Here is a 55,829-nt window from a genome sequence, read left to right as displayed (position 1 = left end):
GCTGTCGCCCTGGAAGACGAAACCGAACCGCCGCGTGCGCTGATAGTCCGCGCTGGACTGGCCCTGCACCTGCACGCTGCCCGAGGTCGGCCGGATCAGGCCTGTGATCGCGCGCAGGAGAGTGGACTTGCCGCAGCCGCTGCGCCCGATGATCGAGGTGAAACTGCCCGCCGCGATGCCAAGATTGATGTCACTCAGCGCATCGACGGGACCTTGCGCGCTGTCGAACCGGACAGAGACCCCGTCGATCTCGATCACCGGCGGCGCGGCTGCCTTGCCGAGCGCGGGATCGAGCGGTCTGGCACTTCCGGCGTTCATCCTGTCTTCCGTGGCAAGCAGGGCCAAGCGCTGCCCAAGAGCGCGCACAGGTAATTGGGTGCGCGTCCGTTCTGGTGTCTAAGTCGAGGAAAGCACTTGGCTTGCGCCCTCGCCAGCAGTTTAATGCGTGCTCTGCGCTCTCATTTCGGCATCACTCGGCCGTCGGCCGTCCCGGAGGTTCGCCATGATCCGCACCTCGCTCGTCTACTTCGACCAGGCGATCCGCGACGGGTCGATCCGCCGGGCGGCGGAGTCTCTCAACGTCGCGTCCTCTGCCGTGAACCGCCAGCTTCTGAAGCTGGAGGAGGAACTGGGGGTGGCCCTGTTCGAGAGGCTCCCGCGCGGCATCCGCCCGACCGCCGCGGGAGAACTGCTGCTGGGCTACGTCCGCCGCTGGCGTCGCGAGAGCGGGGCGCTGGGACAGGAGCTCGCCGCCCTGCGCGGCGGCATCCGTGGCACGATCCGTGTGGCGGCGGCCGAGAGCATCACGGAAGACGTCCTGCCGAACGCGGTGCGGGAGCTGAATGCCCGATATCCTCTTGTGGAATTCAGCGTCATCTCCGGGGACAACCTGCGGATCACCTCCGAGCTCTTCAGCAAGGACGCCGATGTCGTCGTGGCCTTCGACAAGCACGACGACGTGAGGGGTGAGGTGCTGCACACGATCAGCTCGCCTCTCGGCGTGATCATGCCGCCCGACCATCCCCTTGCCCGCCTCCCCGAAGTCACCCTCGCCCATTGCACGGGCTGCCCGATGGTCGTTCCGGGGGCTGAATGGTTGCAGCATTCCGGCCTCAACACGCTCTTTTCCAGCGGACGCTTCCCGGCAAGGATCGTCGCGAGGGCAGAGCGACCCGGGATGCTGAAGGCGATGGTTCGCTCGGGCATCGGGGTGGCGCTGCTGACCCAGCTCGGCGTCGAGCGGGACGTTGCGCGAGGCGACCTCGCGTGGCGCCCGCTCGCGACGGGCCAGATGCCGCCGGCGAGAATCTATCTGATGGTCCCGCGACACCGGGTGCCGCCCGTATCCACGCTGGTCTTCATCGATATCCTCAAGACCCGCCTCGACGCCTGCGGATCCCGGTCATCACCCTCATCCGCTCCGGGGTGAGAGCGACGCCGTCGTCTTGACGGCCTGCGGGGCCGCGGCCGGGGTCCGGCCGGTGGTCGGGTTGCAGTGTCCTGCCCGATCTGAGAAACCCTTTCGGGTCTTCTTTCCCTGTTGCTGCGTCCTGCGCACAGGGCGCTCCGTCCCGTGGCCGTCGCCTCGGGCTGCCGGAACCAACGACCGGGACGATCCGATGCCGCTCATCATCCGGCCCATCCGGGCCCTGCTTCTCTCGCTTCTCGTTCTCATGGCAACCCATGCCGCCGCTCAGGAAGACCCGGCGGCGTCTGCTCCTGCGGCGGAGAGCCCGGCCACCCGGCTGCTGGAAATCCTGCAGGACGATGAGGCGCGCGCGGCACTGATCGCGGAGCTCGAGCAGGCGGCGCGTGCCGCGGACGCTTCCGAAGGAGAGGAGTCCTCGGCGGATGTGGTGACACCCGCGACTCCGGAGCCGTCGCTGGGGCGCCGGATCGCGCTCGTGACCCAGGGCGCGGCGGAAGGGGTCGTGGCCTGGCTGGACAGCACCTGGCAGAGCGTCATGCAGACCCGGCAGATATTCCGGAGCCTCGGGCAGGACGAGGTCGATGTCATCCTCGACGCCCTGCGGGAGCTCTTCCTGATCATCGGCATCACCGTGGCCGCCTTCGTCACGCTGCGCAGCATCATGATCCCGGTCTTCCGGCGCATGGGAGGACGCGCGCGCAGCCTGCCCCTCATCCCGACGGTCCTGCTGTTCTCGGGTTCCGTGCTCCTCGATGCCCTGATCGTGCTCGCCACCTGGGCGATCGGCTATGCTGTCACCCTGCTGGCCATCGGCGAATTCGGCCAGATCGGCATACGCCAGACCATGTATCTGAACGCGTTCCTCGTCGTGGAACTGACGAAGGTGGTCGTCCGCGCCGTACTGGCCCCCGCGGCCTCCGGCCTGCGGCCGGTGCCGATCTCGGACGCAGGCGCTCTCAGCCTCTACCGCAACACGAACTTCGTCGTGAGCGTGCTCGGATACGGCCAGCTCCTCGTCGTGCCCGTGATCAACGTCAACGCCTCCTTTCTGGCGGGCCGCGCGATCTCGGCGCTGATCCTGCTCGTCGTCCTCGTCCATCTCGTGGTCCTCGTGCTGCGCAGGAAGAGAGCCGTTTCGGACTGGATGATCGGGCGGATGACGCCGCCGGAGCTGATCCCGGACGGGGACAGCGCCGCACCGGAGCCGCCGCGGCGGGACGGCCGCCGGGCGCAGGGCCTGCACGCTCTCGCGCGGAACTGGCACTGGTTCGCCTTCGCCTATCTTGCGGCGATGCTGCTGATCGTCCTGACGCGGCCTGCACAGGCGGTCTATGCCGCCGCCTTCGCCTCGGTTCAGGTTCTCTTCGCGCTCATCGTGGCCTCGGTCCTCTCGACCCTCATCACGAGGGCGGTCGCCCGGGGCGTCGCGCTGCCCGACCATGTGAACAGCCGGCTTCCGCTTCTCGAGCGTCGGCTCAACGGCTTCGTGCCCTACGCGCTGCTCGCGATCCGTCTGGTCATCGTGGTGGCGTTCTTCTTCCTCGCGCTCGATGTCCTCGGCGTCCTGCCGGTATCCGACTGGCTCGCCAGCGAGCTCGGGCTGCGCTTCACCGGGGCCACGGCCAGCGTGGTGCTCATCCTGCTTCTGGCCATGCTGACCTGGCTCGTCATGACCTCCTGGATCGACTACCGGCTGAACCCCGATTTCGGGTCCGTGCCCACAGCGCGCGAAGAGACGCTTCTGTCGCTCCTGCGCAATGCAGCGACCATCGCCATCCTGATCATCACGCTGATGTTCTGCCTTGCCGAGATCGGCCTCAACATCGGCCCGCTTCTCGCCTCCGCCGGTGTCCTTGGCCTCGCCATCGGTTTCGGCGCACAGAAGATGGTTCAGGACATCATCACCGGGGTCTTCATCCAGTTCGAGAACGCGATCAACGTGGGCGACGTGATCACCGTCGGCGGCATCACCGGCGTCGTGGAGAAGCTGACGGTCCGGTCGGTCTCGCTCCGGGACGTGAGCGGCGTCTTCCACATCATTCCGTTCTCTTCCGTCGATCTCGTGTCCAACTTCACCCGGGATTTCTCGTATTTCGTGGCCGACATGGGCGTCGCCTATCGCGAGGACACGCAGGAGGCGCGGCAGGCGATGGCCGACGCCTTCGACGAGCTGGTCCGCGACCCCGACCAGGGCCCGCTCATCATCGGCGAGTTCGAGTGGTTCGGCCTCAACAGCTTCGGGGCGAGCGAGGTCGTCCTGCGCGGCCGGATCAAGACCCTGCCCGGCAAGCAGTGGGGCGTGGGCCGGGCCTACAACGAGATCGTCAAGCGCATCTTCGACGAGCGCGGCATCGAGATCCCGTTCCCGCACCAGACGATCTACTTCGGAGAGAGGAAGGACGGCACGACCCAGAAGCTCCGCGTCGGCTGAGGAACCGATCTGCCGGGCCAGCCCTCCGTCGGCGACGTTGTCGCCCGGACGTCAGGCGCGCTCGAACAGCGCGGCGATCCCCTGGCCGCCGCCGATGCACATGGTCTCGAGACCGAAGCGCGCGTCACGGCGATCCATCTCGCGCAGGAGCGTGGCGAGGATACGCCCGCCCGTGGCCCCCAGCGGATGCCCCAGCGAGATGCCCGAGCCGTTCACGTTGATGCGCTCGAAATCCTCCTCGCCGAGGGCCCATGCCCGCGCGCAGGCCAGAACCTGCACGGCGAAGGCCTCGTTGAGCTCGATCAGGTCGATGTCGCGCAGCCCAAGGCCGACATGGCCCAGCGCCCTCGCCACCGCCGGAACCGGCCCGATGCCCATGGTGCGCGGCGGCACGCCCGCCACGGCCCAGGACCTCAGCCGGGCAAAGGCCCGGAGGCCGAGGCTCTCGGCCAGGGCGCGGGTGGTGACGATACAGGCCGCCGCCCCGTCGTTCTGGCCCGAGGCATTGCCCGCCGTCACTGTGGCCTCCGGGTCTTCGGCGATCCGGATCGGGGTCAGTCTGGCAAGCTTCTCCTCCGTGGCATCGGCCCGGGGATGCTCGTCCGCGGTCACGACTATGGCGGATGTCCGGCCGGGAACGGTTACCGGCACGATCTCCTCGTCGAAAAGGCCGCCTTTCTGCGCGGCGATGGCCCGCATGTGCGACCGGGCCGCCAGCGCATCCTGCGCCTCCCTCGGGATGGCATGCTCCGCCCGCAGGGTCTCCGCCGTCTCCAGCATCCCGCCCGCGACGGGATGATGCCTGCCCCCCGCCAGCACCCTGCCCCGGTGAAGCGCGTCGTCGAAGGTCAGGCCCGTCCCCGTCGCGCCCCAGCGGTGCGCCGTGGAATAGAACGGCGCGTTCGACATCGATTCCGCGCCGCCCGCGATCACCAGCGACGAACCCCCCGTGGCCACCTGCATCACCGCGCTGATCACAGCCTGCAGCCCCGAGCCGCAGCGCCGGTCGAGCTGCATCCCGCAGGTCCCGACCGGCAGCCCGGCATCGAGCGCCACCACCCGCCCCAGCGCCGGGGCATCCATCGTCGGATAGCACTGGGCGAAGATCACGTCCTCAACCCGGTCCGGCGGCAGGCCGCTGCGCTCAATCAGCCCGCGCACCACCGCGGCGCCCAGCTCCTCGGCCGAAACCCCCCGGAACTGGCCGCCGAACCGCCCCACGGCGGTCCGCACCGGCTCGCAGATCACCACATCCCCGAGCATGTCCATGGACCGCCCTCCCCCGGCCTTGCAGGCGCCCGTCAGCTCCCGCCCTTCGGCATCAGCCGTTCCGCCGCGCCCGACAGGACCGTCTCCCGGTCGGCCTCGGAAAGACCCAGCCTGTCGATCACCCCGAGGATGTCGTATTCGCCCATGTCGAAGGGATAGTCCGTCCCCAGCATCACCCGCTCCGGCCCCGCGCGCCCGATCAGATAGTCGAGCGCCGGGGCCCCATGGAGGATGGTATCGAAACGGAGCCGGTCCAGCGACGGCCCCGGCTCTCCCTTCAGCCGGACCTTCGCCTCGGGCCTCTCGGCCCAGCCGTGGATCCAGCGGTCCTGCTGATAGGGCACGAAACCGCCGCCATGGCTCAGCACGAACTTGAGGCCCGGAAACCGCTCCAGCACGCCGCCGAAGACAAGGCAGGCCGCCGCGATGGTCGTGTCCAGCGGATTGCCCACGAAATTGCGCAGGTAGAAATCCTTCAGCCGGTCCGCCCCCGCGACCTTCGGCGGCGGATGCAGCAGAAGGATCGCCCCCAGCCTCTCCGCCTCCGCCCAGAAGACGTCGAGCTCGGGCCAGTCGAGATTGCGCCCCCCGATGTTGGTGCAGAGCATCGCGCCCAGCAGCCCGCCCTCGGTCATCGCGCGCCGCAGCTCCTCGGCGGACTGGTCGGGCGCCTGCAGCGGCACCGTCGCCAGCGCGCCGAACCGGTCCGGCATGGCGCGGCACCGGCGGGCGAGGGCGTCGTTCTGGATGCGGCTGGCGGTCAGCGCCGTCTCGGGCGCCTCCTCGTACATCACCGTCTGCGGACAGACCGCCAGAAGCTGCCGGTCGAAGCCGTAGCGATCCATGTCCGCGAGGCGCTGCCCGATGTCCCAGCCGCCGCGCGGGAACGGATCGTAGACCGCGTCGCCCACGGTCAGCGCGCCGGAGGTCTCGGTCTTCGGCTCCAGCGTGACGCGGATGTCGAGGGCCTCGTCCAGCGCCTCAGCCGTCTCCGGCTCGAGGATGTGGGAATGAACGTCGAGTGTGGTGGGGCGGCTCAAGGTCGTCTCCTCGGATCGTTGCCTGAATGCGGGAAGGGAGGGCTCAGTCCACCTCGGGCGTCGCCGCGATGCGCCGCTTCATCTGGACCCGCTTGATGAAGCCCCAGGTGAAGACGGCGAGTGCGAGGCCGAGGACCGCCATGGTGACAGGGCGGCTGAAGAACACGGCAAAGCTGTTCTCGTTCATGTTCAGCCCGATCCGCAGGCTCCGCTCGAACTGGGCGCCGATGAAGATGCCCAGCGCGGCGGTCGCGGTCGAATAGCCGTGGCGCAGCATGAAATAGCCCACGAACCCGGCCGCGATGGCGACATAGACGTCGAAGATCTTGTCGTTGATCGCGTAGATCCCCAAGAGCGTCATCGCGATGGCCAGCACCACCACCACCTGCCGGTCGAGCCGCACCGCCCGCAGCATCATCCGCGCCATGGGCCAGCCCGTGGCGAAAAGGAACAGGGTGGAGGCCAGCAATCCGGCGATCGCGGCAAAGAGCAGCTCCGGCGCGTTCCGCGTCATCAGCGGCCCGGGCACGAAGCCCTGCACCGTCAGCGCCGCCAGCAGCAGCACCATCGACCCCGTGACGGGAATGCCGAGGCCCAGCGTCGGGATCAGTTCTCCGGAACTCGAGGCATTCTGCGCCGCCTCGTTCGACCCGATCCCCTCGATCGAGCCCTTGCCGAACTTCTCGGGCTCCTTCGACATCATCTGCGCGGTCTGGTAGCTGATCATCGCGGCGGGCGTGGCGCCTGCGCCCGGAATCGCCCCGACGAAGGTCCCGACGACGGTGCCGTTCAGCATGGCCGGGATCGCCGGCCTGATCTCGGAAAAGGGCGGGAACCTGGTGGCGCTGGCGCCGTTCGCGGCCTTGTCGCCCCACTGAAAGATCTGCCGGGCCGACCGGAACAACTCGCTCAGCGCGAGGATGCCCACGACCAGCGCCACCTCCTCGAACCCGGAGCGGATCTCCCGGAACCCGAAATCCATCCGCGGCACGCGGTTGATCGGGTCGAGCCCGACCAGACCGATGGAAATGCCCAGCGCCGCCGACATCAGCCCCTTGACCAGGTTGTCCGCCGCAAGGCTGATCAGCGCAATGAACCCGAAGGTGTAGAGCGCGAAGATCTCGGGGAAGGAAAACAGGTAGGCCGCGCTCATCAGCGGCACGACCAGCAGGATGAAGAGCGCGATGGAGAACAGCTGTCCCCCCAGCGCCGCGACGAAGGACACGCCAAGGGCAAGGCTGCTCTTGCCCTGCTTGTGCAGCGTGTGCCCGTCGATGACCGTCAGGATCGCGGCGGGGTTGCCCGGAATGCCCATGAGGATCGCCGGGATCGAATTGCCGTAGCCGACGCCGACCGTGATCGACAGAAGGAAGGCCACGCTGACGATGGGCGACATCGCAAAGGTGAAGGGCAGCACCAGGCCATAGGCCAGCGTCGTTCCGATCCCGGGCATCGCACCCGACAGCACCCCGAAGATGGTGCCCGCGAAGACGGCGAGCCAGACCCAGGGGTCCACCAGAAGGGACAGACCGCCGATGAAGGGGGTGAGCAGATCCATGCGGAGGTCTCCCGGGTGTTCAGAGAATGATCCAGCCGAGGCTGCGGAAGAGGTCGGTGAAGGGTCCGACAGGCAGACGGACGCTCAGGATTTCGGCAAAGACGACGTAGGCGGCGGCCGTATAGATGACGGCGATCGCCAGGATCGGCACCGGCCTCCGCTTGCCCAGCAGCGCAAGCGCGGCTGCGAGGAAGACCGGCGTCGCGATCAGGAACCCGGCAGGCCGCAGGGCGAGGGCATAGAGCACGCACAGCCCGATGAGCGCCATGCTGCGCAGGGTGCTTGCCGGGTGGTCCGGCTCGTCGGCGACCCCTTCCCCCTCCATCTGGTGGCTCTCGGTGGCGGACCAGCGCAGGAGGTGACCGGCGATGACCCAGAGCCCCCCGCCCAGCATGACGCCGCCGCAGATGTAGAAGGCCATCGAGGGTCCGATCGGATCGCGCATGATGCCCTGGGGGATCGCGCTGGCCTGGAAGAGGATGATCAGACCGACCAGGGCAAAGACGGCGGCGACAAGGATGTCGAAACGGCGATCCGGCATGAGATGCGTCCGGTGTCCTGAAGGGTGATGGCCGGGAGCGTCTGCGGGGGTCCGATGGCCCCCGCAGTCTGCGTGTTACTGGTCGGCCCAGTAGATCCCCAGGTCCTTGAAGATCTGGATCGAGGTCTCCAGCCCGAACTCCGCCAGCGCCATCGACTCCGCCGGATCGAGGTCGATCACCTCGAGCGCCGTGACCTGCTCGCGCCGGGCGACATAGTCCGGATCCTGCGCCGCCGTGGAGAAGAGCTGGTAGAGCCAGTCCCGATGGGCGTCCGGCACATCGGGCGAGGTGGCGATGGTCCGGGTCTGGCTGAACGGATCGGACCCGTCGAACAGCGTCTCGGACGGCGGCACGTCCTGCCACGGCTCGGGGAACGTGGTTCCGCCCGCGCCCAGCAGCAGGTTCACCCGGCCCGCGTCGTAATGCGGCCCCAGGACATCGGGCGGCGATGCGGTGATGTCGCCCTCGCCCGAGGCCACGGCCAGCGCGCGCTCCTGCGGGTTGCCCCCGATCACGTCGGTCATCGGGATGTTCAGCGCCGAGGCCCAGAACCGCATCGCCGCATCCTGGCCGCCGCCGGGGCCGCCCGTGACATGCCGCACCGCGCCGGGATTCTCCTGCGCATAGGCGATCAGGTCCTCGATCGTGTCGCCCCACGGCGCGTCCGCCCGCTGGATCAGGAAATAGGGCACCCGCTCGGCGGAGATGACCGGGTTGAGGTCGGCCATGGTCTGCCCGGTCATCGATTCGATGTCGAGCGCGGCCATGTCGACCTGTGCGTCCGGCACCGTGAGCACATAGGTGATGTAGCCCTCGCTCGCGAGCTCGCCCTGGTCCTTGATCCAGGCGATGCCCTCCCAGGTCCCGAAGTTGGTGAAATCCTCCCGGTGCTCCACCACGACGGGCTGCGGCGAGAACCGGCTCGCCGCCTCGGCGATCTGGCCGGCGAAGAGCGAATCCGCCGAACCGGGCGAGTCGATGACCAGCAGGATGATGGGCCGGTTCGGGAACCCGTCATCGAGGGGGGCCAGGGCCTCCTGGGCGATGGCCGACGTGGCCGCGAGCGTCGACGACAAGAGCGCCGACATCGCGAGAGCGTTCAAGTGTTTCATGGTGTTCCTCCCGTTCGTCGGGCCGTCGCGACTCGGCTTTCCATCCGATGCCGCGGGTGGATCGGCCGGCTGTTTCCGCCGCCGCTTGGTCTGGCCCCACGGATTCGAGACTAGAAATATGTCCGGACATTTGTCAAGCGGGATGGCTCTCCGCTCCCCACCCCGAGAACCCCGATTCATGGGATTGGATCAGGCCGGAAACCGGGCGTCCCGAAACGAAAAGAGCGCCCCCACGGGGACGCTCTGACCGGATCGCCGGGCCGTGGCCCGGCAACCGGATCTGCCGCTCGGGATCAGCGGGCGACGGCCGCGTAACGGTCGCCGTTCGCCTCGATCCAGGCCGCCACGTCGGCCTCCAGTTCTTCCATCGTGTAGTCGTTCGCCGCCGCGATGAAGCTGTCATCGAGGAAGGTGGAGACATCGTGGAGCTGGCTGATCTCCCCCACCGACAGCAGCGAGGGCTGGACGCGCTCCCAGAGGTGGGGATGCAGGGCGCCGCGCTGCTCGGACATCGGCTCGTGCAGGGTGTAGGCCGACAGGTTGGCCAGTTCGTAGCCCACGTCGAGGTCCTGCCACTGCTCCGGAACCGCGTCGGACATGATCGCCGCGGTCATCTGGATATCCAGGCGGCCCGCTTCCATGCCCTTGCTCCAGGCGCGCAGGAACCGCTCCACCGGGTCCCGCAGTTCTTCCTTGCGGTCGTTCCAGATCGCAAACGAGTTGGCCGGGTTCTCCGACACCTCGGGCGGCGTGATGTTGCGAATCTCGATCCCGGCGGACTGGATGGTGTTCAGCTCGGTGGCCCCGCCCGCAACGGCGTCCACGGTGTTTCGGCGGAACGCGTTGGCGAGCGTCGGCCCGCCCTCGCCGACGACAGCGGTCGACACGTCATCGAGCGTCAGGCCCGCGCTCTCGAGCGCCACGCGCGCGATCGCGAGATCCCGGTCGCTCACGAGGCCGATTGTCCGGCCCTTCAGATCGGCAATCTCCTGCACATCGCTCTCGGCGGCGACATAGAGCGCCTCCGGGGCGAACTGCATGTCCTCGTAGATGATCGTGAAGGGCTGGCCCGAATCCACCGCCTGCATGGTCTGGGCCGAGTCGAACATGACGAGGTCGGCCTGACCGTTGGACAGGAACGCGACATAGGGAATCGTGGTCGCCGAGGCGAGCCAGTTGATCTCGAGGCCTTCATCCTCGAAATATCCGAGCTCGGTCGCGACATGCATTCCGTAGAAGGTGGTGGACCGCTCGTTGGCGATCAGGACGTTGAGCGTGTCCATCTCCTGGGCCCAGGCGGCACCCGTGCCGACCGCGAAACAGGTGACGGCAGCCGCCCCGATCCGGTTCGTGAAGTTCATGATAGCTCCTCCCTTTGTCACGCCGCGAAACGGCGCGTTCTGGACCGTCCTCGGCACCTTGATGACGCCGTCGAACGCCTTTCGGATGGGCTGGTTCATGCCATGGGACAAGGAACGCGAACCCTATTTGTCCGGACATTATGCTGCAACCAAGCTTTCGCTCAGTCAAGCGATTTGATCTACTACTTCAGAGCCATCAGCCTGCGGCGCCGCTTGCGCGAAACCTGCTCCAGGCGTTCCGGGCGCAGCCAGAACACCGTCCTGCGGTCCGCCACCTCCATCAGCGTGAACAGGAGCAGCCCCATCAGCGCCATGCTGATCAGCACCCCGATCGAGGCCGCGATATCCAGCCGGTGGGCATAGCGCTGCATCATGATCCCGATGCCCTCGGTCGCCGAGGCGAACTCGGCCACGATGGCGCCCACGAGCGCGGTGGTGATCGCGACCTTGAACCCGGCAAAGATCATCGGCGCCGCGTTGGGCAGCATCAGCTTGAAGAAGGTCTGCATCTTGCTCGCCCCCAGCGACCGCATCAGCTCCTCGGTGTCCCGGTCCACCCGCAGGAGGCCCGAGAGCGAGTTGACGAAGATCGGGAAGAACACGATCAGAGCCGCCAGCGCGATCTTCGAATTCCAGCCGAACCCGAACCAGGCTATGAAGATGGGCGTGACCGCGATGCCCGGCGTGACGTTCAGCGCCACCGCATAGGGCGCCACGTACCGCCGGAACGTCAGGCTCAGCGCCGCCCCGATGGCGAGGCCGAGGCCGATTACCCCGCCGATGACGAAGCCCGAGACCGCCTCGAACATCGTCACGAAGAAATGCCAATAGATCTCCCCGGTGACGACGTACATCCGCCAGATCGCGGCGGCGATGGCGCTCGGCGCCGGCATGATCAGGTCATTGAGCCGCCCGGTCTGCCCGGCCCACTCCCAGACCGCAATGAAGGAGGTGAAGATCAGGACATGCGTCGCCAGCCGGCGCAGGAATACCGGGTCGAGAAGGACCATCCAGCGGGCCGGCTTCCGGCCGGGCGCGCCCCGGGCGATCACAGCTTGCTCCAGTAGGTCTGGCGCTTGCGCGCCACGCGCCGCATCGAGTCGTCGTGGTGCCAGAAGATGATCCAGCTCTCGAGGGACTCCATGATCCGGTAGAGGAAGAACCCGAGCACGGTCAGCGTCAGCAGCGCCGCGAAGGCCGCCGACATCTGCAGCACCGCGGCGAGGTTGTTCAGCAGCACCCCCATCCCTTCGTTCGAGGAGATGAATTCCGCAACCAGCGCCCCGCCCAGGGCCGAGGCCATCGCCAGACGGATCCCCGCCATGATCAGCGGCATGGCGTCCGGCACCATCGCCTTGGTCAGGATCTGCCACTTGCTGGCGCCCAGCGACCGCATCAGCTCGATCTGGTCCTCGTCGGCGGACAGGAACCCCGTCAGCGTGTTGATGAAGGGCGCGAAGAAGCAGACCAGCGTGACGATGGCCAGCTTCGCCTCGAAGCCGAAGCCGAGCCAGGCCAGCATCAGCGGACCGATGGCGATCCGCGGCGTCGCCTCCAGCACGATGATGTAGGGCTTCATGTAGCGCCGGGCCGTCTCGCTCAGCCCCGCCACCACGGCAAGGCTGATGCCGAGGATCGTGCCCACGACAAAGCCCGACAGGACCGTCGCCATGGTGATCCACAGATGCCGCCAGACGATCCCCTGGTCGATGAAGAGCGAATAGAATGAGTAGATGATCAGCGTGGGCCGCGGATACAGCAGCTCGTCCGCGATCCCGGTCACGGTCAGCATCTCCCAGACCGTGAGAAAGGCCACAAGGATGGCGAGATGGTTGAAGACGCGGCGCCAGGTCAGTCCGTCTTCCGCTGAAAGGCCGGGGATGGACTCGTCGCTCATGGCCCCCCCTACTTGTTGTCGCGGTCGAAGATGCCGCGGACTTCGGCCACCATCTCGTTGAACGGGACGGTCTGCATCAGCGAGATGTCCCGCGGCCGCTCGAACGGGACTTCGACGATCCCCGCGATACGCCCCGGACGGGGCGTCATCACGAAGACCTCGTCGGCGAGAAAGATCGCCTCCTGGATGTTGTGCGTCACGAACAGCGTGGTCCGGCCGAACTGCGCCACGATCCGCAGAAGCTCGAGGTTCAGCCGCTCGCGCGTGAACTCGTCGAGCGCCCCGAACGGCTCGTCGAGGAGCAGCACATCCGCGCCGGTCTGCAGGAGCCGCGCCAGCGATGCGCGCTGCTGCATCCCCCCCGACAGCTGGCTCGGGAAGGCATAGGCGAAGTCCTTAAGCCCGACGAGCTCGATCAGCTCCAGCGCATGGTCCCGGTCGGCGGCCGTCACCTTGCGCACCAGCTCGGTGGGCAAGAGCACGTTCTCCAGGACCGTGCGCCAGGCCATGAGGGTGGGCCGCTGGAACATCATGCCCACGTCCCGCCGCGGCTTGCCGACCGGATCGCCATGGACGTGAAGGCTGCCGCTCGACGGCTCGATCAGCCCCGCGATCATCCTCAGGAGCGTGGACTTGCCGCAGCCCGAGGGACCGACGAGCGAAATGAACTGGCGCGGCTTCACGGTGAAGGTCGCCCCTTCAAGCGCAACCACGGTGCCGCCGAACAGCTTGCTGACGCCGTGGCCGAGGATGACCGCGCCGCCCGGGTCGGCGCCGTCGGCCGCCCGCGTCTCATGATACATGGTGTCAGCCACCTGCGCCGCTCCTGCTTGTGGTAAGATCGCCGGGTCCGGACCTGACCGGGACACGATGACGGCCGGGCGCCGCGCCCCCGATACGGATGCGGCGGCCCCGGCTCATTTCAGAGGGCCCCGCTCGAACATCTTCGCGGTGCGCTCGTAGTGCCGCTCCGTCAACTCGCAGACCCGCTCCGCATCGCGCGCGAGTGCCGCGTCCGCTATGGCCGCATGTTCCTCGCCCAGGTGCCGCGTGCCGAGCTCGAAGGAGACCGACGCCCGACGATACCGCTCGCACAGGTCGTGCAGATGCCCCCGCGTCCACAGAAGCCAGCGTGATCCGCAGGCCGAAACGATCGCCGCGTGAAAGTCCGCGTTCGCCTTCTCCCAGCTGTCGGGCACAGCGCCCTCTGACTCCGCGAGCGCGGCATCTTCCTTGCGCATGACGTAGCTGGCCGCGACGACCGCGCCCTCCCACTCCAGCCCGCCGTTGCGAAGCGACATCCGGAGAGCCTCCTTCTCCACGGCGATGCGGGCGGTGTTGAGGTCGTTGAACTCCTCCCGGTCGAACGGGGCCACGGTGAACCCCCGGTTCCCCTCGGCGATCACGAGCTGGTCCGCGCTGAGCCGCTGCAGCGCCTCGCGGATCGGCGTCGGCCCGATGCCGTAGATCTCCCGCAACCGTTCGATCCGAAGTCGCTCGCCGGGGCTGCGGGTGCCGCGAATGATGTCCGCCTTGATCGAGCGATAGGCCTCGTCGGCCCGGGTCACCACGGAGGCGCCCGCCTCCACCCCGCCGACCTCTGCACCGGACTCCGAACGCATGAAACTCACCAGCGACCCTTTCCCGTGCCCGCGCAGAATCTGCTTTCCCGCGCGGTTATTTTGTATTTTAAACACGAAATCATCACCAAAATCGGGATGCAACGATAAAATGAAACTTTTCACGGGAAAACACGCCGGCCGCGACGTGGCCGGCCGCATCGACGGGGAAGAGGCCGTCGTCTGCGCGTCCGGCGCGGGGGCGGATCGCGCGGTCCTGTCGATGATCGAGGGCGGCCCCGAGGCGCAGGCGGCATGGGCGGCGATGGAGGAGGAGCGCGTGCCACTCGCCGAGGTGACCCTGTCAGCCCCCCTGCCGAAGCCCCTCCGGGACGTGTTCTGCGTGGGCAAGAACTACTACGCCCATGCCGCCGAGTTTCACTCGAGCGGCTTCGACTCGAGCGCGAAGGAGGAAGTGCCCTCGGCCCCGGTGATCTTCACCAAGCCGACGACCAGCGTCTGCGGCCCCGGCGACACCGTCCTCGGATCGCTCGATCCGACCGGCACCGTCGACTACGAGGGCGAGCTTGCCGTGGTGATCGGCACCCGTGCCTTCCAGGTCTCCCGGGAGGCCGCCATGGATCACGTCTTCGGCTACGTGATCGTCAACGACGTCACCTCCCGCGAACTGCAGAAGCGGCACAACCAGTGGGTCATCGGCAAGGGAATTGACACCTTCTGCCCCATGGGCCCCTGGATCGCGACCGCCGACGAGGTGCCCGATCCCGGCGCCCTGCGCGTGGTGACCGAGATCAACGGCGAGATCCGGCAGGACGCGCCCGTGGCCGACCTGATCTTCGACATCCCCACCCTGATCGAAACGCTCAGCCGCACCATGACCCTGCTGCCCGGCGACATCATCGCCACCGGCACGCCGGTCGGGGTGGGCATCGGCTTCTCGCCGCCGAAATACCTGGTGTCCGGCGACGTCATGCGCGTCACGATCACCGGGCTCGGTACGCTCGAAAACCCGGTGGGATGACCCCCGCGGCCTCCGGCCGTCAGGTCTGGAGCCCGCCTGCCCCGTCCCGGTGCAGCTCCAGCGCATATTCGAACCGCTTCTCGGGGTGGATCGTGACCGTGCTCTCGAAATTGCGCCCGCTCTCGTCAAGGTAGCGGCGCACGAAGGTCAGCGCGGGCGAGCCGTCCGCGACCCGCAGCAGCCGCGCAAGCTCTCCCTCGATCGAGCTGGCGAAGATCCGGATCTGCGCGTTCGCGATCACCACGCCCCTCTCGCGCTCGATGCGCTGGAACACCGGCTCGTTGGAGGTCGTCTCGCCGGCGACAAGCGGCGCGAATTCCGGCAGGATGTAGATATCGGACCAGCAGATCGGCAGGTCGGACCTGTCGCTCCTCCGCAGACCGCCGATCCGGTACCACTCGTGCCCGACCGGGCTGCCGATGTAGTCGGACAGCCGCGGGTCCACCTGAACCATCGTCGAGACGAGGTTTTCGCGATAGGTGTCCTCGGGGTATTTCAGCATCTCCGACAGCGACGACAGCCGGTAGATGAACGAGGGCGCGGGTTCCGCATTCTTCACCGTCGTCCCAGCGCCCCGGCGCCGGTCGATCAGGTTGTGATCGGTCAGCCAGCGCAGCGCCTCGCGCACCGTGAAGCGGCTCGCTCCGTAATGCTCGCACAGTCGGACTTCGGGCGGCAGCATCGACCCGACCGGATAGTCGCCGTTGCGGATGCTCCGGAGCAGGTCCTGCGCGATCCGGTAGTAGAGCGGCTCGGCGCTCGCCAGGTCCTCAGGATCGGCCAGCGTCGCATTCGTGTGCAGCTTGTTCATCGCCATCCTGCTCCGCCGCCCGTGACGCCCCGCCTCGACGGTCGGAGCGGGCGCCGCAAGACGCCGGTCGGCTCGTTCTGCGTTCGTCGGTCGTGAGATCGGTTTCCGCCCGGGACACTAGCACCATGACCACCAGCGTCAAACGGCGTGCCGCCCGGGCTCGCCGGCCCGAAACATCCGGTCAAATCTACCGTCGCACCGCTCCCGGCCCCGGAATTCGCGACAGGAAGCCCGAATCGAAGCCAAGTTGTCTGGACAAAATCAACTGGACAAGCCTGCCGCATCTGCGCGACCCTCCGCGCGACGGAGCCTGCCGGACCATTTGCCACGATGCCACAGCCCCCCACCCTTCCCCCGGCGCCCCGCCGGAGCGCACGCGCCGGCGCCCCCGGTCGCACCCGCTTGCCCCGCCGCAGGGTCAGGGGCCCCCGGTGACCATGGCAGAGGTCCCGCCAGCAGACGCGCTCCGGACCATGGTCCGCGACCATGTCCGCCCCGGCCAGACCCTGTTCCTGGGCGGCTTCGGCCATGCGGTGCCCTTCGCCCTCGGCCAGGAGATCGTCCGCCAGGGCATCGGCGGGCTGACCCTCTGCCGGTCCGGCGCCGATATCCTCTTCGACCAGATGATCGCCGCGGGCGTCGTCCGGCGCGTGATCTTCGGCTATGTCGGCAATCCCGGCGTCGGCCTCGGCCATGCCTTCCGCCGCGCGGTCGCGGCAGGCACGCTCGAGCTCGAGGAATGGACCAACTTCGCCATGATCCTGCGGCTCCATGCCGGGCGGCTCGGCGTGCCGTTCCTGCCCGCCCGCATCCTCGGGATCGGCGACCAGACGCCCGCGACCGCCGCCGCCGCCCGCATCGCCTGCCCCTATACCGGAACCGAGCTCACCGCGATCCCGGCCCTCGTTCCCGACGTGGCCCTGATCCATGCCCAGCAGGCCGATGACGAGGGCAATGTCCAGCTCTGGGGCGTCGACGGCGACACCGTCGAGGGCGCCCTGGCGAGCGAGCGCATTCTCGTGACCGTCGAGCGGATCGTCCCCGCCGCCACCCTGCGCGCCGCCCCCGAGCGCACGCGCCTGCCCGCCCATCGCGTCACCGCCGTGGCCGAGGTGCCGTGGGGCGCGCATCCCTCCTGGGTCGATGGCGCCTATGGCCGGGACGACGCCCATTACCGCGACTACGACGCCGTTTCCCGCGATCCCGCCACGCTGGACCGCTGGCTCGACGACTGGGTCCGCTCGGGCGGCGGCGCCCGCTGCACCGACCTGCTGACCGACGACGACCTCGCCGCCCTCCGCACCGCCCTCGGAGGCGCGTCATGACCGCCCTCGGAGAGACCGCCCGCATCGCCCTCGCCGCGGCGCGGGAGCTGGCGGACGGCGAAAGCTGCTTCGTCGGCATCGGCATTCCCTCCGATGCCGCGCTCCTCGCGCGCCGCAGCCATGCGCCCCGGCTCGGCCTGATCTACGAATCCGGCGTCTTCGGTGCCGATCCGCCCGGCCCGCCCCTCTCCACCGGCAGCCCCGAGGTCGCCGCCGGGGCCGCGATGATCGCCGACGGGCTGACCGCCTTCGGAGAGCTCCAGGCCGGCCGGATCTCCTGCGCGCTCCTCTCCGCGGCCCAGGTGGACCGCTTCGGCAATCTCAACAGCACCGTCCTCGGGCCCTACGAGGCGCCAAAACTGCGGATGGTCGGCAGCGGCGGCGCCCATGACATCGCCTGCCTCGCGCGGCGCCTGATCGTGGTCATGCCGCACGACCCCCGCCGCTTCGTCGAGCGGGTGGACTTCGCCACCAGCCCCGGAGCCGCGCCCCGGGATACCGCCCGACGCCGCGCGCTCGGCCTTGGCCCCGGTCCCTCGGTCCTGATCACCGGGCGGGGGCGCTTCGAGATGACCGCGGACGGCTGGCGGCTTGCCGCCACCCTGCCCGGCTTTTCCGCCGCCGACGCGCTCGAGGGCCTGCCCTGGGGTACCCCGCCCGGCCCGGTGCCCGGGGTCGCCTTCGACGCCGCCGCCCTCTCGGCCCTGGCCGCCCTGCCCCATCTCCACGAACCGTCCCCAGCACCGTGAGGCCCGCCATGTTCCGCATCGCGCAGATCGACATTCTCCCCATCGCCGTGCCGCTGAAGAAGCCCGTCATCATGGCGGCGGCCAGCGTCCACGAGGCGGAGAACCTCGTCGTGCGCATCGCCGACCGGGACGGCACCGTCGGATGGGGCGAGGCCGCCTCCGCCCCGATGATGAACGGCGAGACCCTCGCCGGCATGGTCGCCGCCGCCGCGCACATGGCCGGGCGCCTGACCGATGCCGAGATACCTGACCTCGCCGCGATAGCCGCCCTGGTCGATGCCGCCATCGTCGGCAATCCCGGCGCGAAATCCGCCGTCGAGATGGCCCTCCTCGACATCCTCGGCCAGAGAACCGACCAGCCGCTCCACGTCCTGCTGAACCGGGCCGAGCGCCCGCGCGCCCCGGTCCTGTCCTTCATCTCGGGCGGCACCGAGGCCGAGGAGCTCGCCCATGCCCGCGCCATGGTCGATACGGGCCATGTCGCGCTCAAGGTCAAGATCGGGCTGCTGGGGGTGGAGAGGGACCTCGCCCGCTGCGCCGCCGTGCGTGCTGAGGTGGGACCGGACATCCGCCTCTCCGCCGATGCCAACGGCGGCTATTCCCGCGCCGACGCGCTCGCCTTCGTGGCCCGCGCCGCCGAGACGGGTCTCGATTTCGTCGAACAGCCCGTGGCGCCCGGCGACATGGACGGCATGCGCGCCTGCGCCGAGGCGTCGGGCGTGCCCATCGCCGCCGACGAGGGCCTGAAGTCCATCGACTCGATCCGACGCCACCACGAGCTCGGCGCCGCTGCCGGGGGCAGCATCAAGACGATCAAGCTCGGCGGCTGCCTGCCCGTGATGGAGGCGGGCCGTCTGATGCAGAACCTCGGAATGCAGGTGAACCTCGCCGGCAAGACGGCGGAAACGAGCATAGCCAGCGCCGCCATCGCCCATCTGGCCATCGCGCTGCCGCAGGTGAACTGGGACGTCAGCGTGACCTCGACCTATCTCGCGACCGACGTGGTCCATGATCCCATCGCGCCCCGGGACGGCCATGTGACCGCCCCGGAGCGCCCGGGCCTCGGCATCGAGGTGGACGAGGCCCTCCTGTCGAAACTCCGGGTCTGACCCTTCAGCGGTTGGCCTTCAGCGGGCCGTCCTTCGCGCGCCCGAACTCCGCCGGCTTCAGTCCCAGCAGCTCCACCGCGTTCAGCCCGCAGATCTTCGCCTGGTCCTCGGCCGACAGGCCCGGCGTCTGCAGCACATGCTCGATGGGGTCGAACTCGGCCATGTCGAACGGATAATCCGTGCCGATCAGCACCCTGTCCGCGCCGAATTTGCCCACGAGGAACGCAAGCTGGTCGGTCTCGAACACGATGCTGTCGAAATACATCTGTTTCAGGTAGCTCGTCGGCGGCCGCGAGATGCGTCCCCGGCAATCGGGCCGCGCGCCCCAGGCGTGATCCATCCGCGCCGCATAGGCCGCCGCAAAGGCGCCGCCGTGGCTGAGCACGATCCTCAGCCCCGGGAACCGCTCCAGCACCCCGCCATAGATCATGTGATGGACCGCGACCGTGGTCTCCAGAGGATTGCCGATGGTGTTCGTCAGGTAGTGATCCGACAGACGGTCGCTGGCGAAGGACGTGGGATGCAGCAGGATCGGCGCGTTCAGCTCCTCCACCCGCGCCCAGAACGGATCGAGCCGGTCGGCCGACAATTCGTCATGCCCCGCACTGGCGCCGATCTCGATGCCCAGCATCCCCAGCTCGCCCATGCAGCGCTCGAGCTCGGAGATCGCCCGGTCCGTGTCCTGCATCGGCACCGTGCCGATGGCCCGCAGCCGGTCCGGATGCTCCGTCACCGCCTGCGCCAGCCGGTCGTTGATGATCTGGCTGCCCTCGAGGCACAGCCCCGCATCCGCCAGATAGTTGAACTGCGGCGGCACCGGCGAGATGATCATGACGTCGATCCCCATGCGGTCCATCTCCGCAAGGCGCTCGGCGGTCCCCGCCAGCTCGTTGGCGCGGTCGATGTTCTGCTGCACGTTGACCTTTCGCGAGGCCTCGCCCGCATATTTCACCGCGTCGAGCGACGCCGCAGGCAGGTGCGGCCGGATCAGCGCATCGGCCTCGGGCACCAGCATGTGACCGTGGATGTCCACGGTCAGGCTGTCGGGCCGCGTGTAGCCCTCCGCCAGGTGTTCGCGCGCCGCGGTGGAGCGGTAGGGCAGCATTTCGGTGTTGGACGAACTCATCGGTCTCTCCGTCAATGGATCAGGCGGGCCCCGCGCCGGGGACAGGCGGCGCCCATCCGGACGCCGCCGCGCCGCGGGGGTCAGTGTTTCGGCGGCGCCTTGTTGCCGTCGCTCGCGATGATCGACAGGTACTCGACCACCTTTTCCTTGCGCGCGTTGCGGAACTTCATGAAGTCGGGTTTGCGCTTCTCCAGGAAGGCGTTCATCCCCTCGAGGCTCTCTTCCGAGCCCCAGATCTCCGCCAGAAGCTCCATCCCGTGCTGCCACGAGGCATAGAGCTGGTCGCTCTCGAAATTCAGCGACTTCTTCGTGGCCCGCAGGGTCTGGCCGGAATAGCCCTTGATCTGCTCGCACCACTTCTCGGTCTCGGCCCGAAGCGTCTCGTGGGGCACGCACTTGTTGATCAGCCCGACCTCGACGGCCTCCTTGGCGGGGAAGGTGCGGCACAGGAAGATCATCTCCCGCGCCAGCCGCTCGCCGATCAGGCGCGGGATGTACTGCGTCGCTCCGACCGTGGGACAGGCGCCGACCTTCGCGCCGGTCTGGCCGAAATGGGCGCGGTCCGAGGCGATGATCAGGTCGCACCACAGCGCCAGCTCGTGCCCGCCGCCCATGCACCAGCCGTTGACCATGCCGATCACCGGGATCGGCAGGCCGCGGATGGTCATGGCAAGGCCCAGCATCCGGTCGTTCCAATGCGCCGCATTGGCCCGGTTCAGCTTCATCATGGCGTGAAAATCGCCGCCCGCGGAGAACGCCTCGTCCCCCGCCCCGGTCACCACCGCCACGGCGATCGACGGATCGTCCCGCGTCGATCTGAAGGCGTCGATCAGCTCGTCCAGCGTCTGCTCGCGGAAGGCGTTGCGCACCTCGGGCCGGTTGATCGTGATCCAGGCGACATTGTCGCGGACCTCGAACAGGATTTCCTTGTAGTCGGCTGGCATGGGGATAGGTCCTTTCCTCGGGATGTCGTGACGGGGTCGGGCGTCAGGGCCGTGCGGCGCGGCGGGGGCCGGACGACACGGGCGGCGGTGCTGAACCTGGCATGATCGTCCTCCCCCTCGGGTCGCCATGAACCCTGACATCGGCGACATGTCCAGACATTTCCCGATGACCCCATGAAAGTCCAGTCTCCCGAGACCGGAAAGCCGCCTTCCGGCCCTGCGCTCACACCCGGGGCAGCGCCGAACGCACCACCCCGGGCGCTTCCCTCGCCACCTGTCCGGACCTATCCTCCGCTCAGAAGCGGTAAAAGGCCGCCGGCGTATCGACCATGATCTTCCGACGCATCTCCTCGTCGGTCACCCATTCCCCAAAGGCGTTCACCAGATCGCCGTCGTCGGGATTGACCTCGTACTTGTTCGGATGCGGCCAGTCGGTGCCCCACATGATCCGCTCCGGGTTCGCCTCGATCAGCGCGCGGGCCATGGGCAGGACATCGTCATAGGGCGGCAGATCGGTTTCCGAGACCCGGTTGGCGCCGGAAATCTTCACCCAGGTATTGCCGTCCCGCACGAGCCCCAGCAGCGCCTGGAACCCCTCCGCGCCAACTCCGGCCTTCGCGGGCTGATAGGCGAAATGGCCGATGGACTGCGGGACCTCGATCTTCTTCAGCACGGGCATCAGCTCGACGATGTCCTTGCCCGGAAACAGCCACTCGATATGCCAGCCGAAGGGCTTCAGCTTGGCCTCGAGATCGGGGATCTCGTCGAACCCGATGGGCATGCCGCCCTTGTTGTCGGTGTTCAGTCGCACCCCCCGGCCCCCGATCCGGTCCCATTCCGCGATCTGCTCCTCGGTCACGTCCGCGTCCACCGCCACGACCATCCGCGCCCGGTCCGGCGTCTCGGCATTGAGCGCGGTCATCCCGTCGATGATGGCCGAATTGTCGGTCCCGTAGGGCGAGGGCTGGGTGAACACGACCCGGTCCACGCCAAGCTGGCTGTGCAGGTGCTTCAGGTCCTCCAGCGTCGATTCCGGCGGGTTGTAGCCGCGCGCCGGGCTCAGCCAGTACTTGTCATAGAAGACATGCACATGGGTATCGATCGACCCCTTCGGCAGGGTGATGTCCGGCACCGAAGGATGACGATGGGGCGCGATGCAGTCTCGGATGGTCATGGTCTCTCCTTCAGGTCAGCCACGGCCGATGTACGGCATCTTGGTGGCCATGATGGTCATGAACTGGACGTTGGTATCGAGCGGCAGACCGGCCATGTAGGCCACCGCCGACCCGCAATGGGCGACGTCGAAAACCGGCTCCACGGCCACCTGCCCGTTGGCCTGCGGCACGCCGTGCTTGAACCGCTCCCCCAGCGGCGTGTCGGCATTGCCGATGTCGAGCTGGCTGCACGCGATGTCGTGCTGCCGCCCGTCGAGCGAGATCGACTTCGTCAGCCCCGTGATCGCGTGCTTGGTGCTGGTATATGCCGGCGTGTTCGGGCGCGGCGAATGGGCCGAGACCGAGCCGTTGTTGATGATCCGCCCGCCCTTCGGCGTCTGTGCCTTCATGATCCGGATCGCATGCTGCGCGCAGACGAAGGCGCCCGTCAGGTTCACGTCCACGCATCGCTTCCAGTCGGCGACGTCGAGATCCTCCATCGGGACCCGGGGCGCGCCCCCGCCCGCGTTGTTGAACAGCACGTCAAGCCGCCCGAACTCCGCCCGGACCACGCCGAAGAGCGCGTCGATCTCCTCGATGACGGCGATGTCCGTCGGCACGGCGACCATGCGGGCCTCCGCGTTCGGGGCCATCGCGGCGGTCTCCTCCAGAAGCTCCCTGCGCCGCCCGGCCAGCACCACGTGAAACCCGTCCCCGTTCAGCGCCAGCGCCGCGGCCCGCCCGATGCCGGTGCCCGCGCCCGTCACCACCGCGACCTTTTCCGTTGTCATGTCCGTTTTCCCTCCGGCGTTTCGCCGACCGCCTCGCGTTCGAGCTCCATCGAATATTCGAACCGGTTCTCGGGATGCACGGTCAGCGTGGTTTCGAAATTGCGCCCCTCCTGGTCCAGGTAGCGCCGCACGATCGACAGGGCGGGCGTGCCCACCGGCACCCGAAGGAGGCTCGCGAGCTTGCTCTCGATGGAACTGGCGAACATGCGCACCTGCGCGTCGATCACCGTCACCCCGGTCGCCTCCTCGATCTGCTGGTAGATCGGCGTGCGCCCGTCCTCGCCACCGGCGATATGCTCCGCGAGTTCGGGCTCCACGTAGATGTCCGACCAGGAGATCGGCAGGTCGCTCGCGTCGCTGCGCCGGATGCCGCTGATCCGGAACCACTGCTTGCCGATCGGACAGTCGATCTTGCTCGCAAGATCGGGATCGGCATGCACGAGCCCGGTGAAGAGGTTCTCGCGCCGGGTCACCTCGGGATACTTCAGGATCTCGTCGGTCGAAGACAGCCGGTAGACGAAGGCCCCCGCCGGATTGGCCGAGATCACCAGCGTCCCCGCCCCGCGCCGCCGGGACACGAGGCCACTTTCCGACAGGCTCCGCAGGGCCTCGCGCACGGTGAACCGGCTCGCCCCGAACATTTCCGACAGGTCCGCCTCGCCCGGCAGCATGGTGCCGACCCCATACCGGCCCTCGCGGATATCGCGCGCAAGCTCCCGGGCGATCTGGCGGTACTTCGGCGCCTCGCCCCGGCGCCCCGGAGGATCGACTGGCTTTGGCGGCATGTCCGGCCTCAATGTTCCCCCCCCGCGGCTCGGGCCGAGCCGGCACGCCGCTCCTACCTGCCGAGCCGGCAGTTGTGCGGACATTTCGGAGTGAACACCGAATTCAGCGCCAACTCAAGCCGGATCGACCCTCAAATCGACCGGAACCGCAAGGCATTGACAATCCGCAGCGCTACATGTCTGGACTTATTGCCATGCCTGGCCGGACAGATCGGGGGATTCGACGTGGCGCTCCAGACCCTCAGCGCGACCGCGACCGCCCCGACGGGCCGCCCTCTCCCGGGCTCCGCCCCCGGCGGCCGGGGATGAGCGCCCGTCCGACGTCCGGCCTGCTCGCGCTCGTGGTGCTGGCCTTCGGCTCGGGGTACTTCCTCTCCTATTTCTTCCGGAATGTGAACGCCGTCCTGTCGCCGCTCATCGTTGCGCAATTCGAGCTGAACGCCACCCAGATCGGCCTTCTGACCAGCGCCTTCTTTCTCTCCGGGGCCATCATCGTGATCCCCGTCGCGATCCTGCTCGACCGCGTCGGGCCGCGCCGGGTCCTGATCGGGCAGTTCCTGATCACCTCGGCGGGGGCCGCGATCTTCGCCACCGGCACCACAGCAACCGCGCTCCTGCTGGGGCGGGCGCTCCTCGGGCTCGGGGTGGCGGGCTGCCTCGCCACGGCCTTCAAGGGCGTCACCGTCTGGTTCCCGCGCGACCGCTGGGCCACCGGGAACGCCTTGGTGCTGGCCGTGGGCAGTCTCGGCGCCATCGCGGGAACCCAGCCCCTGCAATGGCTTCTGACCCTTGTGACCTGGCGCGAGGTGTTCGTGATCTGCGCCTGCGTCAGCCTCGCCATGGCCGCCGTGGCCCACTTCCTTTTGCCCGACCGCAACGCCGAACCCGAGACCGCCGCCCCGCGCGGCGTCTACCGCCACGTCCTTGCCCTTCCCGTGTTCTGGCGGCTGATGCCCATGGTTTCTCTCTCGCTCGCCGCCTTCTTCGCCATCCAGGGCCTCTGGGCCAACGCCTGGATGTCGGATGTCGCGGGCCTCTCGCAATCGCAGATCGGCGGGCGGCTCCTCTTGATGGCGGGCGCCATGTCCTGCGGCATGCTGATCAACGGCACACTCGCGGATCGGCTCACCGGCCTTGGCGTGCCTCCCGCGGCGATGATGACCACGGGGTTCGCGGGCCTTCTCCTCGCCCAGGCCGCCCTTGCGTTCGAGCTGGCGCCGCAGGCCTGGTGGCCCTGGGCGCTGATGGGCTATGCCGGCAATATCGGCGCCCTGGGCTATCCGCTGATCTCCCGCCGCTTCCCCCTCCGCGAAAGCGCGCGCGCCATGTCGGCCGTCGCGGTCATGGGCTTCGCCTTCTCCTTCGCGCTGCAGTTCGGCTTCGGCGGCATCCTCGATCTCTGGGGCCGCGACCCCTCCGGCGCCTATCCGGCGGAAGCCTACCGCGCGGCCCTCGGCACGCTCCTCGCGCTTCAGAGCGCGGCCCTCCTGTGGTTCGTCACCTCCCGCGACGTCTGGGGCGAGGCGCGCTACGACAGGGTCCTGCCATGACGACGCAAGAGCCCTGGCCCCCGGCGATGACCTGCGAAAGGAAACCACCAGCATGACACCCCGCAAACACGGACTCGCGCGCGGCCTGACCAACTACGGCGACCCCGACTTCGCGATCTACCTGCGCAAGTCCTTCGCCAAGTCGATGGGCTATTCCAGCGAGATGCTGGACCGGCCGATCGTCGGGATCGCCTACACGCCCTCGGGCTTCAACAACTGCCACCGCAACTTCCCCGAGATGCTCGAGGCGGTGAAGCGCGGCGTCCTCGCCGCGGGCGCCCTGCCGCTGGAGTTTCCGACCATCTCCCTCGGCGAGGTCTTCCTCTCCCCCACCAGCCTCAAGTTCCGCAACCTCATGGCCATGGACACCGAGGAGATGATCCGCGCCCAGCCGATGGACGCCGTCGTCCTGATGGGCGGCTGCGACAAGACGGTTCCGGCGCAGCTCATGGGCGCGGTCTCGGCGGACCTGCCAGCGATCCAGCTCGTCGCCGGCCCGATGATGACGGGGCGCCACGGTCCCGAACGGCTCGGCGCCTGCACCGATTGCCGCCGATTCTGGGCGCAGTTCCGGGCGGGCACCGTATCGGCGGAGGAGATCGAACGGATCGAGGGCAAGCTCGCCACGACCACCGGAACCTGCGCCGTCATGGGCACCGCCACCACCATGGCCTGCATCGCCGAAACGCTCGGCATGATGCTGCCCGGCACCGCCGCGATCCCGGCCGTCCATGCCGACCGCCTGCGCGCCGCCGAGGCCACGGGCATCGCCGCCGCCCGCCTGATCGAGGCGCCGATCCGGCCATCGCAGATCGTCACCCGGGCCTCGGTGGGCAACGCGCTGCGGGTCCTTCTGGCCATCGGCGGCTCGACCAACGCCATCATCCACCTCACGGCCATCGCGGGCCGCGCCGGGATCGAGGTCCCCCTCGACTGGCTCAACGAACTGTCGGACACCACCCCCGTCCTCGTGGACCTGAAACCGACAGGCTCTTACTATGCCGAGGATTTCTTCGCCGCCGGGGCCATGGGCGCCGTGCTGCGCGAGCTGTCCCCCCTTCTCGACCACGACTGCCTGACCGTCACCGGCGAGACGCTCGGCGACAGGCTCGCCCGCGATCCAGGCTGGCACGACCCCGCCATCATCCGCCCCGCCGCCAGCCCCGTGTCGGACAAGGGCGGCCTCGTCGCGCTCTTCGGCTCCCTCGCCCCGCGCGGCGCGATCCTCAAACGCTCTGCCGCCGATGCCTCTCTCTTCGAGACCACGGCCCGGGCGGTCGTCTTCTCGTCACTGGAAGATCTGGCAGCACGCATCGACGATCCGGACCTGGACGTCTCCCCCGGCGACATCCTCGTCCTGCAGAACGCCGGACCAAAAAGTGCCTCCGGCATGCCCGAGGCCGGCTACCTGCCGATCCCGAAGAAGCTCGCCGCGCAGGGCGTCAAGGACATGATCCGCATCTCCGACGCCCGCATGTCGGGCACGGCCTTCGGCACCATCGTCCTCCATGTCGCCCCAGAGGCGGCCGAAGGCGGCCCCCTCGCCCTCGTCCGGACCGGAGACCTCATCGAGATGTCCGTCGCCCGGAACCGCCTCGAACTCCTGGTGAGCGAGGAGGACCTCGCCGCCCGGCGCCGGGAATGGGAGGCCGCCCGGCCCGCCGCCGCCGCCCGCCGCGGCTACGACAGGCTCTATGCCGAAGAGGTGCTGCAAGCGGACCAGGGCTGCGATTTCGCGACCTTCCGCGCCACCGGGATGACCGACCGATGACCCGCCACGTCGCCGGCGACACCCTGCGTGAGTTCGTCGCCCGCGCCCTCGGCGCCGCCGGCATGACGCCCGCCAACGCCGCCCGCATGGCGGACCTCATGACCGAGGCCGACCTCGGCGGACAGGACGGTCACGGCGTCTTCCGCCTGCCGCAATACATCCGCCGCATCCGCGCGGGCGGCATGGTGGCGAACCCCGAGATCGCCGTGCTTCAGGACCGCCCCGCCACCGCCCTGATCGACGGCGGCAACGGGCCGGGGCACCTCGTGATGTCCCGCGCCGCCGAGATCGCCATCGCCAAGGCCCGGACCACCGGCGTCGCCTGGGTGGGCGCCCGCCAGTCGAACCACGCCGGTCCCGCCTTTCTCTACGCGCGCATGCCCCTCGCCGAAGGCATGATCGGGCTTTACGTCGCCGTGGGCAGCGCCAATCACATGCCCCCCTGGGGCGGCACGGACCTCCTGCTCAGCACCAATCCCATCGCCGTGGCGATCCCCTCGAACCAGCGCCCGCCGATCGTGCTCGACATGGCCACCACCGTCGCCGCCTACGGCAAGGTCAAGACCGCCGCCGACCGGGGCGAGACGATGCCCGTCGGCTGGATGATCGACAGGACCGGCGCGCCCCTCACCGATCCCGCCCGCGCCTCCGAGGGGCTGCTCCTGCCCATCGGCGGGCCAAAGGGCTACGGGCTCTCGCTGATCTTCGGCCTGCTCGCGGGCACCCTCAACGGCGCGGCCTTCGGCGCCGATGTCGTGGATTTCAACGCCGACTCGGCCAGCGTGACCAACACCGGCCATTTCCTGATCGCGCTCGATGTCGCCGCCTTCATGGACCCGGCCCAGTTCCGCGCCGCGGTGGATGACATCTGGGCGCAGATGAAGGCCTCGAACCGGCTTCCGGGCGTGACGGACATCCGCCTGCCCGGAGAACGGCTGGCCGAGTGCCGGGCCGAGCGCCTCGCCACCGGCATCCCCCTGCCCGCGCCGCTTCTGGACCGGCTGGACACGCTCGCCGCCGACCTCGGGATCGCGCCGCTCTAGCCCTGGCCCTTCGCCATCCGCTCGATGGCGAGCAGGATCGCCGCATTGTCGAGATCGCCCTCGCCCCGCTCCGCAAGATCCGCCATCGCCTCGAGATACCGCTCCGCGAAGGGCAGTCCGCGCCCCTGCCGCGCCGCCGTCTCCCGGATCAGCTGAAAGTCCTTGCGCGACTGCGCCACCCGCCCCTCCGGCGCGAAATCGCGGGCGGCCATCTTCGGCCCCTTCGTCGCCATGACCGCCGACTCCGCCGCCGACATCCGCGCCACCTCGAGAAACACCCCGGGCGCGATCCCCATGGCCTCGGCAAAGACCAGCCCTTCGGCGCAGGCGGCCCGGTTCAGCCCCAGCACAAGGTTGATCGCCAGCTTCATCCGGTTGCCCGCGCCCAGCTCGCCCACCCGGCGCCGCTTGTTGGAAATCGCGCCCGCCACCGCCTCGAAAGCTTTGAGCCCGTCCCCATCCCCCGCCAGCAGCAAGAGCGCGCTGCCCTCCTCCAATTCCCGGCTGGTGCCCGATATCGGCGCCTCCACCAGCGTGATCCCCTTCGCCGCGGCGATCCCGCCGAGGCCCGCGATCGCATCGGGATCGCAGGTACTCATGGACACGAGCACCCTCTCCCCCTCCGGCGCGGCGTCGACGATCCCCGCAAGCTGCCCCGTGTCGAAGACCGCGGATATCACCAGCGGCCTCTCCCACACCTCCCCTGGCCCTGCCGGAACGCCGCCCATCGCCCGCAATTCCGCCATGCGCCCCGCGTCCGGATCATGCCCCGTCACGCCATGCCCCGCCGCGATCAGCCGCCTTGCGACCGCCGCGCCGACAAGGCCCAGCCCGAAGAGGCCGACGCCGCTCATCCCTCCCCCACGATCCTCGGAAACTCCGGGAACAGGTGCGAAAAATCGCTCTCCGCCAGCCCCATCTCCCCCGCCGCCCGCGCCAGCAGCGCGGCGGTCATGGCGCCATAGGGATTGGCCGCGCCCAGGTCCCGCGCCAGAACGTCCGCCATGGCCAGGTCCTTGGCGAGGTTGCGCACCTCCGACCGGCAGGTCATCGCCCCGCTGAGGATATCCCGCGGAAACCGCACCTCCGAGACATAGGACCGCGCGTTCCCCGCGTTCAGCACCTCGACTGCCGCGGCGGGATCGAGGCCCGCGGCCCGCGCCAGCCACAGCCCCTCGCAGGTGGCCAGAAACGTGGTGTGCAGGATCATGTTGTGCACGAGCTTCATGGTCTGCCCCGACCCGACCGGGCCGAGGTGAAAGACCTTGCCCGCGATCACGTCGAACACCGGCGCAAGCCGCGCCATGTCCTCCGCCGCCCCGCCCGCCATCAGCGTCAGCGTCCCCGCCTCGGCGCCCGCGCCGCCCCCCGACATGGCCGCGTCCACATAGGCCGCACCGCGCTCGGCCAGCCGGGCCGCCAGCGCGCGGCCCGCCCCGGGTTCCGAAGTCGTCAGGTCCACCACCAGGTGCCCGGGGGCCATGTCCACCCCCTCCAGCGCCGCCGCGATATCGGCGGTCGTGGGAACAACGAACAGCGTGATCTCCCCCGCCGCCACCACCTCGGCCACGCTGGCCGCCCAATGGCCGGGAAAGCCCTCCGCGCAGCCCGGCCGCGCATCGGTCACGGTCCCGGCAAGCCCCGCCGCGACGAGGTTCCGCGCGATCCCCTGCCCCATCTGGCCAAGACCGACGACCCCGACGCGCGGTGCCATGTCAGGCCTTCGCCTTCAGGTCGGCCAGTTGCGACATCGCGAAGTTCGACATCGGCAGGCCCACGGGTTCCCCGATCTCGGCCGACACATCCGCCGCCGAATAGGTCTCCATCACCATCCGCGCATGCCTCGGATCGACCATCACCGGACGGTCGAGCAGCACCGCCTCGAGGAAATGCATCGTCTCGGGTCCCATCTGCCCGGCAAAGACATGGTCCACATGCTCGCCCGGCATGGTCGACATCGGGAACTGCTGCCCGCCGGACACCGTGTTCAGCCAGTGATCCCGCGCCGTGTCGTCGAGGATCAGCGCGCCCTCGGTTCCGGTGATCTCGATCCAGGTGCTGCAATAGTTGGGAAAGCTGGGCGGCAGGTTCCAGCCGCCGCCGATGACCACCAGCGTCCCGTCGTCCATCGTGACGGTGGACCACATGCAGTCATAGGACCCGTTCAGCTCCTTCATGTAGCCATAGGCGCCCTGGGAATAGATCTTCACCGGCTTCGCGGGCTCCAGCAGCCAGAACACGAAATCGAGGTCATGGGTCGATTCCATCGCCGCCGGCGACAGCCTGACCCGGTTCGCCACCTTCTTTCCCAGCGAGCGGGAGATATGGCGGCTCACCATCACGTTGACGACCTTGCCGAGGGTGCCGTCCTTGATCGACTTCTTCGCATAGGCGATCTTCGGATTGAACCTTTGCGAATAGCCGATGGTGAATTTCACCCTGTTCTGCTCGGACAGGGAAATCAATTCATCCGCTTCGGAAAGCTCCATCGCGATAGGCTTTTCCAGAAGAACGTGCTTCCCGGCCTTCAGGCAATCCCGCGCGATGGGATAGTGCGTCGGCTCCGGCGTGGTGGAAATGTAGACGATCTCGATATCCGGATTATTGACGATATCCTTGTAATCCAGCGTCGCCGTCGCCGGATTGGTCAATTGCCGCACTTCCTCCAGCCGTTCCGGCCGGATCTCGCAAATGTGCAGGGCGTCCACCAGCGCCGATTTGGCCAGCATTTCCGCCCTGATACCCCCGCACCAACCGGTCCCGATAACCGCCGCTTCCACTCGCCGCATCCCGTCCTCCAGGAAATCTGTTGCATTCCTCGCGCGGCCGCGCGATTCTGAGCATCGGCCAAGGGCAGTCGCTCCGAATGCGAAAACGATATTTGAGCCCGCAGGCTTTGCCAACAAGGATCGCACCCCATATCAAAAACCGATAGCGCCGTTCGGATTTTAGGATTTGACCCTCCGACCGCAGCGCCCGCAAATTCGGACCAGTGCCCGAAAGGCGGCCGTTGACCGGACCCGCCCCCCGAGCCTGATCACCACGACCGGACAGGATGCAGCGGCGGAGGATACGCGGCGTCGACCGGACGGATATCACGCGCGCGCGACCCCGCGGCCCTTGGCGGCCCGCCGGATCGCAAGGGAGGACGCGAATGCAGGACCAGACACGCAACCAGATCGGATTGGCCATCGTCGGCTGCGGCACCATCGGCCGGATCCGCGCCAAGCTCGCCCGGGATTATCCCGGCGTGGGCTGGATCGGTCTCTGCGACGTCAAGTCCGACATCGGCAAGGCCCTCGCCGAGGACGTCCAGGCCGACTTCTTCACCAATGACTTCCGGGAGCTTCTGGCCCGGCCCGAGATCACCGCCACGATCATCGCCACCGACGAGAACTTCCACTTCGACCCCACGATGCTCGCGGTCGAAAAGGGGCACGACCTTTTCATCGAGAAGCCGCTCGCCACCGACGCCCGCCAGTCCGCCCAGATCCTCGCCGCGATCGAGGCCGCCGGGGTGGATGCCGTGATCGGCTACACCCAGCGCTTCCGCCGCCGGTTCCTGACCGTCAAGGAACGGCTGGTCACAGGCCAGATCGGCGAGGTTCACACCGTCGTCACCCGCGCCCTGATGAACCGCATGGTCCCCATCGCCACCGTCCAGCGCACGCAGGACCGCGCGACGCTCACGCCCATGGTCGTGTCGGGCACGCACAGCCTCGACATGTCGCTCTGGCTGATGGAGGGCAAGACACCGAAGACGGTCTACGCCAAGTCGAACGACCGCGTGCTCAGCAAGTGGGGCACCAAGGATTCCACCCTCGGCCTCTTCGAGATGGACGACGGCACGCTCTTTTCGATGAACATCTCCTGGGCCCTGCCCGAGGTCTGGCCCGGCGCGGTCTACGGTCTCGAGATCGGCATCGTCGGCACCGAGGGCGTCATCGACATCGAGGACACGCACCGCGATCTCGTCATGGCGACGAACTTCGCCCAGGGCGCCGGATACGCCCCCGAGGGCTACAAGGCCCCCGCCCGCCACGTCGAATTCCTGACAAGCTATCCGCCGGGCGATCTCTATGACGGCGAACTCTGGGGCCCGATGCGCGAAGAGACCAACGCCTGGTACCAGCGCCTCTACACCGGCAAGCGCACGCCCCACGCCACGGCGCAGGACGGACATCGCAACCTTCTGCTGACCATGGCGATGGATCTCTCGGCCAAGCGCGGCGTGCCGGTCGACCTGCCGCCCGATCCCGACGAGCTGATGGCCGAACTCACCTGATCCCGGGCGGGCCGTGACGGTGGAGATCCATATCGGGGGCTATCAGGGTCCCCGGTCCGTCCACACGCGGGCCACGCAGGTCCTGGCAGGGGCCGTCGCCCGCCTCAGCGACGGCGCTGCCACCGTGCGCCTGACCGGCAACGTGTCGGACGCCGGGCACAAGGCCGTGGACCTGCTGCGGATGACGGAGGAGGGCGCCTTCGACGGCTGCTATTTCTGGTCGAGCTACCTGACAGGCCGCGTCCCCGACTTCGGCCTCTTCGACCAGCACTTCCGCGTCCCCGAACGCGCGCGCGTCCATGCCCTGCTCGACGGCCCCCTGGGCGCGCGCCTGCGCGAGAAGGTGGCCGAGGCCACGGGCTACCGGCTCTTCGGCTACTGGGACAACGGCTACCGCCAGATCTCCAGCACCCGGCCGATCCGGACCCTCGACGACTGCCGGGGCCTCAGGATCCGCACCTTCGAGAACGAGGACTACAGGCAGGTCTTCCGCGCCCTCGGGTTCGAGCCCGTGGATGTCGATGTCCGCGACATGAACGCCGGGGCGCGGGACGGCCGCTACGATGCTCAGGAAAACCCCCTGACCAACACGCTCAACCTCGGCATCAACGCCTACCAGCCCCACATCCTGATGACCCGCCATCTTCTCGGCGTGTCCTCGGTGCTCTTCAACGCCCGGAGCGTGGATGGCTGGGGGGCGGAGCTGACCGCCATCGTCGAGGCCGCCGTCGCGGAGGCGACCGCGGCGCAGCGCCGGTTCGCCATCGACGAGGATGCCGACTGCCGGGCGCGGCTTCTTGCGGCAGGGGCCGAGATCACGGAACCCGACCCGGCCCTCCGCGCGGAGATGGCCGCCCGCGCCCGCCCGGTGGTCGACCGCATCCGGGACAGGCTCGATCCCGACCTGCTGGCCCTAATCGACGCCGAACTCCGGGACTGACCCCGCCAGGGGCCTCAGATCCCCCGCGAGGCGCGGTCCGCGATCTCGGGAATGTCGTGGCGGCTGATGCCGATATCGGCAAGGTCCCGGTCCGTGCTCGAGGAAAGCTCGCGGTGAACCTGCAGATAGGTCCGGCGCCGGGCGCGGGCCGCGCTGAATGACGCGCGCAGATCGTCGAAACCGAGGCGGTCGATCTGAGGAAGGAAACGTGCGGCGAGAGTGGTCATCGTCTGTCCTGTCATGGCTTGTGTCATCGTCTGTCCACCCCGAGCTAGGCCGTTAGCGCCAACGGGAGTAGGTCCGACCCGGAAGGCCCGGGATGCATCCGCTGCATGGCGCGCCCGCCATGCCCCCGAATCTCCCGTTTCCGCCGGCAGCCACCCGTCCCGTACACGCCCAATTTGCAGGCAGCGCCGCCACAAAGCGCCGCCTCGGCAGCCAAACCGCGACCCGCGCGCCGCCTGACAGACACCCGGGCCCGCGCCTGTGGCCGCCGCGCCGTGCCTGTTCCACCTTGGGCCATGCAGGACGCCTAGGGTTCCGCCGCGTCGCGCGGGTCAGGACCGAGAGGGGTCGCCGGTCACCGAGGCCGGTACACGGAGGGATAAAATCCCGGGAGAGCACTGCGATCGCCGGCCGTCACCCGCCCCGCGCGGCCGGCCACGAAAAGCGTTCAAGGAGCCAGACCGATGCCCAAACACCTTCCCGTCCTCACCGCGGCGATTCTCGCCGCCGCCACCCCGCTCGCTGCGCAGGAGCGCGACAGCTTCCGCGTGGCCTGGTCGATCTATGTCGGCTGGATGCCCTGGGGCTATCTCGAGGACTCCGGCATCATGGACAAATGGGCCGAGAAGTACGACATCGACGTCGAGATCGTGCAGTTCAACGACTATATCGAGTCGATCAACCAGTATACCGCCGGCGCGTTCGACGGCGTCTCGGCCACCAACATGGACACGCTCTCCATTCCCTCGGGCAGCGGCGTCGACACCACCGCCCTCATCGTGGGCGATTTCTCCAACGGCAACGACGCGGTGATCCTCAAGGGCGAGGGCGACCTGACCACGCTCGCGGGAAAGCCCGTGAACCTCGTGGAGCTGTCCGTCTCCCACTACCTCCTCGCCCGCGCGCTCGACAGCGTGGGCCTCAGCGAGGCGGACCTGGCCGGCGTCATCAACACTTCCGACGCCGACATGATCGCCGCCTTCGCCACCGACGACGTGGAGACCGTGGTCACCTGGAACCCGCTCGTGGCCACGATCCTCGAGGACCCCGCCGCCAACAAGCTCTTCGACAGCTCCGACATCCCCGGCGAGATCATCGACCTCATGGTGGTGAACACCGAGGTGCTGGAGGCCAATCCCGCCTTCGGCATGGCCCTCACCGGCGCCTGGTACGAGGTGATGTCCCTCATGGCCGCCGGCGACGAGGAGGTGCTCACAGCCATGGCAGAGGCCTCGGGCACCGATCTCGCGGGCTACCAGGCGCAGCTTGTCTCCACCGAGATGTTCTACGACCCCGCCGCCGCCGTCGCCTTCGTCACCGATCCCGCCCTCGCCGAAACCATGACCAACGTGGCCGAATTCCTCTTCGACAAGGGCATCCTCGGCGAGGGCGCGCCCTCCGCCGACTTCATCGGCGTGGAATATCCCGACGGCACCATCACCGGCGATCCGAACAACGTCCGCTTCCGCTACACCTCCGAGTTCATGCAGATGGCCGCCGACGGCGCGCTCTAGGCGCCCCCGCCCCGGTCCACCGCCATGAGGCTGATCAACAGACGGCCCGGGCCGCCCGCCGTGGCGGCCCTCGCGGCGCTGCCCTTCGTGGCGGTGGCGCTGATCTATGCCTCGGCCTCCGCCGCGCGCCGGGCCGAGAACCCGCAGGACCGTCTCCTCCCCGCGCCCGCTCAGATCCTCGACACCGCCGGGCGGCTCCTCTTCGAGCCGGACCGCCGCACCGGCGACATCCTCTTCTGGATCGACACCGCCGTGAGCCTCCAGCGCCTCGGCCTCGGTGTCGGCATCGCCGCGCTGACCGGCCTCGTGATCGGCCTCGCCATCGGTCTCCTGCCCCTGGCGCGGGCCGGCCTCGCCAGCTTCGTCGAGGTGCTCTCCCTGATCCCGCCCCTCGCCGTCCTGCCGATCCTCTTCCTGCTTCTGGGCCTCGGCGAGACCGCCAAGGTCGCCCTCATCGCCATCGGCATCACGCCCTTCCTGATCCGCGACATGGCGGGCCGCACCGCCGAGATCCCCCCCGAACAGATCGTCAAGGCCCAGACCCTCGGCGCCTCGTCCCTCGCCATCGCGCTCCGCGTCGCGCTGCCGCAGGTCATGCCGCGCCTGATCCAGTCGGTGCGCCTCGCCCTTGGCCCCGCCTGGCTCTTTCTCATCGCGGCCGAGGCCATCGCCAGCGAGGCGGGCCTCGGCTACCGCATCTTCCTCGTGCGGCGCTTCCTCGCCATGGACGTGATCCTCGTCTACGTCGCCTGGATCACGCTGCTGGCCTTCCTCATCGACCGCCTGCTGCGCTACGCCTCCCGCCGGTTCTTCCCCTGGGCGGAGACGGCATGAGCTTCGTGACCGTCACCGACCTCTTTCTCGACTACGACCGCCGCCCGATCCTCGAGCGCGTGAACCTGACCGCGCGCGAGGGCGAATTCGTCGCCATCGTCGGCGCCTCGGGCTGCGGCAAGTCGAGCTTCCTGCGCCTCCTCCTCGACCAGGAACGCCCCAGTCGCGGGACGATCCTCGTCGACGGCCAGCCCCTGACCGGAGAGCCGAACCGCCAGCGCGGCATCGTCTTCCAGCGCTATTCCGTCTTTCCCCACATGACCGTCCGCGACAACATCGTCGCCGCCGAGGCCCTGGGCGCCAATCCCCTCGGCATCCTCGGTCGCTCCGCCCGCCGCGACGCCCGCGCTCGCGCCGAGGCCACGCTCGAGCGGATCGGCCTCGCCCATGTGGCGGGCAGCTACCCCTCCGCCCTGTCGGGGGGCATGCAGCAACGCCTCGCCATCGCCCAGGCCCTCGCCGCGAAACCCCGCATCCTGCTGCTCGACGAGCCCTTCGGCGCCCTCGATCCGGGCACGCGGCTCCGGATGCACGACTTCCTCTCGGACATCCGCACCGAGACCGGCATGACCATCTTCATGGTCACCCACGACCTGCCCGAGGCTTTCAAACTCGGCGACCGTGTGATCGTGTTCGACAAGACCCGCTGGGACCCTCAGGCGCCCGAGGCCTACGGCGCGACCATCACCTACGACTTCGACGCCCGCCACGGCGGGATCCCCTACCAGACCCCGAAGGAAGACCCCCATGTTCCCGTTCCCGCGTGACCGCTCCCGCCCGCACCGGCGCCCCGCCCATGACGCGCGCCGTTTCCACCATCCGGACCTGTCGAAGCTCCAGGGCTGGAAATCGATGCGCGCCGAGGCCGACATCCCCGGCGACGAATGGGAAAAGGAACGCCGCTGGGCGCTCCGCATGGGCCTCACCGCCGCCGACAGCATCGAGGACCGCGCCATCCCCACCTTCGCGCGCGGCGAGCTGCCCCATTACGCCGGCATCAACACCTTCCTGAAGGCCCCCTATGCCGAGGACGTGGCCGAGGTCGGCAATTACGACGCCACCGTGCTGGGCGCGCCCTTCGACGGCGGCACCACCTACCGCCCCGGCACCCGCTTCGGGCCCCAGGCCCTGCGCCGCATCTCCGCGCTCTACACGCCCTACAATTACGAAATGGCCATCGACCTGCGCGAACAGATGAGCCTCTGCGACGCGGGCGACATCTTCACCATCCCGGGCAACATCGAGAAGACCTTCGACCAGATCAGCCGCGCCGTCTCCCACGTCTTCAGCTCCGGCAGCCTGCCCATCATCATCGGCGGCGATCATTCCATCGGCTTTCCCTGCGTGCGCGGCATCGCCGAATGCACCTCGAAGAAGATCGGCATCGTCCATTTCGACCGCCACGCCGACATCCAGGAAAAGGACCTCGACGAGCGGATGCACACCACCCCGTGGTTCCACTCGACGAACCTGCCGAACGTGCCCGCAAAGAACCTCGTGCAGGTCGGCATCGGCGGCTGGCAGGTCCCCCGCGACGCGGTGAAGGTGGCCCGCGAGCGCGAGACCAACATCATCACCATGTCCGACATGGAGCGCATGGGCATCGACAAGACCGCCGAAATGGCGCTGGAGATGGCCTGGGACGGGGTGGACATGGTCTACATGTCCTTCGACATCGACAGCATCGACTGCGGCTTCGTGCCCGGCACCGGCTGGCCCGAACCCGGCGGGTTCCTCCCGCGCGAGGCCCTGGCCCTCGCCTCCAAGGTCGCGGCCGAAGGCATCTGCGGCATGGAGCTGGTGGAGGTCTCTCCCCCCTACGACACGTCCGACATCACCGCCCTTCTCGGGACCCGCGTGATCGTCGACGTTCTGGGCTCCATGGTCTCGGCGGGCGTTCTGGGCAAGCATCGCGGTCATATCGACAAGCCCGTCGACCTGCCGCGCGGCGACTACGACCCCGCCACCGACGGCCCCCGCTGGCAAACCCGCGCCAGGGCAAAGGACTGATCCCATGCCCCACGATCACGCCCATGACCACGATCACGACCATGACCACGGTCCCGGCCATCACCACCACCCCCACGCCGGGACGGGCCACAACCGCCCCGGCGCGGAGCATCTCCACAGCCACATGGACCCCGCCGACGAGGCCGCCGACCTCCAGGCGCTGACGGACGAGTTCATCGCCGGGTTCGTCGCCGCGAAGGACAAGACCAGCTTCCTGCGCATCGCCGGCGTGCCCTTCGAGAAGGGCGGTCTGAAGCTGGTGGACGTGCGCCTGACCACCGGCTGGCAGGTCGGCACCGCCTCCCCGGGCTTCGGCACCCGCGAGCTCAGCTACCTCCCCTTTCCCGGCGCCATGGTCTCCGAGCGCACCGACATGGCCCTGATCTACGTCTCCATGGACACCCGCGAGGAGGAGGACATCCGCGCGTTTCTCGCCGCCCGGCGATAGCCCCGCGGCACTTTTCCCAAGGACAGGAGGTGAACCCCTGACGCCCCGGTGCTAGAGGTCGGGCATTTCGACCCCTCCCGGAGCATCCATGGCCCGCAGCATCCTCTCCCTCGGAGCCCTCCTGCTCGGCTCGGCCTTCCTCGTCTTCGCGGGCGGGCTGAACGGGCTGCTCTTGCCCATCCGGGGCGAGATCGAGGGCTTCACCGCCGCCTCCCTCGGCCTTCTCGGCACCGGCTGGGCGGTGGGCTATGTGGCGGGCTGCATCGCCACCTCGTCCCTCGTGGCCCGCGTCGGCCATGTGCGGGTCTTCGGCGCCATGTGCGCCGTCGCCGCGATCACCGTGCTCCTGTCGCTGCTCTTCGTCACCCCCTGGGTCTGGGTGCCCCTGCGCGGCATCGCGGGCTTCTGCTTTGCCGGGGCCGCCATGGTTGTCGAAAGCTGGCTCAACGAAAAGGCCGAGAGCAGCAACCGCGGCCGCATCTTCGGCGTCTACACCATGGTCAACCTCGGCGCGACGACCGCCGGACAGCTCGCCCTGACCACCGGCGATCCGGCGGGCTACGTCTTCTTCGTCGTCGCGGCCATCGTCTACTGCATGGCGCTGCTGCCCACGGCCGTCTCCGCCACCACGACGCCCACGGCGCTGGTGAAGGTCTCGCTCGATCTCGGCGGACTCTGGCGCAACTCGCCCATCGCGGTGGTGGCTGTGTTCATGGTCGGCATCTCCAACGCCGCCTTCGGAACACTCGTCGCGGTCTACGGCGCGCGCACGGGCCTTTCCGTCAGCGAGGTGGCGCTCTTTGCCAGCGTGCCCGTCCTTGCCGGAGCCATCGCCCAGGTGCCCATCGGCATCCTGTCGGACCGCTACGACCGCCGGAAGGTGCTCATCGGCATCGCCCTTCTGGCGCTCGTCGCCGATGCCACCTTCCTCTTCGCCGGCTTCACCGGCACCGCCGCCCTGATCGCCACCTCCGCCGTCTTCGGCGCGGCGGTCTTCTCGATGTACCCGGTTATCGTGGCCCATGCGAACGACCACGCCGCGCCCGGAACCTTCATCCAGGTCTCGGGCGGGCTCCTGCTGGTCTTCGGCGTGGGCTCGATCATCGGCCCCACCATCGCGGGCTTCGCCATGACCCGCTACGGGACCTCCAGCCTGTTCTGGACCACCGCCGCGGCCCATGTGCTGATGCTGCTCTTCGCGCTCCTGCGCCTGCGCGCCCGCGCCGCCGTGCCCGCCGAGGACAAGACCGCCTTCCGCGCCGCCCCCCTCGCCCGGGGAACCACGCCCGAAACGGCCGTCCTCGCCGAACCGACGGACCCCGAGACGCCCGCCTCCCCCGCCTGAGCCGCGGACGGCCCCCGGGACAGGCGGCGGCCGGCGCCGGCGCGGCCCATGGGCCGGCCACCGACCTTTTGTCGCACCCCCGTTTGATCCAGCGCAAATCCTCTTCCCTGGCCCGAGGGGATGCTGAGGGACGACACAGGGTCGGACCCGCGGGTCCGGAGGGGAAGGAGTACCGAATGCGCCTTATCGTCACCGCCGTCTGCGCTCTCGTCTGTCCTGCGGCGGCCCTTGCCCACGGCGCCCACCCCCCGGTCCCCGACAGCGGCCATGCCGTCGCCCATATCGCGCCCATCGCGGTCATCGCCGTCGCGGCCCTGGCGACCTGGTATCTCGAGCGGCGGGAGTGACGCAGGGCCTCAGGCCTCCACGGCTCTCGCATCCCGCCCGGTGATGATATATGTGTATTGCCACATATGAATCCGACCACAGGGAACCGCGCACCATGCCCGACAGCTGGATCGACCGCTTCGAGGGCCTCTCCCGGCTCCCTCCCGACATCCGTTCGGTCCTCGAGACAGGCAGCGCCATCGTGACCGTGCCCGCCGGCACCCCGATCTTCGAGCCGGGCAGCCGTCCCGGAAATTTCCTCCTGCTCCTCGACGGCACCGTCCGCGTGCAGCAGAAATCCGACACCGGGCGCGAGGTGATCCTCTACCGCGTCAACGCCGGCGAAAGCTGCGTGATGACCACCGCCTGCATGCTCGCCCACGAGGACTATTCCGCCGACGGCATCGCCGAGACCGACGTGACCGCCGTCGCCATCCCCCGCGCCGCCTTCGACGATCTGACGGGGCGCTCGCCGGCGTTCCGCGAATTCATCTTCCGCGCCTATTCGCGCCGCATCACCGATCTCTTCACCCTGATCGACGACATCGTGTTCCAGCGCATGGACGTGCGCCTCGCCGCCCGACTCCTGCAACTGGCGCAGGACGGCGACACGGTGAACGCCACCCACGCCTCCCTCGCCACAGAGCTTGGGACCGCGCGCGAGGTGGTGTCCCGCACGCTGGCGGAATTCCAGCGCCGCGGCTGGATCCAGCAGGGCCGCGGCACTGTCCTTCTCACCGGGCGCGAGGGTCTGAACCGCCTCGCCCGCACCTCGAACGATCGCTGAACGGCCGTCGGTGACCAAGTCACCGTCGGTCCCCGCCCCGCCGTGCCATCAAGGCAGCACAACGAGTCTCACGGAGGACACCGACATGACCACGAACATGGGCAAGATCGACCGGGGCCTGCGCCTCGCCCTCGCCGCGCTGCTGCTGATCTGGGCCTTCGCCACGCCCTGGGCAGCCTCGCCGCTGCTGCACTGGATCGCGGTGATCGTGGCGGGCGTCTTCGCCGTCACCTCGCTGGCGGGCAACTGCCCCGCCTATTCCATCGTCGGGCTGAACACCTGCCCGCGCAAATGACCGACCCAATGGAGGACCTCATGAAGGACACCGCAGACACCACCCTCAGGCCCGAGGTCACCGGCTTCTTCGACGACGCCACCAATACCGTGACCTACGTCGTCAAGGACCCGGGCTCCAACGCCTGCGCCATCGTCGATTCCGTCATGGACATCGACTATGCCGCCGGGCGGATCACCTACGACCACGCCGACCGGATCATCGACTTCATCCGCCGGAACGACCTCAGGGTCGAGTGGCTGATCGAGACCCATGTCCATGCCGACCACCTCTCCGGCGCGCCCTATCTCCAGCGCGAGCTGGGCGGCAAGCTCGGGATCGGGCGCAACATCACCATCGTGCAGGAAACCTTCGGCAAGATCTTCAACGAAGGCACCGAGTTCCAGCGCGACGGCAGCCAGTTCGACGCGCTGTTCGAGGACGGCGACACCTACGAGGTCGGCGGCATGACCTGCACCGCCCTGCACACGCCGGGCCATACGCCCGCCTGCATGACCCATGTCATGGGCGACGCGGCCTTCGTCGGGGACACGCTCTTCATGCCCGACTTCGGGACGGCCCGCTGCGATTTCCCCGGCGGCTCCTCCGAGGCGCTCTACGAGTCGATCCAGAAGATCCTCGCCCTGCCGGACGAGACCCGCATCTTCGTCGGCCACGACTACCTGCCCCCGGACCGCGACAGCTACTTCTGGGAGACGACCGTGGCCGAGCAGAAGGCCCGCAACATCCATGTGGGCGAAGGCAGGACCAAGGACGAGTTCGTAGAAATGCGCGACGCCCGAGACGCGACGCTGGCCATGCCGCGGCTGATCGTGCCCTCGCTCCAGGTGAACATGCGCGCCGGCAACCTGCCGCCCGAGGACGACAAGGGGAACGTCTTCCTCAAGGTGCCCGTCAACAAGCTGTGATCGCCGGAGACCTCTCCCGGTGCATGGCCTGTGCACACCCGGTGCACGGGCCTGACCGGCGGCCCTCCCCGAGGCGCCGCCGGTTTCCGCCCCCCGACCGGTCACACGGTCGCGACCGCGGGCGCCCCGAGCAACACCCACAGGCCCGCCGATTCGGCGGCCCGGTGACACGATAATCCTCGCGAGCGGCGCGGGCGGGGGGCATCCTCGCCCCCGGCGCCTCCCGCGTCCCAGATCGGACCCCCGGCACGATGTCCCGCCTCTCCCGCTACCTGCCCATCCTCGACTGGGGCCGCCGCTACGACCGCGGCGCGCTCTCCAACGACCTGATCGCCGCCGTGATCGTGACGATCATGCTGATCCCCCAGTCGCTGGCCTACGCGCTCCTCGCGGGCCTGCCGCCCGAGGCCGGCATCTATGCCTCGATCGTGCCGATCCTGCTCTATTCCGTCTTCGGAACCTCCCGCGCGCTCGCGGTGGGTCCGGTCGCCGTCGTCTCCCTGATGACCGCCGCCGCCATCGGGCAGGTGGCCGAACAGGGCACCATGGGCTATGCCGCCGCGGCCCTGACCCTCGCGCTCCTGTCGGGCGCGATGCTGCTCCTGATGGGCGTCTTCCGCCTCGGCTTCCTCGCCAGCTTCCTCAGCCATCCCGTCATCGCGGGCTTCATCACCGCCGCCGGCATCCTGATCGCGGCAAGCCAGCTCCGCCACATCCTCGGCATCGAATCGGACGGCCATACCCTCATCGAGATCGTGGCCTCCCTCGTCTCCAACCTGCCCGAGACGAACCTGCCCACCCTGATCATCGGCGTCACCGCCACCGCCTTCCTCTTCTGGGTCCGCAAGGGGCTGAAACCGCTCCTGCGCTCCCTCGGCCTGCCGGCCCGCGCCGCCGACATCGCCACCAAGGCGGGTCCCGTCCTCGCCGTCGTCGTCACGACGCTGGCGGTCTGGGGTCTCTCCCTCGGGGACCGGGGCGTGGCCATCGTCGGCGCGGTGCCGCAAAGCCTGCCGCCCCTGACCCTCCCCGCCTTCTCCCCCGATCTTCTGGGTGCCCTGTTCCTTCCCGCCCTGATGATCTCGATCATCGGGTTCGTGGAATCGATCTCCGTCGCCCAGACGCTCGCCGCCAAGAAGCGCCAGCGCATAGACCCGGACCAGGAGCTGATCGGCCTCGGCGCCGCCAACGTGGGCGCGGCCTTCACCGGGGGCTATCCCGTCACCGGCGGTTTTGCCCGGTCGGTCGTGAACTTCGACGCGGGCGCCGAGACCCCCGCCGCGGGCGCCTTCACCGCCGCTGGCCTCGCCATCGCCGCCGTGGCCCTGACGCCGCTGGTGTTCTTCCTGCCCAAGGCCACGCTCGCCGCCACGATCATCGTGGCGGTCCTGTCGCTCGTCGATTTCAGCATCCTGCGCAAAACCTGGCGCTATTCCCGCGCCGATTTCGCCGCCGTCGCCGCCACGATCCTCCTGACCCTCGCCCTCGGGGTAGAGGCCGGCGTGTCCGCAGGCGTCGTCCTCAGCCTCGTGCTGCACCTGATGAAGACCTCGAAACCCCATGTCGCCGAGGTCGGCCTCGTCCCCGGAACCCACCACTTCCGGAACATCCACCGCCACGAGGTCACCACCGACCCCGCCATCGTGACCCTCCGCCCCGACGAGCGGCTCTACTTCGTCAACGCCCGCTTCCTCGAGAACCTCATCCTCGACCGCGTGGCCCGCAACAAGGAAATCCGCCACGTCGTGCTCATGTGCGCCGCGATCAACGAGATCGACTTCTCCGCCCTCGAAAGCCTCGAGGCCCTGAACGAGCGGCTGAAGGACGCGGACATCGGCCTGCACCTGAGCGAGGTGAAGGGCCCCGTGATGGACCGGCTCAAGGCGACCCACTTCCTCGAGGACCTGAACGGCAAGGTGTTCCTCTCGCAATACGACGCCTGGTGTGCGCTGACGGAGCCCCGCGACACCCCCCGCGCGGCCGAGTAGCCCGGCCCGATTCGCGAGAAACACGCGGTCTCCGGCCCGGTTAACAACGCCGTCCGACAGCGGACGGCGGTCCGTCTGGGGCGCCGAAACCTATCCCGTTTCCGCCCTCTCCGGCGCCGCCTTCAATCGGCGCCGGTTGCGAAATTTCATTTACTCTTCATTTACTTAACCTGTGCCTAATCATCTTCGAGGCGCCAGCCCGACCGGCTCGGTGCCCCCGCGCTGGAGGCGCACCGAAGATGACGATGCAGTCGGCGATGCCGGACCTCTTCCCCCGGGCACACCGGCCGGGTCTCTACCGCGCCCGGGGAAAACGCGCCCTTGATCTTCTCGTGGTCGCGCTCCTCCTGCCCCTGGCGCTGCCGCTCGCGGGACTGCTCATCGCCCTGACGTGGCTCGATGGCGGCCGGCCGATCTATTCCCAGCCCCGGATCGGTCGCCATGGACAGGCGTTCCGCTGCCACAAGATCCGCACGATGCGACCCGATGCCGAGGCGCGGCTCGCGGGTGTTCTCGCCGCCGACGCCCGCCTTGCCGCCCAATGGGCCGCCACGCAGAAGCTGACCGAGGATCCCCGCGTGACCCGTCTCGGCGCGCTCCTGCGCCGCTCCAGCCTCGACGAGCTGCCGCAGCTCTGGAACGTCCTGCGCGGTGACATGAGCCTCGTGGGCCCGCGTCCCGTCGTGCCGGGCGAACTGCCCCGCTACGGCACGGCCGCGGCGGACTACACCTCCGTCCGCCCCGGCATCTCCGGGCTCTGGCAGGTGACGGGCCGCAACGCCACCTCCTACGCCGACCGCGTCGCCCTCGACACCGCCTACATCCGCGCCCAGTCCCTCGCCCTCGACCTGCGCATCCTGTTGCGCACGGTCGGCGCGGTCGTCCGGCGCACCGGCCACTGACACGGCTAGGCCCGGCCCCCTCCCCGCGCTAAGCCGGTTCCATGATCGGCAAGCTCGAGATGTTCATCGCCCTCGCCCACGAGCGCCACTTCGGCCGCGCCGCCGAAAGCCTCGGCATCACCCAGCCCACCCTCTCCACCGGCATCCGTCAGCTCGAGGAACAGCTCGGAGTGAAGCTGGTGCAGCGCGGCTCCCGCTTCGGCGGGCTGACGCCCGAGGGCCAGCGCGCGCTGGTCTGGGCGCGCCAGATCGTCGGCGACGCGCGGCGGCTCAGGGACGAGATGCGCGCGCGCCGCGAGGGCCTGTCGGGCAACCTTCGCCTCGCCGTGATCCCCACCGCGCTCACCTGGGCCGCCCGCCTCGCCCACCGCTTCCAGCGCCGCCACCCCAATGTCGATTTCACCATCCTCTCCCGCCCCTCGAACGAGATCCTGACCCTGCTCGAGGATCTCGAGATCGACGCCGGCATCTCCTACCTCGACAACGAGCCGCTGGGCCGCGTCTCCACCCAGGAACTCTACCGCGAGCGCTACGCCCTTCTCTGCCAGCCGGACCACCCGCTCGCCGGACGCGCCGCCCTCGACTGGGCCGAGATCGGCACCACCCAGCTCTGCCTTCTGACGCCCGACATGCAGAACCGCCGGATCGTGAACCGCCACCTCATGGAGGCGGGTCTCTCGCCCCGGATCGGCACAACGTCGAATTCCACCGTCGTCCTCGCCAGCCTCGTCGCCGCCGGCGGATGGGCGACGATTCTGCCGACGGGCCTCGCCGCCTATCTCGCCGAGGGCCACGGGCTGAGCCATATCCCCATCGGCCCCGCCGATCCGGGCCATGCCGTGGGCCTCGTCGCAGCCCATCAAAAGCCCCATACCCCGGTGCTCCAGTCGCTTCTCGCGGAGGCACGGTCGCTTTCGGAACGGGACGACGCTTGATAGAGAGACCCTATCGAGCGACGGCACTCCGATATTGAAACGAAATGCATCTGCGGGCACAACGGCCCATGACCCGGTCCGGACTCCAGATGACACACGCCCCTGATACCGCGGACCTCCGCGCCCTGATCGCCCCGCATCTCGGCCGCGAGGGACCGATGCTGCCGATCCTTCACGCGGTGCAGGAGGCCCATGGCCATGTCCCGCAGGCCGCGGTGCCGGTCATCGCCGAGGCGCTGAACCTGACCCGGGCCGAGGTGCACGGCGTGGTCAGCTTCTACCACGACTTCCGCGACTCCCCCGCCGGAAGGCACATGCTGAAGATCTGCCGCGCCGAAGCCTGCCAGGCGATGGGCGGCGCAGCCTTGTCCGAGGCGGTGCTGGAGAAACTCGGCCTCGCCTGGGGCGGCACCACGCCCGACGGCGCGCTGACGGTGGAGCCGGTCTACTGCCTCGGCCTCTGCGCCTGCGCGCCCGCCGTGATGCTCGACGGCCGCGTCCATGGCCGGGTCGACGCCGCCCGCCTCGACGCCCTGCTGGCGGAGGCGCGGGCATGAGGATCTACGTCTCCCGCGACAGCGCCGCGAGGGCCGTGGGCGCCGATGCCGTGGCCGCGGCGCTCGAGGCGGAGATCGCCGCGCGCGGGCTCGACGCCCGGGTGATCCGCACCGGCAGCCGCGGCATGGTCTGGCTGGAGCCGCTGGTGGAAGTGGACCGCGGCGCGGGCCGCATGGCTTACGGGACCGCGACGCCCGATCAGGCCGCGGCGATCCTGGACGGCGCCGCCGACAGCCTCGGACCCACCGAAGACCTCGACTGGATGCGCCGCCAGACGCGGCTGACCTTCGCCCGTTGCGGCGTGATCGACCCCCTCGACCTCGCCGATTACGAAGCCCACGGCGGCCTTGCCGGCCTGCGCCGCGCCGTGGCCATGAACGGGCAGGAGATCGTGAACGAGGTAAAGACCTCGGGCCTGCGCGGCCGCGGCGGCGCGGGCTTTCCCACGGGCATCAAGTGGCAGACCGTCCACGACGCTCCCGGAGACCGCAAGTACATCGTCTGCAACGCCGACGAGGGCGACAGCGGAACCTTCGCCGACCGCATGATCATGGAGGGCGATCCGTTCTGCCTCATCGAGGGCATGGCCATCGCCGCCCTCGCGGTGGGCGCCACCCAAGGCTACATCTACCTCCGCTCCGAATATCCCGACGCCATCGCGGTGATGGAGGAGGCGATACGCCTCGCCCGCTCGGCGGGCCTCCTCGGCCCGTCCATCCTCGGGAGCGCCCGCGCCTTCGACATGGAGGTCCGCGTCGGCGCGGGCGCCTATGTCTGCGGCGAGGAAACCTCCCTGCTGAACTCCCTGGAAGGCAAGCGCGCCGTCGTGCGCGCCAAGCCCCCCCTGCCCGCTCTCGAGGGCCTCTTCGGCCGGCCCACCGTGGTCAACAACGTCATCTCCCTCGCCACCGTCCCTGTGATCCTGGAAAAGGGCGCCGCGCAATACGCCGCCTTCGGCCTCGGCCGCTCCCGCGGCACGATCCCGATCCAGATCGCCGGCAACGTCGCCCGCGGCGGCCTCTTCGAGACCGCCTTCGGCACGACCCTCGGCGCGCTGATCCACGACATCGCCGGCGGCACGGCGACAGGCCGGCCCGTGAAGGCGGTGCAGGTCGGCGGCCCCCTCGGGGCCTACATGAGCGCGGGCGAGTTCGGCACGCCCTTCGGCTACGAGGAGTTCGACGGCGCCGGCGGGCTGATCGGCCATGCCGGGATCGTGGTCTTCGACGACACGGCGGACATGGGCGCCATGGCCCGCTTCGCCATGGAATTCTGCGCCGTGGAAAGCTGCGGCAAGTGCACCCCCTGCCGCATCGGCGCCGTGCGCGGCGTCGAGACCGTGGACCGCATCCGCCGGGGAGACGCCTCGGCGATCCCGCTGCTGACGGATCTCTGCGAGACGATGAAGGACGGCTCGCTCTGCGCGCTCGGGGGGTTCACGCCCTACCCGGTGATGTCGGCGCTACGCAAGTTTCCCGAGGATTTCGGTCCGGTGCGGGAGGCGGCGGAATGAGCGCGGTCATGCGGGTTTCGCCGCCTGCGGCGGCGACACGCCGGGGGAGGCTCCGCCTCCCCCGGACCCCCTCCGGGAGTATTTCCGGCCAGATGAAGACCACGGAGTCGTGAGATGAAGGATTTCGTCATTCCCTGGGACGACCGGGACATGGGCACGCCCGCGAAGACCGGCGCGCCGGTGACGCTGACCGTGGACGGCTTTGCAGTGACCGTGCCCGAGGGCACGAGCGTGATGCGGGCGGCGGCGGAGGCGGGGCTGCAGATCCCCAAGCTCTGCGCCACCGACAGCGTGGAGGCCTTCGGCTCCTGCCGGCTCTGCGTGGTGGAGATCGAGGGGCGGCGCGGCACGCCCGCCTCCTGCACCACGCCCGTGGCCGAGGGCATGGTCGTGCGCACCCAGTCCGACCGGCTCATGAAGCTCCGCAAGGGGGTGATGGAGCTCTACATCTCCGACCACCCGCTCGACTGCCTGACCTGCGCGGCCAACGGCGATTGCGAGCTGCAGGACATGGCCGGCGCCGTGGGCCTGCGCGACGTGCGCTACGAGGCGGGGGACAACCATTTCGAGACCCGTCAGGGCGGCCACGAGAACCCGCTCTACATCGCCGAGGACGACAGCAACCCCTATTTCACCTACGATCCCGCGAAATGCATCGTCTGCTCGCGCTGCGTCCGGGCCTGCGAGGAGGTGCAGGGGACCTTCGCCCTGACGATAGAGGGCCGGGGCTTCGACAGCCGCGTCTCGGCGGGCATGGCCGGCGACGACTTCATGTCCTCGGACTGCGTCTCCTGCGGCGCCTGCGTTCAGGCCTGCCCCACCGCCACGCTGCAGGAGAAATCCGTCATCGAGCTCGGTACGCCCACGCGCAGCGTGATCACCACCTGCGCCTATTGCGGCGTCGGCTGTTCGTTCAAGGCGGAGCTCAACGGGGACCGGCTGGTGCGCATGACCCCCTGGAAGCACGGCAAGGCCAACCGGGGCCACAGCTGCGTCAAGGGCCGCTTCGCCTATGGCTATGCCAGCCACGGCGACCGCATCCTCAGCCCGATGATCCGCGACAGCATCCATGACCCCTGGCGCGAGGTGAGCTGGGAGGAGGCCATGGCCTTCACCGCCCGGCGCCTGACCGCCATCGCCGAGACCCGCGGCCAGAAGGCCCTGGGCGTCATCACCTCGAGCCGCTGCACCAACGAGGAAACCTATCTCGTCCAGAAGCTCGCCCGCGCGGTATTCCGCAACAACAACACCGACACCTGCGCGCGGGTCTGCCATTCGCCCACGGGCTATGGCCTCGGCCAGACCTTCGGCACTTCCGCCGGCACGCAGGATTTCGACAGCGTGGCGCAGGCCGATGTCGTGGTCGTCATCGGCGCCAACCCCACCGACGGGCATCCCGTCTTCGCCTCCCGCCTGAAGAAGCGCCTGCGGCAGGGCGCGAAGCTCATCGTCATCGACCCGCGCCGCATCGACCTCGTGCGCCAGCCGCACATCGAAGCCGCCCACCACCTGCCGCTCAGACCCGGCACCAACGTGGCGGTCGTCTCGGCCATGGCCCATGTCATCGTCACCGAGGGGCTCATGGACGAGGCCTTCATCCGCGCCCGCTGCGACTGGGACGAGTTCCAGGACTACGCCGCCTTCATCTCCGATCCGCGCCATGCGCCCGAGGCCACCGAGATGCTCACCGGCGTGCCCGCGGCCGAGCTGCGCGCCGCGGCCCGGCTCTATGCCACGGGCGGCAACGGGGCGATCTACTACGGCCTCGGCGTGACCGAGCACAGCCAGGGCTCCACCACCGTCATGGGCATCGCCAACCTCGCCATGCTGACCGGCAACGTGGGCCGCGCGGGCACCGGGGTGAACCCGCTCCGGGGCCAGAACAACGTGCAAGGCTCCTGCGACATGGGCAGCTTCCCGCACGAATTGCCGGGCTACCGGCATGTGAAGAGCCCGGAGGTGCGCGCCATCTACGAGGCGCTCTGGGGCGTGGAGATCGACCCCGAACCGGGCCTCCGCATCCCCAACATGCTCGACGCCGCCGTGGAGGGGACCTTCAAGGCGCTCTATGTCCAGGGCGAGGACATCCTGCAGTCGGACCCCGACACGAAGCACGTCTCGGCGGGCCTCGCCGCCATGGACTGCGTCATCGTCCACGATCTGTTCCTGAACGAGACCGCGAATTACGCCCATGTCTTCCTGCCGGGCAGCACCTTCCTCGAGAAGGACGGGACCTTCACCAATGCCGAGCGGCGCATCAACCGGGTCCGCGAGGTGATGAAGCCCCGGAACGGCTACGCCGACTGGGAGGTGACGCAGCTTCTGGCGAACGCTCTCGGCGCGGGCTGGACCTACACACATCCCTCCCAGATCATGGACGAGATCGCCGCCACCACGCCCAGCTTCGCCGGCGTCAGCTACGAACTGCTGGAGGAGAAGGGCAGCGTCCAGTGGCCCTGCAACGCGGCCCATCCCGAAGGCACGCCGCTCATGCATGTGGACGGCTTCGTGCGCGGCAAGGGACGGTTCATCGTCACCGAATACGTGCCAACGGACGAAAGGACCGGCCCGCGCTTTCCGCTCCTGCTGACGACGGGGCGGATCCTGTCGCAATACAACGTCGGCGCCCAGACCCGGCGCACGGCCAACAGCGTCTGGCACTCGGAGGACCTGCTGGAGATCCACCCCCACGACGCCGAACTGCGCGGCATCAAGGAGGGCGACTGGGTCAAGCTCGCCTCCCGCTCGGGCGAGACGTCGCTCCGCGCGACCCTCACCGACCGCGTGGCGCCCGGCGTCGTCTACACGACCTTCCACCATCCCGGCACACAGGCCAACGTCATCACCACCGACTATTCCGACTGGGCGACGAACTGCCCGGAATACAAGGTGACGGCGGTGCAGGTCTCCGCCTCCAACGGGCCGACCGACTGGCAGGAGAGCTACGACGCCTTCTCGACCCGCTCGCGCCGCGTGCTTCCGGCGGCGGAATGACCTGGCGGCGGGCAGAGACCGCCCGGGGCCGCGCGATCCGGCCCGAGGGCGCGCGCGATGTGACGCGGACCCTGCCCGAGGAGACGCCGGTGGCGCTGGTCTACGACGGCTCGACCCAGGCCGTGATGATGGCGACCCCCGCCGACATCGCGGATTTCGCGGTGGGCTTCACCCTGACCGAGGGCTTCGCCGAGGCCGGCGAGATCGGCGAGGTGGAGGTCTTGCTGCATCCGCGCGGCATCGAGGCCCGCCTCTGGCTGCCCGAGCACCGCCGCGCGGCCCTCGCCCGCAGGCGCCGCGCCATGGCCGGCCCCGTGGGCTGCGGCCTCTGCGGCATCGACAGCCTCGATGAGGCGACCCGCGCCCTGCCCGCCGTGCCGGAGGGCGCGCGCTTCACCGCCGCCGAGATCACGAACGCCGCGGACGACCTGCGCGGCCACCAGCCGCTCCACGACCTGACCCGCGCCGTCCATGCCGCAGGCTTCCTGCTGCCCGGCGAGGGCATCGTCCTGGCGCGCGAGGATGTCGGCCGGCACAACGCGCTCGACAAGCTGATCGGCGCGCTGGCCCGCGCCGGGATCGACGCGGGGCAAGGCGCCATCGTGCTGACCAGCCGCGTCTCCACCGAAATGGTGCAGAAGACCGCCATGGCCGGCTGCCCGGTGCTCGTGGCCGTCTCCGCCCCCACCGCCCATGCCCTCAGGCTGGCCGAGGGCTGCGGCCTGACGCTCGCCGCCTTCGCGCGGGCCGGCGGCGTCGATCTCTACGCCCATCCCCACCGCATCCTGACGGAGGCCGCCGATGTCGCCTGAGAAGATGGTGACCATGGCGAACCAGATCGCCACCTTCTTCGCGAGCCAGCCCGAGGCGGACCGCGCCGCCCGCGTCGCCGCCCATGTCAACGACTTCTGGGAGCCGCGCATGCGCCGCCAGCTCCTCGACCACATCGCGGCGGGCGGCGCGGGCCTGAACCCGCTGGTCATCGAGGCCGCCGCACAGATCCGCGAACCCGCCTGACCGCCTTGCCCCTGCCCGCCTGCCGGGTAGGGTGCGCGCCGGGAGGACCGAAATGCCCCGCATCGTCTGCATCGGCGAAGCCATGCTCGAGCTGTCCGAGGCGCCCGAGCCCGATCTCTGGCGCATGGGCGTGGCCGGAGACACGCTGAACACCGCCTGGTACCTGCGCGAGCTGCTCGCCGCGGACTGGCAGGTCGACTACCTCACCCGCCTCGGCACCGATCCCTTCTCGGACCGCATCGCCCGCTTCATCGCCTCCTCGGGCATCGGCACGGGCCATATCACGCGCGATCCGGCCCACGGCCCCGGGCTCTACGCCATTTCCCTCGACAAGGGAGAGCGCAGCTTCACCTACTGGCGCGCCACCTCCGCCGCGCGCCACCTCGCCGACGACGAGGACGCGCTCGATGCAGCCCTGGACGGCGCGGCGCTCGCCTACCTCTCCGGCATCACCCTCGCGATCCTCGCCGAGGACCGCCGCGCCGCGCTGCTGCAGCGCATCGCCGCCGCGGGTGTGCCGCTGGCCTACGATTCGAACTACCGCCCCCGCCTCTGGGAGGACGCGGACACCGCCCGCGCCTGGGGCGAGGACGCCGCCCGCGCCGCCGCCTATGTCCTGCCCTCCGCCGACGACGAGGCCGCCCTCTTCGGCGACGACACCCCCGACGCGACCGCCGCCCGCTACGCCGCCATCGGCCCCGAGACCGTGGTCAAGACCGGCGGCGGCCCCGTCGCGCTGGGCACCGGCGAGACGGTGACGGAACTGCCGAAGGTCGATCCCGTCGACACCACCGGCGCGGGCGACAGCTTCAACGCAGGCTACCTCGCCGCCCGCCTCTGCGGCGCAGACCCGCGGGACGCCGTCCGACGGGCCCACGCCCTCGCCTCCCGCGTGGTGCAGGGCAAGGGCGCGCTCGTCCCCGCTGGACGGCAGGACGCCGCCGGGCAATAGTCCCGACATGCCCAAGATCCTGATCCTCAACGGCCCCAACCTGAACCTCCTCGGCGCCCGCCAGCCCGAGATCTACGGCCGCGAGACCCTGGACGACGTCGCCGCCGCCTGCGCCTCGCTCGGCACGTCCCTCGGCCTCGACACCGACCTGCGCCAGTCGAACCACGAGGGCCAGCTCGTCGACTGGATCCAGGAGGCACGCGGCACGGCGGCGGGCATCGTCATCAACCCGGGCGCCTATACCCACACCTCCATTGCCATCCTCGACGCGCTCAACGCCTTCGACGGGCCGGTAATCGAGGTCCATGTCTCGAACGTGCACAGGCGCGAGGACTTCCGCCGCCACTCCTACGTCTCGCTGCGCGCGGACGGAGTCATCGCGGGTTTCGGCACCGAGGGCTACACACTCGCCCTGCGCCGCATGGCCAGCCTCGTTCCGGGGGCCAAGCCGGGCTGAAACCCGGCTTACGCCAAAGCCCAACAGGGTCGCGAAGATGTAGGCCGGGCCTCGGCCCGGCACCCCCGCAAGAACCCGACCGTTCCGCAAGGCCGTAGGCCGGGCCTCGGCCCGGCACCCCTGCCCTCACCTCTTCGGCTGGTCGTCGTAATCGTCCGACAGGATCCTGTGCCGGTCCCCGTCCGGATCGTCGTACTGCTTCGACCTCAGCGTCCACCAGAAGGCACCGAGGCCCAGAAGCCCCAGACCCAGCGACACCGGGATCAGAATGGCCAGCACATCCATCAGCGGGTCCTCAACGCGTTCACCGACACCACGATGGAGGAGGTAGACATCGCGATCGCCGCCGCCAAGGGGCTGGCGAACCCCATGAAGGCGATCGGCACGCAGACCACGTTGTACAGCGCCGCCGCCGCGAAATTCTCCTTGATCCGCCGCTGCGCGACCCGGGCGATCCGCATCGCCTCTGCGACATTGCCGAGATCCCCCGCCACCAGCACCATGTCGGCGGCCACCCGCGTGGCCTCCAGCGCCGAGGCCGGGGCGATCGACACATGCGCCGCCGCCAGCGCGCCCACATCGTTCAGCCCGTCGCCCACCATCAGTACCCTGGCGCCGCCCGCCGTCAGACCGTCGATGGCCTCCGCCTTCTCGCCCGGCAGCATCGCCGCCTGCCAGTCCTCTATCCCCAGCTCGTCCGCCAGCGCGCGCACCGGCGCCTCCGCGTCGCCCGACAGCAGCGTGACCGGCACGCCCTTCGCTTTCAGAGCGGCCACCAGCTTCGCCGCGCCGGGGCGCAGCACGTCCTCGAACTCCAGCGCCACCGGCGCCTCACCCTCGACCGACAGAACCGTCCCCGATCCCTCCGCACCGACCCAGGCCGCCCGTCCCAGCCGCACCCGGCGCCCCTGCCAAAGCCCCTCGACGCCATAGCCCGGCGTCTCGCGGATGTCCGTCACGCGCACCTTCGGCAGGTCCCGCAACTCCGCCGCCGCCGCGATGGCGCGCGAGCGCGGATGGTCCGACCCCGCGGCCAACGCCGCCGCCAGCGCCAGCGTCTCGCGAGGCAGCCCGTCAGGGCCGACGAGCGCCGGCCGGCCCAGCGTCAGCGTCCCGGTCTTGTCGAACACGACGTGGGACACCTCCGACAGCCTCTCCAGCGCCGTGCCGTGCTTGACCAGCATCCCCAGCCGGAACAGCTTGCCCGAGGCCACGGTCGACACCGCCGGTACCGCCAGGCCCAGGGCGCAGGGGCATGTGATGATCAGCAGCGACACCGCGATCATCATCGAGGTGCGGAAATCGCCCGTGGCGCTCATCCAGGTCACGAACCCTGCCAGCGCCATGATGTGCACGAGCGGCGAATAGATCCTGCTCGCCCGGTTGGCGATGGAATTGTAGCGGCTCTTCGCCTCCTCCGCGACGGCCACGAGGTCGGCGAGGCCGTGCAGCAGCGTGTCCTCCCCCACCGCCGTGGCCCGCATCGTCAGCGGGCCGGTCAGGTTCACCTCGCCCGCGCGCAGCGTCTCGCCCTCGCCCACGGCGACCGGATCGGTCTCGCCTGTGAGGAAGGCCCGGTCGAGCTCGCTCGTCCCTTGCGTGACCACGCCGTCCACCGGCACCTTCGCCCCGGGCCGCACCAGCAGGAGATCGCCCACGGCGACCTCCTCGAGGCGCACCGTCTCGGTCCCCTCCCCCCCGATCCGCAGCGCCAGCGGCGCCTCGAGCGCGGCGAGCTCGGCGGCGGCAGACCGCGCCGTGCCCCGCATCTTCTGGTCGAGGAACCGCCCCGCCAGCAGGAAGAAGGTCAGAGAGATCGCCGCGTCGAAATAGGCGTGCTTGCCGCTCAGGATCGTCTCCGACAGCGACACGCCCGTCGCCAGCAGGATCGCCAGCGAAATGGGCACGTCCATGTTGAGCCGCCGCGCGCCCAGCGCCGCCGCGGCCGAGCGAAAGAACGGCTGGCCCGCGAACAGCACCGTGGGGATCGCGATGGCGGCGCTCAGCCAGTGAAACAGGTCGCGCGTCGCATCCGTCGCGCCGGACCAGACCGCCACCGACAGAAGCATCACGTTCATCATGGCAAAGCCCGAGACGCCGAGCCGCATCAGCAGGTCCCGCGCCGCCCGGTCGTTTTCCCCGGCGGACAGCGTGGCGCCGTCGAGCGGCATCGCCTCGAAGCCGAGCCGCCCCAGGT

At 69.2% G+C, this 55,829-nt stretch carries 55 protein-coding genes and 1 riboswitch (2 of these 56 running past the window's edge); of the genes, 32 read left to right on the top strand and 23 right to left on the bottom strand.

Features of this window, described 5'->3' with window-relative positions:
* Positions 1-318: the beginning of an ABC transporter ATP-binding protein gene (locus EAT49_RS18700; RefSeq protein ID WP_123643830.1), read on the bottom strand. 498 nt of this gene lie to the left of the window's left edge; the window shows 318 of its 816 coding nt (coding positions 1-318); it begins with the start codon at positions 316-318; the stop codon falls past the left edge of the window.
* Positions 319-502: 184 nt separating this feature from the next.
* On the opposite strand from EAT49_RS18700, the gene EAT49_RS18695 reads away from it, so the two are divergent.
* Positions 503-1,429, top strand: coding sequence for a LysR family transcriptional regulator (locus EAT49_RS18695; protein ID WP_123643829.1), 927 nt, complete (start codon positions 503-505; stop codon positions 1,427-1,429).
* Positions 1,430-1,619: 190 nt separating this feature from the next.
* Complete coding sequence (locus tag EAT49_RS18690) at positions 1,620-3,860, top strand: mechanosensitive ion channel domain-containing protein (protein WP_123643828.1); 2,241 nt, start codon at positions 1,620-1,622, stop codon at positions 3,858-3,860.
* Between the two features lie 51 nt (positions 3,861-3,911).
* Here the strand turns inward: EAT49_RS18690 and EAT49_RS18685 are convergent, their stop codons facing one another.
* From EAT49_RS18685 to EAT49_RS18660, 6 genes are all read right to left on the bottom strand, one after another.
* Positions 3,912-5,129 (bottom strand): acetyl-CoA C-acetyltransferase, encoded by a 1,218-nt coding sequence (locus EAT49_RS18685; RefSeq protein WP_123643827.1) that lies wholly within the window; start codon positions 5,127-5,129, stop codon positions 3,912-3,914.
* Positions 5,130-5,161: 32 nt separating this feature from the next.
* Positions 5,162-6,169, bottom strand: coding sequence for an amidohydrolase family protein (locus EAT49_RS18680; protein WP_123643826.1), 1,008 nt, complete (start codon positions 6,167-6,169; stop codon positions 5,162-5,164).
* A 43-nt stretch (positions 6,170-6,212) separates the two neighbouring features.
* Entirely contained in the window at positions 6,213-7,727 is a 1,515-nt protein-coding gene (locus EAT49_RS18675) for a tripartite tricarboxylate transporter permease (protein ID WP_123643825.1), read from the bottom strand.
* 19 nt (positions 7,728-7,746) lie between these two features.
* Positions 7,747-8,268 carry a tripartite tricarboxylate transporter TctB family protein gene (locus EAT49_RS18670; RefSeq protein WP_123643824.1) on the bottom strand — a complete coding sequence of 174 codons (522 nt, stop codon included), beginning with the start codon at positions 8,266-8,268 and terminating at the stop codon, positions 7,747-7,749.
* A 75-nt stretch (positions 8,269-8,343) separates the two neighbouring features.
* On the bottom strand, positions 8,344-9,381 hold the full coding sequence (locus EAT49_RS18665) for a Bug family tripartite tricarboxylate transporter substrate binding protein (RefSeq protein WP_185020839.1): 1,038 nt from the start codon (positions 9,379-9,381) through the stop codon (positions 8,344-8,346).
* A gap of 293 nt (positions 9,382-9,674) precedes the next feature.
* Positions 9,675-10,742, bottom strand: coding sequence for an ABC transporter substrate-binding protein (locus EAT49_RS18660; protein WP_185020838.1), 1,068 nt, complete (start codon positions 10,740-10,742; stop codon positions 9,675-9,677).
* Between EAT49_RS18660 and EAT49_RS21320 the strand changes: the two genes are divergently transcribed.
* Positions 10,732-10,920 carry a hypothetical protein gene (locus EAT49_RS21320; RefSeq protein WP_185020837.1) on the top strand — a complete coding sequence of 63 codons (189 nt, stop codon included), beginning with the start codon at positions 10,732-10,734 and terminating at the stop codon, positions 10,918-10,920. The genes EAT49_RS18660 and EAT49_RS21320 overlap by 11 nt on opposite strands.
* A 4-nt stretch (positions 10,921-10,924) precedes the next feature.
* Here EAT49_RS21320 and EAT49_RS18655 read toward each other — a convergent pair whose 3' ends face one another.
* The 4 genes from EAT49_RS18655 to EAT49_RS18640 all read right to left on the bottom strand — a co-directional run bounded on the left by EAT49_RS18655 (position 10,925) and on the right by EAT49_RS18640 (position 14,261).
* The gene (locus tag EAT49_RS18655; protein ID WP_148078753.1) at positions 10,925-11,794 is read right to left on the bottom strand and encodes an ABC transporter permease; all 870 of its coding nucleotides are present in this window, start codon (positions 11,792-11,794) and stop codon (positions 10,925-10,927) included.
* The gene (locus EAT49_RS18650; RefSeq protein ID WP_123643820.1) at positions 11,791-12,639 is read right to left on the bottom strand and encodes an ABC transporter permease; all 849 of its coding nucleotides are present in this window, start codon (positions 12,637-12,639) and stop codon (positions 11,791-11,793) included. The genes EAT49_RS18655 and EAT49_RS18650 overlap by 4 nt, the downstream gene beginning before the upstream one ends.
* 8 nt (positions 12,640-12,647) lie before the next feature.
* Positions 12,648-13,454 carry an ABC transporter ATP-binding protein gene (locus EAT49_RS18645; protein WP_246003906.1) on the bottom strand — a complete coding sequence of 269 codons (807 nt, stop codon included), beginning with the start codon at positions 13,452-13,454 and terminating at the stop codon, positions 12,648-12,650.
* A gap of 102 nt (positions 13,455-13,556) precedes the next feature.
* Entirely contained in the window at positions 13,557-14,261 is a 705-nt protein-coding gene (locus EAT49_RS18640; protein ID WP_123643819.1) for a GntR family transcriptional regulator, read from the bottom strand.
* A 109-nt stretch (positions 14,262-14,370) separates the two neighbouring features.
* Between EAT49_RS18640 and EAT49_RS18635 the strand changes: the two genes are divergently transcribed.
* Positions 14,371-15,240 (top strand): fumarylacetoacetate hydrolase family protein, encoded by an 870-nt coding sequence (locus tag EAT49_RS18635; RefSeq protein WP_123643818.1) that lies wholly within the window; start codon positions 14,371-14,373, stop codon positions 15,238-15,240.
* 19 nt (positions 15,241-15,259) lie between these two features.
* Here EAT49_RS18635 and EAT49_RS18630 read toward each other — a convergent pair whose 3' ends face one another.
* The gene (locus EAT49_RS18630; protein ID WP_185020836.1) at positions 15,260-16,051 is read right to left on the bottom strand and encodes a GntR family transcriptional regulator; all 792 of its coding nucleotides are present in this window, start codon (positions 16,049-16,051) and stop codon (positions 15,260-15,262) included.
* Between the two features lie 437 nt (positions 16,052-16,488).
* Here EAT49_RS18630 and EAT49_RS18625 point away from each other — a divergent pair, with 437 nt between their 5' ends.
* The 3 genes from EAT49_RS18625 to EAT49_RS18615 are packed head-to-tail and all read left to right on the top strand — an operon-like array spanning position 16,489 to position 19,234.
* Positions 16,489-17,376, top strand: coding sequence for a CoA transferase subunit A (locus tag EAT49_RS18625; RefSeq protein WP_246003908.1), 888 nt, complete (start codon positions 16,489-16,491; stop codon positions 17,374-17,376).
* On the top strand, positions 17,373-18,125 hold the full coding sequence (locus tag EAT49_RS18620) for a CoA-transferase subunit beta (RefSeq protein ID WP_123643816.1): 753 nt from the start codon (positions 17,373-17,375) through the stop codon (positions 18,123-18,125). The genes EAT49_RS18625 and EAT49_RS18620 overlap by 4 nt, the downstream gene beginning before the upstream one ends.
* An 8-nt stretch (positions 18,126-18,133) precedes the next feature.
* The gene (locus EAT49_RS18615; protein WP_123643815.1) at positions 18,134-19,234 is read left to right on the top strand and encodes a mandelate racemase/muconate lactonizing enzyme family protein; all 1,101 of its coding nucleotides are present in this window, start codon (positions 18,134-18,136) and stop codon (positions 19,232-19,234) included.
* A 4-nt stretch (positions 19,235-19,238) separates the two neighbouring features.
* On the opposite strand, the gene EAT49_RS18610 is transcribed toward EAT49_RS18615, so the two are convergent.
* The 5 genes from EAT49_RS18610 to EAT49_RS18590 form a co-directional block, all read right to left on the bottom strand.
* A complete protein-coding gene (locus tag EAT49_RS18610; protein ID WP_221181477.1) occupies positions 19,239-20,360 on the bottom strand; it encodes an amidohydrolase family protein in 1,122 nt (373 codons plus the stop codon).
* A gap of 80 nt (positions 20,361-20,440) precedes the next feature.
* Positions 20,441-21,304, bottom strand: coding sequence for an enoyl-CoA hydratase-related protein (locus tag EAT49_RS18605; RefSeq protein ID WP_123643814.1), 864 nt, complete (start codon positions 21,302-21,304; stop codon positions 20,441-20,443).
* Positions 21,305-21,599: 295 nt separating this feature from the next.
* Entirely contained in the window at positions 21,600-22,478 is an 879-nt protein-coding gene (locus EAT49_RS18600; RefSeq protein ID WP_123643813.1) for an amidohydrolase family protein, read from the bottom strand.
* Between the two features lie 15 nt (positions 22,479-22,493).
* A complete protein-coding gene (locus tag EAT49_RS18595) occupies positions 22,494-23,249 on the bottom strand; it encodes an SDR family oxidoreductase (protein WP_123643812.1) in 756 nt (251 codons plus the stop codon).
* Entirely contained in the window at positions 23,246-24,034 is a 789-nt protein-coding gene (locus tag EAT49_RS18590; RefSeq protein WP_185020835.1) for a GntR family transcriptional regulator, read from the bottom strand. Before EAT49_RS18590 ends, EAT49_RS18595 begins: the two co-directional genes overlap by 4 nt.
* Before the next feature lie 305 nt (positions 24,035-24,339).
* Here EAT49_RS18590 and EAT49_RS18585 point away from each other — a divergent pair, with 305 nt between their 5' ends.
* The 3 genes from EAT49_RS18585 to EAT49_RS18575 are packed head-to-tail and all read left to right on the top strand — an operon-like array spanning position 24,340 to position 28,398.
* Entirely contained in the window at positions 24,340-25,584 is a 1,245-nt protein-coding gene (locus EAT49_RS18585) for an MFS transporter (protein ID WP_185020834.1), read from the top strand.
* A 52-nt stretch (positions 25,585-25,636) separates the two neighbouring features.
* Positions 25,637-27,355: a dihydroxy-acid dehydratase gene (locus tag EAT49_RS18580; protein ID WP_123643809.1), complete on the top strand. Its 1,719-nt coding sequence runs from the start codon at positions 25,637-25,639 to the stop codon at positions 27,353-27,355.
* The gene (locus EAT49_RS18575; RefSeq protein WP_123643808.1) at positions 27,352-28,398 is read left to right on the top strand and encodes an Ldh family oxidoreductase; all 1,047 of its coding nucleotides are present in this window, start codon (positions 27,352-27,354) and stop codon (positions 28,396-28,398) included. The genes EAT49_RS18580 and EAT49_RS18575 overlap by 4 nt, the downstream gene beginning before the upstream one ends.
* Here EAT49_RS18575 and EAT49_RS18570 read toward each other — a convergent pair.
* Genes EAT49_RS18570 through EAT49_RS18560 form a run of 3 tightly spaced genes read right to left on the bottom strand, consistent with a single transcriptional unit; the run spans position 28,395 to position 31,187 of the window.
* The gene (locus tag EAT49_RS18570; RefSeq protein WP_123643807.1) at positions 28,395-29,252 is read right to left on the bottom strand and encodes an NAD(P)-dependent oxidoreductase; all 858 of its coding nucleotides are present in this window, start codon (positions 29,250-29,252) and stop codon (positions 28,395-28,397) included. The two genes, EAT49_RS18575 and EAT49_RS18570, sit on opposite strands and share 4 nt — an antisense overlap.
* Positions 29,249-30,112, bottom strand: coding sequence for an NAD(P)-dependent oxidoreductase (locus EAT49_RS18565; RefSeq protein WP_123643806.1), 864 nt, complete (start codon positions 30,110-30,112; stop codon positions 29,249-29,251). The genes EAT49_RS18570 and EAT49_RS18565 overlap by 4 nt, the downstream gene beginning before the upstream one ends.
* Before the next feature lies 1 nt (position 30,113).
* On the bottom strand, positions 30,114-31,187 hold the full coding sequence (locus tag EAT49_RS18560) for a Gfo/Idh/MocA family protein (RefSeq protein WP_123643805.1): 1,074 nt from the start codon (positions 31,185-31,187) through the stop codon (positions 30,114-30,116).
* 365 nt (positions 31,188-31,552) lie between these two features.
* Here EAT49_RS18560 and EAT49_RS18555 point away from each other — a divergent pair, with 365 nt between their 5' ends.
* The gene (locus EAT49_RS18555; protein WP_123643804.1) at positions 31,553-32,683 is read left to right on the top strand and encodes a Gfo/Idh/MocA family protein; all 1,131 of its coding nucleotides are present in this window, start codon (positions 31,553-31,555) and stop codon (positions 32,681-32,683) included.
* Positions 32,684-32,696: 13 nt separating this feature from the next.
* Positions 32,697-33,623, top strand: coding sequence for a TRAP transporter substrate-binding protein (locus EAT49_RS18550; RefSeq protein ID WP_123643803.1), 927 nt, complete (start codon positions 32,697-32,699; stop codon positions 33,621-33,623).
* A gap of 14 nt (positions 33,624-33,637) precedes the next feature.
* Here EAT49_RS18550 and EAT49_RS18545 read toward each other — a convergent pair whose 3' ends face one another.
* A complete protein-coding gene (locus EAT49_RS18545) occupies positions 33,638-33,850 on the bottom strand; it encodes a DUF1127 domain-containing protein (protein ID WP_185020833.1) in 213 nt (70 codons plus the stop codon).
* A 294-nt stretch (positions 33,851-34,144) separates the two neighbouring features.
* Positions 34,145-34,244: riboswitch (guanidine-I (ykkC/yxkD leader) on the top strand.
* Between the two features lie 68 nt (positions 34,245-34,312).
* Between EAT49_RS18545 and EAT49_RS18540 the strand changes: the two genes are divergently transcribed.
* The 20 genes from EAT49_RS18540 to aroQ all read left to right on the top strand — a co-directional run bounded on the left by EAT49_RS18540 (position 34,313) and on the right by aroQ (position 53,632).
* Positions 34,313-35,362: a putative urea ABC transporter substrate-binding protein gene (locus EAT49_RS18540; RefSeq protein ID WP_123643801.1), complete on the top strand. Its 1,050-nt coding sequence runs from the start codon at positions 34,313-34,315 to the stop codon at positions 35,360-35,362.
* A 24-nt stretch (positions 35,363-35,386) separates the two neighbouring features.
* Entirely contained in the window at positions 35,387-36,196 is an 810-nt protein-coding gene (locus EAT49_RS18535; RefSeq protein ID WP_123643800.1) for an ABC transporter permease, read from the top strand.
* Positions 36,193-36,963 (top strand): ABC transporter ATP-binding protein, encoded by a 771-nt coding sequence (locus tag EAT49_RS18530; RefSeq protein WP_123643799.1) that lies wholly within the window; start codon positions 36,193-36,195, stop codon positions 36,961-36,963. The genes EAT49_RS18535 and EAT49_RS18530 overlap by 4 nt, the downstream gene beginning before the upstream one ends.
* On the top strand, positions 36,944-38,206 hold the full coding sequence (locus EAT49_RS18525; protein WP_123643798.1) for an agmatinase family protein: 1,263 nt from the start codon (positions 36,944-36,946) through the stop codon (positions 38,204-38,206). Before EAT49_RS18530 ends, EAT49_RS18525 begins: the two co-directional genes overlap by 20 nt.
* A gap of 4 nt (positions 38,207-38,210) precedes the next feature.
* Positions 38,211-38,654, top strand: a complete 444-nt coding sequence (locus EAT49_RS21315) for a hypothetical protein (RefSeq protein WP_185020832.1) — start codon at positions 38,211-38,213, stop codon at positions 38,652-38,654.
* A gap of 88 nt (positions 38,655-38,742) precedes the next feature.
* A complete protein-coding gene (locus EAT49_RS18515; protein ID WP_123643797.1) occupies positions 38,743-39,999 on the top strand; it encodes an MFS transporter in 1,257 nt (418 codons plus the stop codon).
* A 176-nt stretch (positions 40,000-40,175) separates the two neighbouring features.
* Positions 40,176-40,346: a hypothetical protein gene (locus EAT49_RS21310; RefSeq protein ID WP_185020831.1), complete on the top strand. Its 171-nt coding sequence runs from the start codon at positions 40,176-40,178 to the stop codon at positions 40,344-40,346.
* Between the two features lie 95 nt (positions 40,347-40,441).
* Positions 40,442-41,113 carry a Crp/Fnr family transcriptional regulator gene (locus EAT49_RS18510; RefSeq protein ID WP_123643796.1) on the top strand — a complete coding sequence of 224 codons (672 nt, stop codon included), beginning with the start codon at positions 40,442-40,444 and terminating at the stop codon, positions 41,111-41,113.
* Between the two features lie 85 nt (positions 41,114-41,198).
* A complete protein-coding gene (locus EAT49_RS18505; RefSeq protein WP_123643795.1) occupies positions 41,199-41,408 on the top strand; it encodes a YgaP family membrane protein in 210 nt (69 codons plus the stop codon).
* Between the two features lie 20 nt (positions 41,409-41,428).
* Positions 41,429-42,316: an MBL fold metallo-hydrolase gene (locus EAT49_RS18500; protein WP_123643794.1), complete on the top strand. Its 888-nt coding sequence runs from the start codon at positions 41,429-41,431 to the stop codon at positions 42,314-42,316.
* A 251-nt stretch (positions 42,317-42,567) separates the two neighbouring features.
* Complete coding sequence (locus tag EAT49_RS18495; RefSeq protein WP_123643793.1) at positions 42,568-44,304, top strand: SulP family inorganic anion transporter; 1,737 nt, start codon at positions 42,568-42,570, stop codon at positions 44,302-44,304.
* Positions 44,305-44,543: 239 nt separating this feature from the next.
* The gene (locus EAT49_RS18490) at positions 44,544-45,206 is read left to right on the top strand and encodes a sugar transferase (protein WP_123643792.1); all 663 of its coding nucleotides are present in this window, start codon (positions 44,544-44,546) and stop codon (positions 45,204-45,206) included.
* A 41-nt stretch (positions 45,207-45,247) separates the two neighbouring features.
* Positions 45,248-46,141: a LysR family transcriptional regulator gene (locus tag EAT49_RS18485; RefSeq protein WP_123643791.1), complete on the top strand. Its 894-nt coding sequence runs from the start codon at positions 45,248-45,250 to the stop codon at positions 46,139-46,141.
* An 89-nt stretch (positions 46,142-46,230) separates the two neighbouring features.
* Positions 46,231-46,698, top strand: a complete 468-nt coding sequence (locus EAT49_RS18480) for a formate dehydrogenase subunit gamma (protein ID WP_123643790.1) — start codon at positions 46,231-46,233, stop codon at positions 46,696-46,698.
* Entirely contained in the window at positions 46,695-48,212 is a 1,518-nt protein-coding gene (locus EAT49_RS18475) for an NADH-ubiquinone oxidoreductase-F iron-sulfur binding region domain-containing protein (RefSeq protein ID WP_123643789.1), read from the top strand. Before EAT49_RS18480 ends, EAT49_RS18475 begins: the two co-directional genes overlap by 4 nt.
* 114 nt (positions 48,213-48,326) lie before the next feature.
* The gene (gene fdhF / locus EAT49_RS18470) at positions 48,327-51,206 is read left to right on the top strand and encodes a formate dehydrogenase subunit alpha (protein ID WP_123643788.1); all 2,880 of its coding nucleotides are present in this window, start codon (positions 48,327-48,329) and stop codon (positions 51,204-51,206) included.
* Positions 51,203-52,018 carry a formate dehydrogenase accessory sulfurtransferase FdhD gene (gene fdhD / locus EAT49_RS18465; protein WP_123643787.1) on the top strand — a complete coding sequence of 272 codons (816 nt, stop codon included), beginning with the start codon at positions 51,203-51,205 and terminating at the stop codon, positions 52,016-52,018. The genes fdhF and fdhD overlap by 4 nt, the downstream gene beginning before the upstream one ends.
* Positions 52,008-52,223, top strand: coding sequence for a formate dehydrogenase subunit delta (locus EAT49_RS18460; RefSeq protein WP_123643786.1), 216 nt, complete (start codon positions 52,008-52,010; stop codon positions 52,221-52,223). The genes fdhD and EAT49_RS18460 overlap by 11 nt, the downstream gene beginning before the upstream one ends.
* 52 nt (positions 52,224-52,275) lie before the next feature.
* A complete protein-coding gene (locus EAT49_RS18455; protein ID WP_123643785.1) occupies positions 52,276-53,175 on the top strand; it encodes a sugar kinase in 900 nt (299 codons plus the stop codon).
* A gap of 7 nt (positions 53,176-53,182) precedes the next feature.
* A complete protein-coding gene (gene aroQ / locus EAT49_RS18450; RefSeq protein ID WP_123643784.1) occupies positions 53,183-53,632 on the top strand; it encodes a type II 3-dehydroquinate dehydratase in 450 nt (149 codons plus the stop codon).
* Positions 53,633-53,758: 126 nt separating this feature from the next.
* Here the strand turns inward: aroQ and ccoS are convergent, their stop codons facing one another.
* Both ccoS and EAT49_RS18440 read right to left on the bottom strand, forming a co-directional pair.
* Entirely contained in the window at positions 53,759-53,917 is a 159-nt protein-coding gene (gene ccoS / locus EAT49_RS18445) for a cbb3-type cytochrome oxidase assembly protein CcoS (protein WP_123643783.1), read from the bottom strand.
* Positions 53,917-55,829 carry the 3' portion of a heavy metal translocating P-type ATPase gene (locus tag EAT49_RS18440; RefSeq protein WP_123643782.1) on the bottom strand. Its footprint extends 271 nt past the window's final position, so only the last 1,913 of its 2,184 coding nucleotides appear in the window; the start codon falls outside the window, past its right edge — the gene reads right to left on this strand; it ends in the stop codon at positions 53,917-53,919. Before EAT49_RS18440 ends, ccoS begins: the two co-directional genes overlap by 1 nt.

The sequence above is a fragment of the Histidinibacterium lentulum genome, from assembly GCF_003789055.1.
Classification (GTDB): domain Bacteria; phylum Pseudomonadota; class Alphaproteobacteria; order Rhodobacterales; family Rhodobacteraceae; genus Oceanicola; species Oceanicola lentulus.
The sequence above is the reverse complement of the archived record's forward strand: the minus strand, read 5'-3'. Positions and strand labels throughout refer to the sequence as shown.

Bases quoted from the DNA above. Each gene is read 5' to 3' on its own strand.
- EAT49_RS18695 (WP_123643829.1), top strand. From the start codon at position 503: ATGATCCGCACCTCGCTCGTCTACTTCGACCAGGCGATCCGCGACGGG.
- EAT49_RS18690 (WP_123643828.1), top strand. From the start codon at position 1,620: ATGCCGCTCATCATCCGGCCCATCCGGGCCCTGCTTCTCTCGCTTCTC.
- EAT49_RS18685 (WP_123643827.1), bottom strand. From the start codon at position 5,129: ATGGACATGCTCGGGGATGTGGTGATCTGCGAGCCGGTGCGGACCGCC.
- EAT49_RS18675 (WP_123643825.1), bottom strand. From the start codon at position 7,727: ATGGATCTGCTCACCCCCTTCATCGGCGGTCTGTCCCTTCTGGTGGAC.
- EAT49_RS18670 (WP_123643824.1), bottom strand. From the start codon at position 8,268: ATGCCGGATCGCCGTTTCGACATCCTTGTCGCCGCCGTCTTTGCCCTG.
- EAT49_RS18665 (WP_185020839.1), bottom strand. From the start codon at position 9,381: ATGAAACACTTGAACGCTCTCGCGATGTCGGCGCTCTTGTCGTCGACG.
- EAT49_RS18660 (WP_185020838.1), bottom strand. From the start codon at position 10,742: ATGAACTTCACGAACCGGATCGGGGCGGCTGCCGTCACCTGTTTCGCG.
- EAT49_RS18650 (WP_123643820.1), bottom strand. From the start codon at position 12,639: ATGAGCGACGAGTCCATCCCCGGCCTTTCAGCGGAAGACGGACTGACC.
- EAT49_RS18640 (WP_123643819.1), bottom strand. From the start codon at position 14,261: ATGCGTTCGGAGTCCGGTGCAGAGGTCGGCGGGGTGGAGGCGGGCGCC.
- EAT49_RS18635 (WP_123643818.1), top strand. From the start codon at position 14,371: ATGAAACTTTTCACGGGAAAACACGCCGGCCGCGACGTGGCCGGCCGC.
- EAT49_RS18630 (WP_185020836.1), bottom strand. From the start codon at position 16,051: ATGAACAAGCTGCACACGAATGCGACGCTGGCCGATCCTGAGGACCTG.
- EAT49_RS18625 (WP_246003908.1), top strand. From the start codon at position 16,489: ATGGCAGAGGTCCCGCCAGCAGACGCGCTCCGGACCATGGTCCGCGAC.
- EAT49_RS18620 (WP_123643816.1), top strand. From the start codon at position 17,373: ATGACCGCCCTCGGAGAGACCGCCCGCATCGCCCTCGCCGCGGCGCGG.
- EAT49_RS18615 (WP_123643815.1), top strand. From the start codon at position 18,134: ATGTTCCGCATCGCGCAGATCGACATTCTCCCCATCGCCGTGCCGCTG.
- EAT49_RS18610 (WP_221181477.1), bottom strand. From the start codon at position 20,360: ATGAGTTCGTCCAACACCGAAATGCTGCCCTACCGCTCCACCGCGGCG.
- EAT49_RS18605 (WP_123643814.1), bottom strand. From the start codon at position 21,304: ATGCCAGCCGACTACAAGGAAATCCTGTTCGAGGTCCGCGACAATGTC.
- EAT49_RS18600 (WP_123643813.1), bottom strand. From the start codon at position 22,478: ATGACCATCCGAGACTGCATCGCGCCCCATCGTCATCCTTCGGTGCCG.
- EAT49_RS18595 (WP_123643812.1), bottom strand. From the start codon at position 23,249: ATGACAACGGAAAAGGTCGCGGTGGTGACGGGCGCGGGCACCGGCATC.
- EAT49_RS18590 (WP_185020835.1), bottom strand. From the start codon at position 24,034: ATGCCGCCAAAGCCAGTCGATCCTCCGGGGCGCCGGGGCGAGGCGCCG.
- EAT49_RS18585 (WP_185020834.1), top strand. From the start codon at position 24,340: ATGAGCGCCCGTCCGACGTCCGGCCTGCTCGCGCTCGTGGTGCTGGCC.
- EAT49_RS18580 (WP_123643809.1), top strand. From the start codon at position 25,637: ATGACACCCCGCAAACACGGACTCGCGCGCGGCCTGACCAACTACGGC.
- EAT49_RS18575 (WP_123643808.1), top strand. From the start codon at position 27,352: ATGACCCGCCACGTCGCCGGCGACACCCTGCGTGAGTTCGTCGCCCGC.
- EAT49_RS18570 (WP_123643807.1), bottom strand. From the start codon at position 29,252: ATGAGCGGCGTCGGCCTCTTCGGGCTGGGCCTTGTCGGCGCGGCGGTC.
- EAT49_RS18565 (WP_123643806.1), bottom strand. From the start codon at position 30,112: ATGGCACCGCGCGTCGGGGTCGTCGGTCTTGGCCAGATGGGGCAGGGG.
- EAT49_RS18560 (WP_123643805.1), bottom strand. From the start codon at position 31,187: ATGCGGCGAGTGGAAGCGGCGGTTATCGGGACCGGTTGGTGCGGGGGT.
- EAT49_RS18555 (WP_123643804.1), top strand. From the start codon at position 31,553: ATGCAGGACCAGACACGCAACCAGATCGGATTGGCCATCGTCGGCTGC.
- EAT49_RS18545 (WP_185020833.1), bottom strand. From the start codon at position 33,850: ATGACCACTCTCGCCGCACGTTTCCTTCCTCAGATCGACCGCCTCGGT.
- EAT49_RS18540 (WP_123643801.1), top strand. From the start codon at position 34,313: ATGCCCAAACACCTTCCCGTCCTCACCGCGGCGATTCTCGCCGCCGCC.
- EAT49_RS18535 (WP_123643800.1), top strand. From the start codon at position 35,387: ATGAGGCTGATCAACAGACGGCCCGGGCCGCCCGCCGTGGCGGCCCTC.
- EAT49_RS18530 (WP_123643799.1), top strand. From the start codon at position 36,193: ATGAGCTTCGTGACCGTCACCGACCTCTTTCTCGACTACGACCGCCGC.
- EAT49_RS18525 (WP_123643798.1), top strand. From the start codon at position 36,944: ATGTTCCCGTTCCCGCGTGACCGCTCCCGCCCGCACCGGCGCCCCGCC.
- EAT49_RS21315 (WP_185020832.1), top strand. From the start codon at position 38,211: ATGCCCCACGATCACGCCCATGACCACGATCACGACCATGACCACGGT.
- EAT49_RS18515 (WP_123643797.1), top strand. From the start codon at position 38,743: ATGGCCCGCAGCATCCTCTCCCTCGGAGCCCTCCTGCTCGGCTCGGCC.
- EAT49_RS21310 (WP_185020831.1), top strand. From the start codon at position 40,176: ATGCGCCTTATCGTCACCGCCGTCTGCGCTCTCGTCTGTCCTGCGGCG.
- EAT49_RS18510 (WP_123643796.1), top strand. From the start codon at position 40,442: ATGCCCGACAGCTGGATCGACCGCTTCGAGGGCCTCTCCCGGCTCCCT.
- EAT49_RS18505 (WP_123643795.1), top strand. From the start codon at position 41,199: ATGACCACGAACATGGGCAAGATCGACCGGGGCCTGCGCCTCGCCCTC.
- EAT49_RS18500 (WP_123643794.1), top strand. From the start codon at position 41,429: ATGAAGGACACCGCAGACACCACCCTCAGGCCCGAGGTCACCGGCTTC.
- EAT49_RS18495 (WP_123643793.1), top strand. From the start codon at position 42,568: ATGTCCCGCCTCTCCCGCTACCTGCCCATCCTCGACTGGGGCCGCCGC.
- EAT49_RS18490 (WP_123643792.1), top strand. From the start codon at position 44,544: ATGACGATGCAGTCGGCGATGCCGGACCTCTTCCCCCGGGCACACCGG.
- EAT49_RS18485 (WP_123643791.1), top strand. From the start codon at position 45,248: ATGATCGGCAAGCTCGAGATGTTCATCGCCCTCGCCCACGAGCGCCAC.
- EAT49_RS18480 (WP_123643790.1), top strand. From the start codon at position 46,231: ATGACACACGCCCCTGATACCGCGGACCTCCGCGCCCTGATCGCCCCG.
- EAT49_RS18475 (WP_123643789.1), top strand. From the start codon at position 46,695: ATGAGGATCTACGTCTCCCGCGACAGCGCCGCGAGGGCCGTGGGCGCC.
- fdhF (WP_123643788.1), top strand. From the start codon at position 48,327: ATGAAGGATTTCGTCATTCCCTGGGACGACCGGGACATGGGCACGCCC.
- fdhD (WP_123643787.1), top strand. From the start codon at position 51,203: ATGACCTGGCGGCGGGCAGAGACCGCCCGGGGCCGCGCGATCCGGCCC.
- EAT49_RS18460 (WP_123643786.1), top strand. From the start codon at position 52,008: ATGTCGCCTGAGAAGATGGTGACCATGGCGAACCAGATCGCCACCTTC.
- EAT49_RS18455 (WP_123643785.1), top strand. From the start codon at position 52,276: ATGCCCCGCATCGTCTGCATCGGCGAAGCCATGCTCGAGCTGTCCGAG.
- aroQ (WP_123643784.1), top strand. From the start codon at position 53,183: ATGCCCAAGATCCTGATCCTCAACGGCCCCAACCTGAACCTCCTCGGC.
- ccoS (WP_123643783.1), bottom strand. From the start codon at position 53,917: ATGGATGTGCTGGCCATTCTGATCCCGGTGTCGCTGGGTCTGGGGCTT.